Raw genomic sequence first — 56,240 nt, 5'->3', positions numbered from 1 at the left:
TGACAGTCGCCGTGCCAGTCCGTAAAGCCTCTGCGCGACCCTCGGCTTCAGGTGTCAGGCCCGCGTCTGCTGCAGGGCCGCACGCGACCCCGCATCAGCCGCAGGCCAGTCATCCTTGCTCAGGACGCTCCGGGCTTGACGGCCTGTCCCGTCGCCCGTCTTGGCCGGTGGCAGGATGGGCTCAGGAAAACGCCACCTCCCTTTCTCTCTCGTCGCCGTCAGTGTGCTCGCCGCACGGGCAGGATGGGTCTAGGAAAACGACAGGTATTCACGAAGTAATCAAGAAATATTTTTACTTGTAATGAAAAAATAAAGCGCGTTTTATGGCGCTTTTCTGCGTTTTTTATCTTGTAAGGAAAAGCCAAAAAGGCTATCTTTTACTTGTCGAGAGGGATTGGCCCTCAAGACAAAGCGCCCCGAACGGTATTGGTACTACCGAACGGGACTTCGCTAGACTAGAAAGGTGATTTTCATGTCCGACGCAGCAACCACAATCGCACCGAAGGCCCAGAACCGCAAGGCTGCAAACAAGGCCAGCCCCGCCGCCGTCCGCCGTTTCAACGAAGCCCGCGAGCGCACCAAGGCCATTGCCGCTCCCACGCTGGCAGACGTCATGCGCCTTGCCCCCAACGATGACAAGATCGCCGCTATCGTTCAGCATTTCGGTTTCGAGGCTGGCGACTATGACGAGCTGATGGGGGCCGGTCTCAGCATGATCCGCGACCAGTACACGCTTCTTGAGGATGTGCTTGTCGTCACCGACTTCCGGGGCGAGCGCAATTTCAAGGCCATGGAAATGCACCTTGGCCGCATCGTGGACGGCCTGATCCGCTCTGCCTATGGTGTCGCCAACTTCTATGAGAACAAGCGCCAGATTGCCCGCGACGAACAGAACTCTTTCAGCAACGAAAGCCGCGACGAAGACCGCCAAGGCATCGACGGCGGGGAAAACCGCGTAGATCGGGCCGTCCGTTTCGCTGCACAGCAGGCCCCCAAGGCTTACGCGCTCGCCGTCATGGCTCAGGGCGCATGTGACGCCTACCGCGAACTGATCGGGGAAGACTGGAAGCCTTACGTCAAGGACAACGCCCGCAGCCTCACCGAGAACGTCCGCGCCGCACAATGGGGGGCCGTTCTCTAACCCCCACAGGCCGGGCCAGCAGGTCCGGCCACTCACCGGGGCCGCGCTGACGGCCTCGGCGTTGCCCTCGGCCTCTTCTCCCGTTCGCCCTTTTCATTCTCCCGTCGTTTTTTCCAGGAAGGCGGACGCGCCTCGTCGGCGCGAAGTATTTTGCCCCCAATGCTCGCCCCCCACAGGGGGGCTGCGCCAGGGCAATCGAAGGAGCGAAGGGTTCAGATTTCTTCGATCATGGAAGAGAGTAGTTCGAGCAGCCAGCCTCCGAACCCTGCCATCAGAGCCACGTCGAGAGCGCTGATCGCCTCCTTCTCGTGTCCCAGCAGGTACAACCCAAGAGACAGGACAGCGCACAGGGCCGTAACCGGGAACGCCAGAAAAAGTGCGTACCGGGTCGAGCGCCGCAGCCAAAGCATCATCGTCGCCATGCACGCTGTAGCGATGTCGAAAAGCGCATACGGTGTGCCAAGAAGCTTGGCGTTGTTTCGCTCACGAATAGCCGTAATCAGCCACTGGAGACCAAACAGAAAGAGGAAATACGGCCAGACCGTCGGTATGGTGAGCATCTGTTTCATGTCCTTAATCACGAAGCGGACGCCTCGGATGATGGCGTGTTTTTTGCTTCAGAAGGGCAGAATGACGCAGAAAGATGCGACTGGCAGAAAAAGGGTTCGGGGCGGCCCTGACGGGTTCGTTCACCCTATTCCGCTAGGCTCCTACGTCGCCAAGCTCCACCGAGCCACAGCGCCCAGCCGCCCTCAACCGGGCGTCTGGCCCCTGCGTCTCGGCCCGTCCGGGTAACGGTTCACCCGCGTTCTTTTCCGATGACGGACGGTCCTGGTGTGGGTGATCGGTTCGTGAGACGGCTCCTCAATCTCCCCGGCCAGTCCTGCGGACCGTCCGGGGAGGCACGTTCCACGACGGCGGCCTCGCATCCGGCGTTCAGTCTGACAGTCGCCGTGCCAGTCCGTAAAGCCACTGCGCGACCCTCGGCGGCAGGTGTCAGGCCCGCGTCTGCTGCAGGGCCGCACGCGACCCCGCATCAGCCGCAAGCCTGCCCCCCTTGCTCAGGACGCTCCGGGCTTGACGGCCTGTCCCGTCGCCCGTCTTGGCCAGTGGCAGGATGGGCTCAGGAAAACGCCACGTCGTTCCACTCTCGTCGCCGTCAGTGTGCTCGCCGCACGGGCAGGATGGGTCTAGGAAAACAGGGGGCGATCAGCCGAGGCCGGGTGTTCGGGCAGACGAAAGAGACGGGTGGCCTGCCGGGTCCGTTGTGGAGGTCAGGGCGGGCTGGCCGGTCAGGGTCTGGATCAGGGCGCGGCCCGGTTCAGAGGTGGGAGTCCGGCGGGCATGGCGGGCGATCTCCCGATCCGTCCCGGCCAGGTCTGTCAGGATTTCTGTTTCCCGACCGTGAGCGGCTCCAAACGCAAAGGCCTTTTCCCGACTGTCGCCATAGGCTGCCATGTCCTTCTGCACCTTACCCAGCTCGCGCGCGAAGGTGGGATTGTGGCGCAGTTCTTTTTCGATCTCTTTCCCGAGCGCCGCATGACGGCCTCCGGCCTTCATGCCGGTGAAGGCCTGTGCTGCATCGCCGCCCTCCTGGCGGATAGCGGCCTCGATGTCGCGGCAGACGAGGGAAGGCGGGGCCGACCAGAACGCATGAAGAGAGGCGGCGGCCTTGCGGCCTTCTTCTTTGGCCTGCGCCAGGAGCGCGCTTTCGCGCTTCTCTTCCGCAGGCCCGAAGACAGCCGGAATGACCGGACGCGGTACGGGTCGAAGCGTTGGAGCAGCAGAGGCCGTCAAAAAATCGGACTGCACCGTGACAGTGTATCCGCCATCCTGTCGGACGGCGTTTCGGAGATCCGCGACAGGGACCGCCACGATCCCCTCAGGCGTTTCGAACGCACCGGAGAGGCTGGTCCGTGTCCTGAAGATCCCCGAAACAGTTTCTCCAGGCGCGGCCGTGCGGATGACGAGGTCATCCAGCGGCCTTGCGGCAGGGCCAGAGCCCATGTCCTGCATCAGCTCCTTAAGGGCACGCGCACGGGTGGGATCGGTGGCATCTGTCAGCAAGGCCGCCATAGCAGAGTGATCCGGATCCTGCGTGCCGGCGATGGACGCGGACACCATCCGGGCTTTCGTGATGACGGAGAGGTCCACGTTATGCCCGTAATGACGGCCGAGTTCCGCGACAAACGCCTCCTGCGTTCTGCCGTTTCCTTCGCGGAACGGATGGACGTAATTCAGCTCATTCAGCACTTTTCCGGCGATGGCTGCGAACTGCTCCGGCGTTGAGTTCTTCAGGACGTCCGGGTTGCGGATAGGCTTGAAGGCTTCGTTTAACCCCATGTCGATATGGGAACCGGGCAGGAAGGACGTTGACCCTTTCCGCATGGAGCCGATCGGTTCGACCCGTGCCCCATCCACGACCGGCCTTTCGTGGCGCATGTGACCGGCCCACTCATAGACGTCCTGGAAGATATGCCGATGGATGGCCTTCAGGTGGTCGGCATCGAAAGAGCCGGACGGCCCCAGACCCATCCGAATTTCCAGAATCCTGTGACTGGTGCGGCGGTATTCTTCAGGGTGAAGCTCGGAGTGGCGGCGCAGGCCGAGACGGTTTCGCAGAACGTCCGTCTGGTCAGGATCATCCGAGACGTTTGGGTAGGTGTAGCCGTGGGCAGGAGGCATTGACGCGTCAGAGGGCGGGATTCAGTCTCCGCCCCAGTTCGGCAAGGTCGATCTGTCCGGCGACGAACGACTGGCAGGCGTCCTCGATAAGGGGATCATGCGTGTAGCCCTGCCGTCTCTGGGCCGCGAGGGTCCATTCGACCGCATCCTGACGGCGCGCGCGCTCTTCATCCGAAAGGGCGGAAAAAGGCGTCGGAGCGAAGAGGGTTTTGGCTGAACTCATAGGAAGAAATTAGCGGTTTTTGCGAGAAATGGCAAGGTTTTCCGGGCTTCGCGGCCTATCTGGATGCGTATTTTGAAGGAGCGATTTTTTACGCTCAGTCGCAGAACGCGGCGGCAGGATACTCTTATGACGAAGAGCCTTTCCCCTTTCGATAGCCGCCCGAAGCACCTGACCGGGCCGCGCCTGTCTCTTGCCCTGTTCCGGATCGGGTGGTCCGAGCGTCAGGCCGCCGAGAAATGCGACATGCACCGCAACCAGTTCCGACGCTGCCTGGAGGGCACGTCCTCTCTTCCGGCTGATCTGTCTTTATGGTTACTGGATCTGGAAGCAGCCCATGTGGCCCATCCCTGTCCTCGGCAGAGAAAGGCCGATCCCATTCTCGCCGAGATCCGCAAAGCCGGGTGACATTGCCCGCGACGTGGTGGCTTCCGGTGTCTCCACGTCCAGGCTCAGGGGATACGAAAAAGGCAGCCCGGAGGCTGCCTCCAAGAAATCAATCTCTCGGATACATGAATCCTTGGCTGCCGTTAGACATTACGGCCGGAACGCAGCGAGCTTTGGGGTCTGATGCTACCGCATAGGGCTTGACCAGAGAGGCTTTAACCCATGCTGGCTTGAAGTCCGTTCTGAGCGTCGGAAGATAGCCATTTACGGGATCAGCACCCGTTTTAATCGCGACCTGTGCACCGGCTAAGCCTGCGTCTGCCGCAGTGTCAGATGGTCCCTGACGAAACGTGGCTGGATGGTCGAAATCCATGGCCTGCTCTTGGGTCTGATTGAGCGCCATGCAGGTATAACCTTGCACTGGCCGAACGGCATGAAGTCCTGATGCCGAGGCGGAAGAAGCTAGCCCGACAAGAGCAAAAGAAGCGATCAAGGGGATCATCGTTTTCATGGGAATACTCTATCGTTTGTTAGGTAGAAAGGACAGGCTGATTGGCTCCGGTTCCCATCTTGTCAGCGGTTGCCTGTCGCCATTGGCCTACCGTCTCGCCCGCGCTGATGCCGTTTTGCTGAAGCTGCGTGGACGAATAGCTGTTCAAGACGCTCGCCATCGGGGTGTCGTCCGAGGCCGTTGCTATAGCTTTCCCGGAAGCGGGGCCGAAGTTGTAGTAGCCGCGCGTATCGAGAGCCGTAGGATTGCTGACACCGGCACTTTGTAGGGATGTTGCGGCATCCTTCAGGTATTGAGCGGCAGCAACGGCCTGTGTTGCCGGATCCTGCTGGCCTGCCGTTCCAGACGTGATGGTACTGGCGAGACCTGGATTGGCAGCGAGCGCTTTACTCATCTCCGCTGAATACGTGCCGTTCGACATCTGAAACGCGCCCGTGATGATGTGTCCAGACCCGGTGGCCGTATAGACATTCTGGCAGCCTGATTCGACCTGGCAGGTTGCGGCCAAGGCAGCCGGGTTCACGCCGATGGAGGAAGCATTATCCGCTGCCTGATAGCCCCATGAGCGGCTGTAGAGCGTTTGCAGTGAGTCCGAGCCGGTAGAAACTGGCTGACTGGTCTGGATAACCTTTCCGTCCCCGCCGATCTGCTGAATTGTCCCGGCTGGTACCGTGAAGTTCGGCAGGCCGACTTCCGGATAGACGACATGCGGGACTTCCGGCAGGCCGTTCGGCACTTCAATCGACTGCGCCTGGCACGAACCGCTGAAGCCAAGTCCGGCCGAGAAAGCCAGACCTGTTATCAAAAAGGATTGTTTGAAGGGCGGCGGCATTGAGCACTCCTGTGTTGGGGTGGTCAGTATCCGCCTGTAGTCTGCGACTTTGAGTATTGTCTGAACAGCGCTTGTTGGCCCGAGGTGGTGTGTCCGTTTTGGACACACCTAAATCAGGTGATCGAGGATAATTCCGAAGACGGTTCCGCCCACGATCATGGTGGCGAACCATCCGGCCCGCTTGCTGATTTCGTCCCGTCGAACACGAGTGCCCGCCATCACGATCTGCGCTTTCATGCTTTCGGCGATTTCGCCTTTAACGGTGCCAAGGACTTCCGCGACCTTCGCCTTGACGGTCTTTTCGTCAATCTTCTGGAGCTGGCGAGAGGCTGCCACGCCTTCATGAAGAGCACGCCTGACCTCAATAACCTCTTCTGTTGCCGAGCGTGTGCATTGATCCAGCAGGCTCTCGCACTTGGCAACGCACTGCTCCATGCGTGTCTCGGCCTCCTGAAACAGCGCTCTATGCGCTGCCTCCGAGTGTTCACGATCCTTGAGAAGGAGGGCCTGATGAAGATTGTTCATCTCCATCAGGATCATGAGGCCATCCAGAACCTTGGCCTCAGGTGAACGTGGCCGAAGCGTCCAACGATGCGTCTGCTCGCGCAGCGCATCCAGTGAGCTTTCAAATCTGGCCTGACAGTCGGAAATCCTCTGGGTAAGGCCATCAGACATTACACGTCACTTTCGGCCGGAACCGGGAGGCCCTTAGGCATATTCGGCAGGCGACTGGCGCCGAGTTCCTGAAGAAATGCGGGAAAATCACGGCGATACCAGCGGTCCATGGCCAGTCGATCAAAAATGGAGCTAGTCGGGAAGCCGTCTTTCTGCTCGCCTGCGGCGTAGGCCGAGAATGTCATCGCCCGGTCGCACACGTCTTTCATTGGCTCAGCGGCCGGATACATGAAGATGTCCGCGCCATTCTCCATCGCCTCTTCGACGGCTGGATGGTGGGAAACGACATCAACAACGTCATCCACGTCCAGTGAAGGAGGGATGAGGCCTTCATTGATGATGATCGCGGAATTGCGGGGCGAGAACTTCTTCTTTTTCTGGAGATCTTCCAGATAGTCCAGATCAGCCCGCTCATGCCCGATCAGAAAGACCACCGAGAGCGTGATCCCCATCATGTCAAGCGCGCGGCTTAGGGATTCCGTGTTGATCAACTCGTGCAGGGCTGTCCATCCGCCGCCGATGTCGAGAATGGCGTCATGGCGACTTTCCATAAGAGACTGGATTTTTTCTTCCAGCCATTTTCTCTGGCGCTTTGTGTCGCCTGCGGCCGGACTATCCGCGTCATGGAAATTCGAGATTGAGTGTGAGCGGTTCAGGAGATCGGTGTTCCAGATCTCCGGCGTTCCGCCCTGGTCATGAACGGTCTGTGCGAGAGCATTAAGCAGGGTCGTTTTGCCAACCCGCTGACGACCGATGATTGTGAAGATAACGGGCTTTTTCTTGGCGGTGGCCTTGGGGGCCGGTGCAGACGGGGTGGCTTTAACGTCAGCGTCCTTGGTCACAGTCAGGCTCCTGTTGAGGTGATCCGCTTCCCGATGAAGCGGACTGGTGTTCCTCTTTCGAGAGCCATGATGACCGCTTGATCTGCGACTGAGATGCTCCTGGGTAAGAAAATCAGTCTGGTGTCAGACGGTACTTTTCCTCTTTGCGGGCACGGATCTTGTCGCGCAGGCGCTTCAGTGAATCTCTGCTGTGCTGCGGAATTTTCTCATTGTCTTCGATTGCCACAGGAGGTGTCGCGCGGATCGGATGAGCCGACACCAGCGCCTGTCCGGTTGCGTCTTCGGGGCTGCTCAGTTCACTCGGCCTCACTGAAACAGGCTCCTCGCGTTCAGCCCAGTGAGCCTCAATTTCGTCTGGACGCCAGTCGGGATCAATCTTGCTCGGAGGCAAAATCCTTTCTGGCCTCACTGCCGAGGTATCTGACTTGGCATCCACCGGAAGGCCCTGAGCCTCATTCTGAAGACGGTACCACTGTTTGCTGATGACGTTCGCCATCCGCGGACTGACCTCGACGTTCAGGCCCGAGAGACGCGCCGCGCCGAGAATATCTTTCCACGTTGCGACCCCGGTTTCACGAAGGTCGGAGACCTCGGCCATGTTGGTGCGCAGCCACCTATAGAGTGGGCTCGCCCGGTCCCGCAATGCGCGCTTTCCATTCCTGGAAGTCCTCAGGTCGTGGAGTGGATTTGTCACGGGCGGTCTCCTCGAAGTGTGTCCGTTTTGGACACAGCGCGGGACTGACGGCCTCTGCGTGACACGGTCCCAGAGCCCAATACAGCCGTTTGGAGCTATACACACGGCGTTTTCACGGCGCAAGTCCGGCGTTCGCACGGCGTCACCACGGCGCTTATACGGCGTTCACACGGCGTCATCACGGCGAAGACACGGCGTAAGTACGGCATAGAAAAGAGCTTCTTCATAGACCATTGCACCGTTGGTGCGGACGGCTTCGCCGCGCAGGGAAAAGAAGAGGGGTAGGTGTATCAATCTGATAGACCTACCCTTGTCTGAAAGCGGCGCTTCGGTCTCTCGGTGCAGTCGCAGATCAAGCGGTCATCATGGCTTTCGAAAGAGGAACACCGGTCCGTCTCATCGGGAGGCAGAACCCCTCAATAGGAGCCTGACGTGCCAAGAAAGCAGAAAGCTATATCGCCCCCCCTCGTCGTTGATGTGGACTACGTCGAAGCCGCGCAGTTCCGTTTCAACGACACAACTCTTCAGACTTTCGTAAAAGATGGCGAAGTCTGGTTTCGGATGATGGAGGTGTGTGAAGCGATCGCACACAGCTCGCCTGCCGTGGCAGCTCGTGGGCTTGATGACGACGAAAAGCGGACGATCGCGCTACCATCCTCAGGTAGGATTCAAAATCAGATCGTTGTTAGCGAGAGCGGTCTCTATCACTTCCTGATCAAGTCACAGCTTCCGCTTGCGGTCGCCTTTCGTCGCTGGATTACCAAAGAAGTTCTCCCGAGCATCAGGCGGCATGGATTTTATTCTCGGCCAGGAGTTGAAGTGGCGATCGCGGGAGGTCAATCAGTGGACCCGGCTGACCTTACGCGCCTTCAGGAAATGCGTCGCCTACCGGGCCGGTATATGGTTCTGAGTCTGCCGGATCGGCCTTTGCATGTTGAAGCCCGTGATCTGGACGAGATCCTTGTCGAGGTTGATCAGGCCGATGTGCAGGCGTTAGTCAGTTCTGCCCAACTGGTCGGATCCCTGTGGCGGAACTTCCGAACCGAGGACGTCATCCTGAACAAGGCCGTGACCGAAAACTCCTGCGGCCAACAGCTTGATCAGGCTATCTCTCTGAGCACTCGTCTGGCGCAATGGGTCATGCAGGCGGCCACCACCTCGCGGAAAGAGAGAGAACGGCCTGACGCCCTGACGAAATGATCTCAGTCGCATGAGGGCTTTCTATCCTGCCCTCATGACAGATCAGACCCAGACCCCCGACCGCGCTCCCGAGACCGATGTTTCGGATCGGGAGCTTCTTCAGCACCTTCTCACCCGCTCTGACGAACAGGGCGAGGAGATCCGGTTCATCAGCGAAAAGCTGAGTATCCTGATCGAGCTTCTGACTCCTTCAGAGAAGGGAGACGGCCCGACACTGGACGACATTCTTGCGCGCCTGGTCGAGCTGATGAAGGATCAGGAGCCGGTCATCAGGCGCATCGACCACACGACCGCTAGAAACAACGACCTCCTTGAAGGCCGTAAGGTTCGTCCGAAGGCAGAGGACGGCCGCACGCCATGATGACCTTCCGCAAGATTTCGGCGGAGTGTAACGGCAAGTTCGTGGCCGCATACTTCACCGAGGGCGCACCGGATCCGGAGCACGATTTCCGCACGGATACCGGCAAGGTGCCTGACGGCGACGGTCAGCGCCTCACGAATTACTACCTCGGCCGTGATGGCCGGGCCTCGTTTAATCCGGGCATGAGCCAGCAGATGGCGGACGTACTCGGCGTGGATCGGCGCGCCATGCCCACGACCGAAACACTTGCGGCCCTGTTCGAGGGCAAGCGCGCTGACAATGGCGATCAATGGTCTCAGGCAAAGCGAAAGATCAGCGCCTATGATCTGACCATGGCCCCGCACAAGTCGGTCACGCTGGCTGCCGAGTTCGCGCCCACGCAGGCCGAAGGGGCCGCCATCTGGAACGCTGTGCAACGGGCCAACGACGCGACCATGCAGTATGTGGCCCGCGAGCTTGGCTTTGCCCGACGTGGCCACGGTGGGGAAGACGGAGAAGAAGCCGGGGAGGTCGCCTGGACGTCCTACCGTCACCGCACGTCGCGCCCGACCCTGACCCTGCATGATGCCGAGACCGATACCACCTATCTGCGTGAGGCCCCGACCGGGGGCGATCCGCAGATGCACATCCATAACTCGCTCTACAATGTGGTTGTGACAGAGAGCGGTCATGTGGGCTCGCTGGACACCAAGCGCCTGCGCTCTCGCGTGCATGAGTTTGGAGCCTTCTTCCAGGCGGAACTGGCGGATGAGCTGCGCAAACTCGGGATTGCGCAGTCCTACGACGCCAAGGAGCAGGCGACCGTTATCTCCGCCGTTCCGCAGGAGGCCTGTGACGCTTTTTCCAGCCGCACGGCCGAGGTGACGCGATCCGCTCGGGCCTATGCCGAGAAGGAGGGGCACGACTGGAATACCATGACGGCCGAGCTGAAAAACAAGATGCTCAAGGCCGCCAGTCTGGCGCACAGGCAGAAGAAGAATGAATCCGCTGACGACGTTCAGGCCTGGCGCGAACGGGCCGCCGCGATTGGCTGGGAGCATCACAGCGTCATGGGCACGGCTGAGGCCACGGAGGTATCTGTCGCGGACCGGCATGAGCAGGCCTATGTGTTCGCGGCCAAGCATCTGGGAAAGGAATTTGAGACGGCAGCCGTTCTCGATCATGACAAGCTGAGGATGTACGCCGCTCGCGGCCTCATCGGAGCGGGCATCCCCGGGGGCATTGAAGACATCGACCAGGTCGTCAAACTGATCGAGGACAAAGGCCTTGAGGTTCGGGGCGAACAGGTCAGCCTTGTGTCGTGCGTGAAGAATGACCGGGTCCGCGTGACGAACACGGCACAGATCCGTGTCGAGGAGACCCTTGCCAAGGAGGCCGTTCGGGCCTCCGCAGATCGCAGTGCTTCCCTCTCGGACGCCCAACTCACAGAGGCCATCGCGCGATGCGACCTCGATTTCGACAACGAACACGGCCAGTCCCAGAAGGCGGCGATCTACGCCCTGGGGAAGGCCGGAAAGATTTCGATGCTCACGGGTGTTGCCGGCTCTGGCAAGACAACGCTGCTTCAGCCGCTCGTGGATGCCTGGAAGCGGGATACCCGGTTCTCGGAGAAGGGCCGTGAGATCATCGGCCTTGCGACGGCCTGGCGACAGGCCGATGCGCTTGGTGATGCCGGGATCCATCAGCGCTACGCCATGATGCCCTTCCTCAGCCGCCTTGAGAAAGGCGAGCAGGCCGTGGACGAGAACACGGTTCTGGTCATTGACGAGGTCGGCCAGATCGCACCGCGCCAGATGCTTCAGCTTCTGGAGCTGCAACGCGCGAGCGGCTGCACCATCAAGGCCTTGGGCGACCGGGAGCAGGCTCAATCCATTGAGGCCGGTGATACTGTCGAGATCCTACGCAGGGTTCTGGCCAAGGAGGATATGCCGGAGCTGCTGTCCACGGTCCGCCAGACAACGGCCCGCAATCGTGAGATCGCCGGACTGTTTCGTGGCGAGAAGCCGAGTGCGGATGCACTGGAGGCGCGTCGCCCCAAAGGGAAGGCCGCCTACGCCAACCGGGATCAGGAAAACTGGGATAATCCCCGCAACGCCTTTCACTTTGAGGAAGTCCGCCGCGCTATCGACATGAAGCGCGAGGACGGCACGATCCGGCTAGTCGGCGGCGATCAGGATGAGGTTCTGCAAAAGATTGCCGAGCTTTATGTCACGCGCCGTGACGCGCTGGCTGCGTCCGGATCAAAGCGCGGGATCAGCATGTCGGCGCTGACCAACCAGGACGCGGCCGACCTCAGCCGCGCCGTGCGCAGGATCCTGCAGGAGCGTGGCGAAATCTCCCGCGATGAGGTCAATCTCGATGCGGTCGATCAGCGCGGCGAAACCTATGAGCTTCAGGTCGCTGCCGGCGATAAGCTGCGCCTGTTCCGGCGCACCTGGGGGGTGGTCCAAGGGACAGGGACCACCGTTGGCAACAATGGGGATGTCGTGGAGGTTGTCTCGCACGGCAAGGATGGCCTGAAAGTCCGGACGAAGGACGGACGGGAGGCGGATGTTGAATGGCGTCGGCTGAAGGAGCACAAGACCGGCCGGATCCTGCTAGGCTTCGGTCATGCCATGACCATTGATGCCGCCCAGGGCCTTACCTCAGACGAACATATCAACGCACTTCCGCGAGGCGTGGCAACGGCAACCGGGTTTACATCCTACGTGGCCGAAAGCCGGGCCAAGGGCACGACCTGGACCATGATCTCAGACGGCGCGACGTTTGAGGCCGTGCGCAACGGGCGCGCGCTCGGTGATACGACGGAGATCACCAGCGACGATCTGTGGAATCATGTGGCCAAGGGTATGTCCAATAAGCCCTACAAGGCGCTTGGCATGGATCTGCCCTTCACGTCGCAGGAGGAACGGGAAAAGCACGTTCAGGAGCTGATCCGTCTCGGCAAGATGCAGGAGGAAATGGCGCAGGAGGGCCGGGATTATGGGCGCGAGGTTGCCAGCCGCGTGCAGGCGATAACATTGAAGAAGGCCGCTTTGCCTAAGCTGAAGGAATTGGATCAGAAAATTGAAAATATTCTGCGAGGAGAAATTGTTGCAGAAAGGGAACAAGATTTGCGTAGTCAAAGGATTCAGTCAGTATTAAATTTGACATTAGGCATGTGACTTCCTCTATTTCGTCCCTATCTCACGTACTTTTCTATCCACTTTCCCAAGTGAGGAAAAAGCGGATGATCGCGGATCATCTCGACCGTAATGTCGCTTCGACTAGCGTGCGCCTTCCTTTGAAGGTCTCGCGCTAGCATATGCCACTCGTAATCTCGTAATGGCTGGCCAGAAATCACTTCGTGATGAAATTTTGGCCGTTTTTTGAGCTTTAGGAGAGAAAAGTCTAAGTGGATAGATGAGGGGTGTTTGCCGTAATGGCAGATTGATTTGGATATCTTCCCACCCTCTGAAAAATAATCTTCTGATTCGAAGAAAGATATTGCTGGTTGTTCTCTTTTTGAGGTTTCTGCTAATATCTGTATATCTTTATCAATTAGTTTTTCATTAAAGTAGAAATTCTGATGAGAGTTTGATGCAATAACTTTGTTTATTTTAATTATATCACTATTCTTATTTAGGAATACGGATCCATTTTCATGATCTAAATGATAAACTGAAGAATCTTGTACGAGTATACAAATATTTGGAGATATTGGAAGAAGAGATTGAAATCCAGCCTTAGCGATTCCTGTTATCTGATCGTATTCGCTACGGTGGAGAAATAGATTTGTTTCCACTACGGGATCGTCGGAGATAATGAAAGGAGTTTTTGTTTTATTTATAAGTAAATATTGCGAAAGATCAAATAAATATATCCAGTCGTGTATATGATTATGTAATGATATTACAGGAGAGTTTTTTATGATAGGTGAGGGGCGTTCTTGTTCATCCGCATCCAGAAAGTACCTTATAACCTTTTTTGCTGACCCCTCATATAATTTCCTGGTGTCATTGGATGACACGTAAGTTCGCGATTTCTGTATAGAAAACATTTGGAGTACATTAATTACATTACTAATGCCGATCATTTTATCTATTATAATATCTTTTGTAATTTTCGTCCAAAACCCTTCTAAAGACATTAAAGAGCGCTCGACTGCTAAGTTTCGTCCATAGAAATAAGGTTTCGAACACTGACCATCAATGGAGGATTGAGGAATTAATCTAGATGATTTTTTGTTGTATTGATTTATACTTCGTTCGTCATTGTTTGCACTGAATCTACGAAGCAGAAATTTTGGAACATAATGTTGGTTTTTATTTTCGGCCATGCCCAATAACTCAATGCACTTCGGAGATAAACGACAAGATTTCATCCCTACTATAACACGGGACGCTTTTTTGTCCCGTGTTCGCTGGTGGGTTATGCGTGAATTCCTTCCCCTACTCTACGGAATGCAGTCAAGATTTCCTTGTCGCTACCCCCTTTCGCTCTGGGTGTGTTGGCCGGAAGGGCACGGAGCTGATCACGTGTCGCCAGAACGAGCACAGCACGGCGACGAGGCGTTCGGCCTGTCCGACTGCCCACAAGACGCTCCAGTTGCTCAATCTGCCCCAGAAACGCCCCATCCATGGGTTGCGCAGGCACAAGGCTTTCGTCCTTATTGTCGTCGCGCTGGAAGCGGCCCCAGGCCAGCATCCCCGCGAACGGCGTGTTGCCTTCTCCATGACCGTGAGCTGAGGTGGTCCGCAGGTAAGTCGTCAGATCGGTCAGGCTTGTACTGACATCGCCCATGAGGGCCTTGCTGTCCCGATGGTTTTCATTCGCAATCCTGCCAATCAGGGCAGCGACCGCTGGCGGGAAGGCCGAGCTGGCCGTCTCGATCTGGAAGTCGCCATTTTCCAGCGTTTCGACAATGCCCCAGGTCTCGGCATCCGGATCCACACCATGGCCGGTCTTGGGAGACGGCAGCATGACCGGACGGGCGCGTCGTACTTCGCCTGAGCGTCCATTGTTGTCGGCAAAGAAGGTCTTGGAATGAATGACCCGGCCGCCGAACATCGTGACGGCCTCACCCTCGATCAGGCTTTGCAGGTCGTTCCAGGGCAGACGGGAGACCTCGCGGACCTCAGCGCCTGAGCCGTTGTAATATCCGTAGCCATCGTTCTCCACGCGGGTTGCCTGTGTGACTTCCACCTTGTCGGCCTGCTGCTCCAGCCACTCACGGGTCTTCATGGCATCCTGAAGCCGCAGTGCATGGGTCAGGTTCGCGTTGCCGAGAAGGGAGAAGGCCTTTTCGCCAATCCGGGCCGTCAGGCCGGGCAGATCCTGGAACGAGATCCAGAACATGCAGTTCAGGCCACGGCCCATGGCGAGCATCCGGTCCATGCCGTCCGTCACATAGGCGGCCAGCTCATCGAAGAAGATCTGGAATGGCGCATCACCGGCACCGGCCTTCAGCTTGAACACTTCGCTGGCAGAGCCGTGCAGCTTCGCACCGAGGAGTTGGGCCATCACACCGCGCAGCGAGGCCACGACGATTTTGCCCAAGCCTGCCAGACTGTCTGACGAGTTTTCCAAAGACGGCAGGATGACGATCAGGATGCGGCGGTTCAGCACTACATCGCGCATGATGATGTCGGCCGTCTCGGCGCTGAAGATATGCCCGAGGCTGACGCCAAGCTGGGTGAAGACGCGCGAGAAATACATCTTGGCATAGCCGTGCTGCTCGGACGGCTTGTTTTCCTTCTGCGCGTTCCATTCCAGAGAGGAATCATAGCCGGGCAGTTCGCCGAGATACGCCTGAAGCGGCCACAGCACATCGTCCGGAATGTCTTCGACCCTGCGCTCGATGGCCTGATTGGATCCGGGATTGCGGATAAGGAAGACCTTGTGCCGCGCAAGAGTGCCGATCCAGCGCAGGTCGGTGGCATAGCGGATCGCGTCGATATTGATGGGGATGCCATGTGTGTCGCGCATCCAGACGAGGGCCGGAACCACTGTGCCGATGAGGCCGACAGCACGGTCACGAAAGACGCCGTTGGAATCATTGGCCGACTGCTCGCCAAGCTGGCTGACCAGCATTTCGCGGATGGCATCCGCGTTTCCCGTGGCAAACGGATTGAACGTGTTGGAATCCCGCGTGCCGGAGGCGGCGAGAAAGTTCAGCGCCAGCACCTGGTCATCGAGCCCGAACCGCCGTGCGAGTGCCAGCACATCGCCATAAACTGTGTTGTCGCCCTTGGCGTCCACAAGGATGCAGCCGGAACCATGGGCGAGGGCGTTCGTCATCAACGAGACAATGGCCGTGGTCTTGCCGGAGCCGGTGGTGCCCGGAATGGCAGCGTGCTGACGGGCCGCGTCCGAAGACATCCAGAGCTGGCGACGGGTGCGCGCTTCTGTGCCGAGATAAAGAATACCGTTGGCCTGGCGGGCCTTACGATCCTTAGGATTGAGATCGTTCGCATCCTTCAGCCCGCTGTAGCGCGGCATATGGAGCGGAAGACGCTCGGGCCGTAGGACAACCCAGGCTGCCACGGCAGGCGCCGCGAGGATCAGCGCTCCATCAAGCGCAGGCACGAACCAGCCCAGACCGACCGCCACGAACCCAAGCCATCCGGCCAGAGGAGAGCGAAGCTCTTCTTTCGCCTTTGTCCAGAACGGGCGCGTGTCGCGGTATGTCTTCCCCCGCTCGACCTGCTGATGGCCAAGCGGTGCGCCAATCTTGCGAGCCGTCATGGCCTTAGTTCTCCAGACCGAACGGCGAGCCAGCCTGTGCGGGTGTGGACGGCGGCATTTCCACATGGGCGGGCTGATGCAGGGCCTTCAGGATTTGCTGTGGTGCCGTGGGGGCCGGAGCTTGCGGCTGCGTCTCCAGCGGGCCGCTGGAGGGTAACGGCGGAAGAGGCGCGGACTCTGGCATCGCAGGTGCTGACGCGCGCAGGCCGCCAAAGGTGAGCAACAGACCCGCGCAGACGGCGGCTGTCGCGGCAACCGGCAGAAAGCGGCGGATCCTGCGGGCCGGAGTGGCCTGAGGTCCAACCGGGGCGATCTCGGCCTGAGGGGCCGCGACAGGCAGGGCTTGCGAGAAATGAAGATGGATCGGGGCCGTGCTGCCCTCCTCGATGTCGAGCGTGAGGGGTGCGTTCTGGCCATGCTGGAGAATGATGCGGGTCATGAAATTGTCCTTCAGGCGGAGCGGAGCGTGGAAAGGGCGCGATCAAGCACCGGGATGTAGAGGGGGCGACGCAGGCGCTGTTCCTCGGACCAGTGGGCGCGGGCGCCAGCGGCTTCGATCCGGGGATTGGGATGCACGTCTTCGTTGGGGTTTTCGCTCGGGTAACCCAGGGAGTGCAGGGCGTACCAAAGCGGCCGGTCGATCAGCTTGACGATGGCGAAGGCAGGCGGCGCCAGCACGCCAGCTTCAAAACGGGCATCGCACAGAAGCGTCATGAGGGCGGTCGTGGTCCATCCGTGACGGTCACAGCTCTGCGCGATCGTGGCCTGCATATCGGGATCTGCAAGAAAGTCCTGCGCGGTCTTCAAAACGTCTGCGGGCACCTTCAGACTGACCTTCGGGCCGGTATCGCCATCAAGTCCTGCGTCTGCCAGACCTTCAGACAGTTGACCGAGCAGGGTCATGGCCTCATCGCGACGCTTGAGTTTGTGCAGCGCAAAGGCCGCAAAGAGCACCTGAGCCGCAGGTGGCGTCGCGACGGGGCCGGCTGTTGTGTAGTGCGGGCCGAGCTGACGCTCGAAAGCCTCCTGCGCGCAGACCTCACTGAAACTGCCATCAGCGGCCGTGGCAAAGCGGCTGCGCCACTCGTCGGCCGTCAGAGCCGGATCGGCCGGAAGAGGTGCCCCGGTGGACGGCGCAACAAGCCGGGTGATGCGGCGCTTGGCAAACCCGCGCAGGGTCGGAAACATTTTTGCCTGCACGGCAATCAGGCCTTCGAGATCGAGGACGGCCCGCAGCGCCTTGTTCTCCCCGAAGAAGAGGCACAGGCCCGCGCAGATCCCACCGACTAGGACCGCAACCCACCGAAGTTGCATCCCGACGATGGACAGGCCGTAATAGAGCTGAATCAGACGAATGGATGCCGGATGGTGCAGGGCCTGTTGAAGCTGGATATTCAGGTGGGCCAGCTCTGGCGTACTCGGCAGGATGCCGATCTGCCAAGTCAGGGCCTCACAGTAAAAGCGGCTGATTTCGGTGTGGAATGTTGACCAGACCATATAGGCCAGGACAACCATGCCCAACAGCGCAACACCGGCCAGCATCAGGGTGATTTCCCCTGACGAGCGCGTGCCTGAGGACCGCGAAGCTGTGCCACTCATGCCGGGTCTCCTTGATGGCTGGTGCGGATCAGGGTCTGGGACATCTCGTAAAAGCGCTTCAGGTAGGCCGTGCCAAAGCGGGGCGTATGGGAGTGATAGCCTGCCACGGCCTGCCAGAGGTCGCCCCGGGCCTTGGTCATTTCCTGACCGAGGATCCAGCCGCCCGCTTCAAGATTGGCGCAGGAATTGTTCCGCAACGCCGCGTAGGCGCGGGACGGGGTGGTGTGCCAGTGGCGCGCAATCTCGGGAACATGGATTGTGTTGACCTGCATGGGGCCAAGGTCGGACGTCCCGTTCGTATTCTGCACGGCCTGACCGGGATGGCCGCCTTCGACATAAAGCAGGACCAGCATGACACCCGTCGGCACATGCGCGTTATGAGCGGACTCCTTCATGCAGGCCGCGATCTGGCGTCCGCCGTCGTCTTCGGCCAAGGCAGCCGGGGCCGTCATGAGGGCCGCGAGGGCCAACGGAAAGAAAAGACGGGTTTTCATGCGGCCTGCTCCTTCTGGACGGAGACAGGCTGAAGACGCGTCATACTGGCCTGCCAGAGGCCCGTCAGATCACAGAGATTGATTTGACCGTTCTGAACCGGGAGCGCGTCCAGCACATCGAGCAGGCAGAGCAGGACGGTGACCAATGACTGCGCGCCATGGTCGATGACAGTCACGCCGAGGGCGGCTTCAGGATCATCGACCAGCTTCAGGCCAAAGCCGTGTTGCGTCATTTCAAACCACAACGCCTCGGCGGTGATCAGGAAGGCTGGTAGGAAACCGCTGCTGGACGCCGCGACCGTGCTGGCGCAGGGGGTCGAGTTGGTGGCATCGCTCAACAGAACGCTGAGGCCCTTGCGGTCGATGGCCCTGACCAGAACGTCTGACAGCAGGCCGATAGCAGGAGAGGCCGTCATCCGTAGCGCCTCCGCTTCCAGGTCGGCCGACCGGACCGGACAGGGCCGGTGACAAGGCGGCGGACGGTTCTGAGGGCAGCCGGCAGCGTGAGACCAAAGAAGCTGATCGTTGCAAACAGGGCGGTCCCCAGAACGCCGATATACAGCGTCGTCCAGCTCCAGTACGTGACCGTCACAAGAAGCGGCAGACAGGCCCGGCCATCAAGGATAGCCAGGCGGACAGGTTGTGCGGTTGCGCGCCACATCAGGCGTCTCTCCTCCAGGCCTCATTGGCCGTCTGTTCGGTGATCAGGCCGTCTTCCAGGGCCTTGCGGATGGCGACCGCGTAGCTCTGGCCGTCGCTTTCGATGGCCTGAGCCACAAGATCGGGCCAAAGTTCGCTTTCGGTGCGCATGAGCTGACGGCGCAGATCCTGATGAAAGGTCAGGTATTCGCGCACCGCGACACGGCCGCCGCCGACCCGATCCAACAGACGCTGGTTGATGACGAAACGCAGCGACTGCGCCAGAGCGCTGACGAGATTGTCCCGCTCGGCCCGTGGGCACAGCGCGATGGAGCGCTGGATCATGAGGGGGCCGTTATCGGCATGGATGGTGGTGGAGAGCTTGCCGCCCGTGATGGCGCAGTTGATGGCCGCCTCCATGGTCGGGCCGTCACGACACTCGCCCAGCACCAGGTCCGAGTTTTCGCGGCGCATGGAGCCTTCGACAAACAGCGGCGGCGTCATGTTTGGCGGTCGGATCTCCGTCTGGGTGATCCGGTTGCCGTTGGGAGGCTTGAGGCTGTCGAAAAGGAACTCGATCGGCTGCTCGCCCGTGGAGATGTTGCATGAGACGGTCGGATCCATCAGCCGCTCGTGGATCAGCCCGAACTGCAACGTGGTCTTGCCCGATCCGGTCGATCCTCCCGTGAGCACCATGCCGCTTCTGAGCAGGTTCGTGTCGCGGATCTCCTGCTCGACGCGCTGCTCGTCCAGACTCTTCGGCAGGGTCGGGATCGGCCGCAGGACAAGATTCATGCCCGGGCCGCGCATGGTCTGCACGGGGAAGATGTTGATACGAAAGCGCAGGGACTCACGACGGTTGAGCGTCACGCTATAGGCCGTATCGAGCTGAAGGCTGATCAGGACGCGCGCCGAGCCGTCCGCGCCATAGACGTGATCCACGATCTGCTTGAGATCCAGCGATGTCGTGGGGTCCATGGTGGCGTAGCGGTTGCGGCCATGAACCGTGAGCGTGGCCCGATGTCCGGTCAGCAGGTCGATGCGCGACGCGCCGAGGCCATGTGCCCATTTCAAAAAGTCATCGAGACCGGGTGCATGTTTCCGGGCTTCAGCAACCCAAGGGTACTCGCGCTTCGCCCGCTCGTGTGCCCAGGTTTCGGTGTCGCGCAGTTTGAGGACGGCGCTCATCGGCAGTCCTCCGGATAGGCGACGCGAGTGCGGGCCTGGAGGCCGGGCTGTCCGGTGATGCGGATGACACGGTCACCAAGATGCAGACTGTCGCCGCCGCCCACGGCCTGACGGTTCTCGAAGACCACGCGTGGCTCTTCGACACGACCGGCCCGCAGAAGCACGCGATAGCGGGCCATGCCCGTGATGTCGCGCTGAAGACGGGAGAGATCGGACAGGTAGATCTCATCAGCCACCTTTTCTCCGGATGCCCAGCCTTCGGCCACCCAGTCGTTCCAGTGCCGCACTTCCTTGTCCGTGTGAGGCAGAGCGGATGAGGCCGGATGACGCGGCTTGTTCCAGGAGCGGACGAGATAGGTCCGCCAGTTCGGGGCGGCAGACGTGAGTTGCGCCTCTCGGGTAATCTCGAAGACGCAGCGGCTCTCATGAGCGATGGTGCCGGTATCGTTCAGGGCGAAGGCCATCTGCGCCTGACTGACGATCGGGGGCTGCATCAGCGTTTGACCATCACCGACCGGCAGGACGAAGGGGCGGAAATCGAACGTGGTGTCGAGAATTGGCTCGTTGTGGCGCAACATTTCGTTGATGGCGAAAGAGCGCGCCGCCTGTCCGCCCTGTGCCCCGTAGGTTAGCGCGGCCTGACGGATCTGCTCGCGTCGGCCCGGCTTGAGGTCGTCGCCGGCTTCATCGTTTGGTCGCGCGTCCTGCAAGGCTTCGAGAGACGGTGGGGCCTCACCGCCTGTGATGCGGTCGAGCTGAAGGGCGCCTGTGACCGGGGTGTTGGCAGGATTGCCGAGGGCCTCATCATTGGCGTTGATCTGATCCGCGCCCGGCTCAGGCGGGTTTGGCATGGAAACGAGCGTTCCGCTCCGGGCTGGCGGAGGAAGGGCGCTTGTGGACGGCATGATGGTGCTGGTGTCGGCCGCACCTGCGAGAGATGGGAATGCGAGGAAGGCAGCCGTTGCGAGGCCGCAGAGCAGGGCGCGATCAGCCATGGTACGTCACCGAGATTGCGTGGGAGAGGGGATCGACAGAGACGGTGGCCTGATCTCCCGCCTGCTCGCCGAGCGTGCGTAGGTGGTCGATCACAGGGGCCACGGCATTGATCTGGACAATGACCTTCCGATGCGTGCCGAACGCGGTCACGCTGTAGCCGATGTCTTTGCCGAGCTTGCGGACCGCAGGCTCAAGGGGGCCTTGCCAGACAAACCAGACCTGACGCTTGAGGTCAGCGGGAAGGCCGGGGTCTGGGGTCATGGGAGGCGGGGTCGGCCGCAATGTACCGAGCTGGGCCAGATCCGCGTCGGTCGTGGCAATGGCGCGTTGCAGCGCAAGTTCGGGATTGGCCATGCCTGTTGTCGCCACAGGCTCGGGCGGTTTGGTGGCGCAGGCCGAGAGGGCCAGCAGAAGAACGGGTGTCAGAAGATAGTGGTCTCGCATGGATCCCTCCAGATGTTGGAAGGATCATCACGGACCTATCTGCGACTTTCAGAAAAAACTTGGAGGCGTTTCATCACCACTCAGGGACAATTTTTGCGGTCCCTGATGGTTTTTGTGTTTCTTTTGTTGAACATATGTTTGACTATTATTTCTAGTAAGTCGGTCCCATAGAGACGATATGCGAGTGCCGGTGAGTACCGCAGAGTAAAGAGAGATCCCGACACGATGCCCCAGATCACTGCAAACACAGCCCATTTCGGAATGCGGCTTGAAGCCGATTTCAAAGAAGAGTCTTTCAGGAAGGTCAAGGAACTCGGAACGACGCCTGCTGACCTGTTTCGGGACGTTCTTGAATATGTCGTCAGAAACAACCGTCTGCCGATCCGCAAGGAAGTCGTGAGCGACGATGATGCCGTTCTTCTTGATCTGGTCAAGAAACGCCTGAAGAACCCGGGGGAAATTATGAGGAACGTGAACCTTGACGATCTACTCGCTGGACATCCCGGACGTCGTAAGGGATGAACTGTACGCGCTGGATTACAGCGTTGCAGAGCGGTTCGTAAAAAAACTCCGCAAGATCCTGCATAACCCGCATGTTCCAAAGAACAAGCTTCGCGGTTTACCGAACTGTTATAAAATCAAACTGCGTGATGATGGCATCCGTGGGGTGTATCAGGTCCACGATCAGGAGATCACGGTTCTTTTGATCGCGGTTGGCAAGCGCGACAAAAGTGCCGTTTACGAAACTGCTAAAGACCGATTGTAAAAAGAGGGGGCCTTATCCCCCTCTTTCGTAAACCGTGCGTCTTACGCAGCGGCCCGCTGCTGTTCATCCATGGCTTCGAGGCGCTCGTACAAGCCCCCGGCAATGCCCTGTCCTGACAGGATTTCATCCACCAGCGCATCCATGACGCCCTGCTGTGCCTGCTCATCCTGAAGAAACGAGCTTTTCATCGCCAGGGCCTTGCGGCGTGCCAGCTCCTTTTCCGCACTCCCGCCTGGGAACACGATGGCAAGGCACCGCAAGGCGCGGCTTGAGGGCATCCGAGCAAAGAGACGCGACCGCAGAGCGGTATCGTTTGGCGTGCTGGAGAAGGCCCAGAGTTCGATGGGGCCGAGCACGTTGACCAAAAGCTGCTCGTATTTGCCCTCTGCCGCGTTCATCACCACGAAGAACGGCGCACCGTTGCGGCCTGGACCGGGCAGGCGGTTCCGCACCACATAGGCGCTGGCAGGCGTGAGCTTGAAGTTCTCAATCATCTCGTTGGCCTCGCGTTCGTCTCCGCATTTCAGGATCCAGCGGGCCGTGGACTGACCCACGAGATCGGCGCTGAAGTCGCCGCTGCGCTGGCTGATGAACGAAAGCTGCACATTGTGCTTACGGCCTTCACGAACGTCGCGGATCGCCTGCTTATCGACCTGCGGGGCCTCCTTGGGACGATGCCACTCCTCAAAATCGAGACGCTTGATCGTCTCCTTCATCTCGGTGAAGCGGCTGCGATGATACTCCCGCACATTCTCGGGCATGATCGGCAGATCCGCATATTCCGGATGTAGGAAGAAGTTCCGGCCGATCAGGTAGCGACCAAGCATATACATCAAGGCCGTCTGCCGGTTTGCACTCTCCGACCCCTGCGGAGCGACCCGGGCCAGATCCAGCACGATGATCCGGGCGTCACCCAGATCAAGCTGGGTCGGCTCGGAGAGCGTCGGATATTTCTTGATCGCCGCCATGATGTAGCGTTCGAACGCATCAATGAGCGTCTCGTGCGTAGGCAGGACGATCTTGGAATAGCGATTGAAGATTTCCGGCGCGCGGGCCGCTGCAATCAGATCCTGAAGAACCGGAACGGCATGACGTTGGGCAATCCCCGCCAGACGATGCTCGCCCGCACCGATCAGGGCCGTCACGACGTCACGCCACCAGGTCGGGTCCGCGCTGTCGAGATCGCCTTCGGCCGCAGCGTGGTGCGGGAGTTGGAGCCCGAGGCGGTGGATAGCCTCATCCACCAGAGGCTCGATGCCTTCGCGGTAGTGCTTCGGATTGCCGCCTGCAACACTCGTGCACTGACGATAGGCCTCCGCAATCACGTCGCCGACGAGCTGGTCCATCCCTTCAAAAGGCTGACCATCAAGGGGTGTGGCCAGGAGGGATACGAAGTTGTCGATAGCGACTTCTTCAAGCGGCAGAGGATATTCGAGCCCCACCTGGAGGTCGAAGATATTGACCTCAAAGCCGGGCGCCATCTGCATTTCCACGAAGATGGCCTCATGGGCACGATCCGGCCCGAGCGCGTTGCGGACCATTTCGATAAAGCCGAGAGACGCATGGCCGATGTCCAGCTTCGCCAGCAGCGGCAGCTTGACGCCATTATTGCCCATGGCCGCAGAACTCAGGAGCAGGCCAAGAAGAATGGTGTTTCCAAGCACCGTCTTACCGCTGCCTGGAGGGGCGACGATAATATCCGCAATATGTTCGCGCACACCGCCGCCAGTCGGATCGAATGGCCAGATCCCGCCGTCGGGTTTACGAAAGATGATGGAGCCTTGTGGGAAGGGGGAGGCGCTTCGCATCCACGGCATCATGCTCATGGCATCCCCGAGAGGCGCAAGAGCCGGAGTGGCTGTGGATCCCAAAGAGAGCACGGGAACCGATCCCATGGCGGCCTCAAGCGGATCACCCGGAACACGGGTGGTCTTGCAGCCGCCCCAGCTTTCGATGCCCTGAGACAGATCGGCCGCACGGCGACGCAGCAGCTTGTCCTCGCCCACGGGTGCCCAAGTGCTGGCGGTCATCCGCATCCGGACGGAATTATGGTTTTCCGTCTCGCGCATTCGTTTGATGGCCTGAAAAGCTCGCGTAATGTCTTTGTTGCCCGGAAACATGCCGAGCATGGTGGCCCCTGTTTCCTTGATGGCGAACGCGGCTTTGCCACCGCCTTCGAGGATCATGGAACTGCGCCAGGGCAGACGCTTGCGGCCCAGAGTGTTGAGCAGTTCCGAGAACGGGCGCGGATCTTCGGGGCCGAGCAGCATGTCCACGGGCGCATAGGTGTAGTCACCGATCGTCACGAGCTGGCCACCCTGATTTTCGGCATCCGCGTTGAAAATCTGATCACGCAGGGACGGCCAGAGCAGATTCTCGGTCGTCGTGCTCTGTTTTTCGTCGTCCGGGAGACGCGGCATCACAGGGTCGCCCACCAGCGTCGGCTTCCAGCCGCTTCCGGCCGTTTCGCGGTAGAGCGTTTCACGCGCCAGCGTGATGGATTCATCGGCCCGTAGCAGCGTCGTGGAGATGCCGAGATTGGACATACTGTCCTGCACACGCGCCACAAACGCATCATGTCGGCCAGCCATCAGCTCGGAACGCAGCGTAAAGCGCTGACCGCTTCCCGCTTTTGGCCAGGCCTTGACCTGCTCTTTCCGTTCGGCCGCCACCTGCTTCTTTTCTTCGCGGGTCAGAACGGCCGGGCGGGTCCACAGGATATAGCAGGCATCTTCCCACCGCATTACCTGAGGCCACCGTAGGCGGCGCTCGTTGATGATGTCGTGGAAGTCGGCATTCATCATGCGTGAAATCTGCTCGCATCCGTTGAGCGCTAGCAGATCCACGGCAACGCGGGCCTGATCCGGATCGGAGATATACCAGCCTTCGATCGCATGGCCGGTGCCTTCGAGCAGGCCCTGAAGCTCGATGCGCTGCTGTTCGGCGACGGCTTCCACGTCTGCACGCGAGCACATGGTGCGCAGACCATTCACACGCAGAACCGAGACGTATTCGCCCCTGAGCGTCACGAGCCGATCCTGATGGGCAGCGTCCGTGTGATTGGTCTCGACATCGCAAAAGGATTCGAGGGGCTGACGAAGAAAGAGGCTCGCGCTGGCAAGCAACTCGGTCAAAAAGCCAGACATTGGAAACTCCGCGTCAGGATGGGGTAAGAGCAAGGGCCTTGTCGAGGAAGGCGGGATAAACGTCAGCGCCAGCGTCAATCAGCTTGCCGGTCGGCAGAATGCGCAGGCCTGCGCGGAGAAGAGCGAGATTGCGTTGGACGGCCTCATCGGCGCTGCCACACAGGCGCATGGCCGTTGTGATCTGACGGATGGAGCCGGATTGCAGACGATGCTCGGCTTCCGCACGTCTGGATTCCAGCAGACGCAGGAGCGTCATGGGCGTCCGGAAAGAGGGGGAAAACTGCGTGCCGAGCAGAGGGTCCGGAATGGCCTTCAGGACGGTGTTCCAGAACTGGCTGTCAGACTGACCCTGTTGTCTCGCCATCAGGCGGAGCGTCTGGTGGGCCGTGCGAACAAGAAACATCAGGCGCGACTGGGAGATTTCCGGCCACCAGACCAGCATGGCCTCGGCGTCGATGGCCGCACGCGACGTGTCCTGCAGGAGATTGCACACCTGGCAGACCCTGAGACCGGCCCTTGAGGCGGGACCAGTCCAGGGAAGACCTGCCCCTGGCGACGGTAGACCGCAGCAGGAGCAGGTGAACGAGCCATCCGACCCGTCTTTCCCGGGCCGGATCTCCTGGTCGAGACCAGGCTGGAGGAAGAACGGATCGGAGGTCATGTCAGCTTACTGGAACTGGTAGCTTTTGGCGGTATTGCTGATTTCAGCATTCCCGTTGGAGGCTGTGTTCGCAGAGTTGTTGATCCACTTCGGACCTGTAGCCGCCACACCGGCCAGAACGAAGCAGACGACGCCGGCAACCGCCATGCCCGGGCGCTTGGTCTCTTCCTTCTGGGACTTGTAGAACAGCACGATACCCGTCACGAGCGCGACGATGGCCAGCGCGTAGAGGGCTGCGGCAGAGCCGACACCGATGGTGTCCGTACCTTCCTGCGCCATGTTCTGGATCTGTTGTCCCAGGCCGTTACTGGAAGCCGTACCACCCGCGGCAGCAAGGGCGGTGCCAGCCATCACCATTGGCAACATGGTCGCTGTCGCAACAGTTGCGCCGATCCTGATGAGTGCGCGGGAAGAGGACGGGGCTGTCTGGGATGTCATGAGTTGTTTCTCCATTGTGAGGGACAATCCCCTCTGCCAACCAATCTGACCGCGTGATCTGCGACTGAGGCGGGCGAGGGGTGTTTTTTTCGTCAGCCCGTTTCAGGGCCAGAAAGAGAGGATCCAGGTGGCATCCTTGACGGGATTGAGGAGCATTACGCCAAAGACGTACTGGATGCCGCAGCCAAGGCGCTCTCGGTTTGAACGGCCTCTTTGGATGGCAAACCAGGTCAGGACGGCGAAGAAGCACGTCCATGCGCCGAACATCTGAAAGAACAGGGCAAAGTCTTTGACGATCGCCAGGATCGCGTCTTTGGGGCCGGTACCGGTGATCAGACTGTCCGCCGTGCTGTAACTGGTCGCCGCGTCGCCCAGAGTGACCTGCACGTCGGTTCCGGCCGAGGCCGTGCTTTTGGTGAGGATGACGTTGAACGAGGCGAAGACACCGCACAGGACGAGCGACAGATAGGGCAGCCACGGCTTGTCCTGCAGGGCCTGAATGGTCGGGTGGTAATACTGATAGATCCCGACAAGGCTGAAGATCAGGCAGCTCACGGCCGCCGCGTAGCAGGCCGTGGGCAGAAGCCAGCCCATGGCAACGGCGATTTCATGGACGAGATTGACAAGGCCTTCCATGCTGGCCTCCTCAGTTCAGGTCGCCATGAGCCGTGTGCAGAACCCAGGTGGCGCCCTGCTGGCTGATGGTCAGGACCGCGCCGTAACCGGGAATGACGGTGCCGACGCCGACCTCGAACTGACGGGCCTGTCCGCTCGGGGCCGCGCTGTCTTCGATCATCGCGAGTTGCGGTGAGGCCGCAACGATCCGGTAGTGATGGATCCAGGCAGGCTTTGGAGCCGGGCCGGCCACGGCGACCGGAGCGGATGAGGCGCTCGACGTCGGGGCCGCAGCCGCAGGCCTGTTCATGGCGGCGCTCAGGGCCGCACGCGCCTTTTCGGCTGCTGAGTGGGCCTGTGCGGCCTCATCCGCACCGGAGTTTTCAGCACCCGTGACGGCGTGATTGGCTTCAATCAGGGAAATCCGGCGTGTCAGATCGTTCAGGCGGTCTTCTTCAGCTTTGCTGCGCCCTGCCAGAGATTGCCGCAGGCTCTCGACCTCGCCCCGCTCGCGTTCGATGACGCGGGCCTCTTCGGTGACGAGCTGAAGCACGTCGATCTGCTGCTGGGTCGCCATGGGCGCGGCCTGAAGGATCTGGGCTGTCTTGACCGGATCGGCAGGAGGTGTGGGCGGAGCAACGGCCAAAGCTTCAGTCCGGGGTGTGTCAGTCTGGGCTGGCGCAGGCTGCGATGCGGCTGACGGCGATGTAACGGCGGCCGCAGGAGGCGCTTTCGGGGACGTCGCTGAGGCGGGCGGGTTTGCCGCAGCTTTCGGATGGCCGAGGGTCTGCATTTCCGCCAGATCGGCGGTTGCAGGAGGGGCCGCCACCGGAGCCGGTTCGGGGGCTTGAGCAACGGTCGGTGCCGACTGATCCATGCCGACTTCCTGGCCAGGCGCGGAGACAGGGTGATGATGGTGCCCACTAGCTGCCAGAATCCCCACGAGAAGGACGCCGCAGATCCCGAGACCCGAACCGCCGTAGAGCTTCTGGCGGGGTGTCAGTGCCTCATAGCGCGAGATGAGGGGCGTGAGAAAGGAAAGGGAGCCGGATGATGCCGGTTCGATCGTGTGACTGTCAGCATAGGCCGTTGCGTCGGCGTCGTGACCGTCCAGATCGTCCGCCACGGTATCGTGGTGAGAAGGCGGCGGGGGTGCGGCCGATGCGGGCTCCATCCGACGCGGAGTGGTGTCGGTGTTCAGGTGATGAACTGTGGAACTCATAAAAAAGATCCTTCTGGCTGAGACTGCCAGAAGGATCGGGGAATGATCTGCGACTGAGTGCGAAATATCAGGGCTTATCGACAACGGGATCCATAAACATCACGCCGACATTCACATTGGCGGCCAGAATGATCCGCGAGCGGGTTGGCGTATCCTGTGTCAGGGCACTGTTAACGGCCGAGGCGGCACTTCCTGCGGCGACGCCGAGCTGCTGGCCCATGTTCAGGCGCTGGATATAGTTCATGCCACCCAGAGCACTGTAGCTGCCGGAGACGTTCGATGTCGTCTCGATGGCCTGGCCGAGGCCCTGCACGAATGCAGCCGCTGCTGGCATCACGAACCGCTGGAAAATCAGGGGATCGACGCTGGAGGCGACACCCTGCTTCATGGTGTCGGGTGCCATCACCACACCGTTGGTTGAGAGATTGTGGCCCTGATGAATGATCTTGTTAACCTGCACGACAAGGAGCTGCTCGTTTCCGGGTGCCCTTGAAACCGTTGCAATCATACGGTCACCGGCGACCGGGCCGCTATCGGCCTCAAGCACAATTTGACCGGACAGGTCGCTGTCCGTTGCGGTGACGGTATGGGCATAGATCCCGCGACCGGCTGGGATCAGGGCGGGTGGAGCCGCTGGATTATGTGAAGCGGTTGCCGCTACGGATGCACCTGCTGCACCACGCGAGGCACCTGTCTTCTCGGCCTGAGGCTGACTCTCCCCTTCTGGTTTGAAAACCGCCTCCTGAAGAGCCGACACAGGGGGGCGGGCCTGAAGGCCGCTTTCGATACGCGCGATCTCGGCGACGTATCGAGCACGGCGCTTTTCACGCTCCTGCTGCTCGGCCTGGGACGTTTCGCCGCTTCCTGAGGCGGAGTAGGCCGGATCTGTCTGGACAAGCGGTGCTTGCGGGGCGCTGTCAATATGGGGCGGCTTGGGAGGCGGTGCTGGAGGCGTAATCGGGGCGCTGTATCCGACTTCCTGCGGCTGCGGGGCCTCAGCCTCATGAGGAAGTACGGCATCCGCCCGTTGTCCGTTATTCCCTCGGGCGACGGCCGGGGCGAGATCGGGGGTGTAGGATTTTCCTTCCCCTTCCGATTTTTGCGCGTCCTCGGCGTTTTGCATCTGGCGCAGACGGTCCTGCTCCGGGTTGGTATTGGTCCCACCTGGGAGAGCGTTCATATTCGCGATCTGACCCGGATTGGACTTGGGCATCTGCTTGGTCTCATGATGTGAGACGGCGAGCACTAGCGCGAGAACCCCGGCAGCCGAGGCTCCGAGCAGAACCAGGCGTCGGTTTCCTCCGCGTGTTGCGCTCGACAGGACGGATTTGAACTTGGGAAGCTTCGGGATCATGGCGTCATGTCCTTGAGAGACGCGGACACCGTCCGACCGGAATCCGACAGAAGAATGTAGGGAGTCTGGCGGAAGGCGTAGAGGGTGTAACCGTCTTCACCACGCTCAGAACTGTCCCAGGCAGGGGTCATGAGTGCCAGCCGGGTGCGGATGTAGAGTTCATTTCCCATCCGCCACGCCCGCACGTCATCAGGGGAGAGACCTTCGACGCTCTGGGGCACGGCAGAGGCCGGAGCGATCCCCGAGAGCATGGCGTTCATAAAGGGTTCTGCCGTGCCAGGGGCGGCTTCCGGACCCATTTCCTGCCTGGCGTTGGGGCCGTCTTCGTTCACGCGCACTGTCAGGTTGTCGTCATAGGTGCCCCGACCGGCCAGAAGCAGGAACGAGATCGGCTTGATGGCGCCTTTGAGCGTGACGAGCAGGCCACCACGCGGAGACAGCGACAGGGGCTCGATGTTGATGGTGTTGCTGCCAGCATAAGGAACGCAGGTGTAAAAACCCGTGGTCTGCACGGCAGGGGAACCCCCTTTGCCCCCGTCAGACGAGCAGTTTTTCAGCCCATCCGGATTGGCGGATGTGCTGGTGGTGTTCCACGCAATCGGCCAGGGTGCTCCCGAGCGATCCACGAACGAGACGGCCGTGGGATAGCCCTTGGTCGTGAAAATCAGCGAAGTCTGCTGGCCGGGTGCGAAAGACACGCGAATGGCCGGGCGGCTTGTCGGAGCCGCGACTTCCGTAGCGACATCCTCACGGGCCTTCTGGTTCTCCTTGAGACGGTTGCCGAGGCGACGGATCATCTCCGGCGTCAGGGGGATGGCCTCATCTTTGGCGGCCTGCTGATCCTGTTGCTCGGCAGAGAGAGGGGGAGACGCTGGTGGGGTCTCCGGACCAGGGGCGGCCGACTGTGCCAGCGCGGTGAAGGGCATAAAGCCCATGAGGCCCAAAAGGGCTAACGAAAAGGAACGGGTTTTCATGGCACGGATCCTCACTGCGGGCTGGCCACAAGCTGGGTGATGGCAATGCCGTCAGGGTGATCAGCGTCATCGACACGCTCGACATGCACGGTTGCAATCAGGGTTTGCGAACTCTGCTGATTGACGTTTTCGCAGGTCTGAACGAAGGGAAACTGCACGACGTAATGGTGATGACCGTTGACCATGCTTTGCTGGCGAATGGTGGCGGCACGCGTCGGCTGCGCGTAGCAGAGCAGCTTGGCCTCTTTCATTTTCGCCAGATTGCCGTCCTGGACGAAGGACTGCGCGAACGTATTCCAGCCATTGATGGTGAAATGCGATCCGGCTGCGTTAAGCTGCGACGGATAATCCCGGTAATTGATGTTGTAGGGCTTGAGCGACCACTTGATGACCCATGACAGGAAATCTTCCTGACTGAGGATCGGGCTGTTCAGTGCGATAGCCGGGCGAGGGGCGTTGATCCCGTCCACGAAGAAATACTTCGGGAGTGGATGATACGACCAGGCACGGGCCAGAAGAACGGCCAGTACAACGACGACACCCGCGAGGGCGATGGACGTCTGCAAGGAACGCTCAACGATCTTTCCCTGAAAATCAGGATCGGTCAGGCGTCGGCTCAGGGATCCCGAGGAGCGGCTCATGGCGCGATGTCTCCGTGGAACGACAGCGGGGCTGCGGATGGCATTTCAAACCTCATGATGACTGTGTCATCGTCACCGTGACCCGTTGATCTGCGACTGAAGCTGAAAAAATGGAGAAATTTGCGGATTAATCGCCCGAGCGCATGACGGCGGTCTGCTGGTGCAAGCGGCTGATACGGCGGCCGTTACGGCGGGTGGTCCAGAAATAGAACCCGGCCTTGCCGAGGCATTCGCGGCGCACGTAATCCATCTTCTTCAGATAGACCTCATACAGGTCCGGATCGAACGTGTTGCGCATGTCTTTCTTGGAGCGGCGCGGCAGATGGAGCCATCCGGACTGACTGACGATGGTGCGATCGGTCAGGAGAAAATCCTCGGCCACAGCGTCAGGGGACTGGTGGGCGAAATGCCGCATGGCCAGTTCGTGCTGCATTTCGATGGACCACCGGGTGGTGCAAGCCTTCCGGCTGAAGCCGATGACCAGCCCGGTTGGTGAGTTCCGGACCTGCCATCTGCGGCCGCGACGCTCTTCTGACGTCAGGCGCGAGGCCTGTTCCCAGGTCAGAACGACGGATGGGTCGGTAGGAGTGGCGGAATGGTCAGTGGCAGGGCGAAGGCTGACGAGCTTTCGTTGCAAGCTGCGGACACTGCGGCCCATTTGCTTGGCAATGCGCTGTAGCCCGACCCGACGCTCGCGATGTGCGAGAAGAGTGGCAACGTCCGCATCAGTCCAGACGACCTCGGCATAGCGCTCTCGTGCAGGTAAACCGAGCGCAGCGCGCTTCTTGCGCACCGCCATGACTGTGCGGTTGAGGCGTTTTGCTATGGTAGGAAGATCTTCACCTTCGGCCCATGCGCGGCTCAACCGGTTGATGTCGAGAAGAGACCACACCCGAGGTCCACTTCTGAGCGGGGTACGCTTGAGAGGCAGCCCTTCCTCTCGCGCAATGGCTTCGATTTCCAGGCGGCTTATGAACAGTGCGGCCGCAATGTGCGCGACGTTTACACCCTGAGAGATCATCTTCCTCAGCAGGAGATTGACTTGATCGGCCGGTCTAAACGGCGCGAGCTTCGATGAAGCAGTGCTGTCTTTAACTCTGCTCGGAAGCCGCAACCCTGAATCGAGATAGGCCTGGGGAGACAGGGCAAATGACGAGGGCAGAGCAGCAGACATCGCTAGGGACACCGTTATCGTTACGAACGGTATCCTTATCTAATGATGATATATAAAACACAAAATAAAACTTCTTTAAACGATAACCTTATTGTTTATGTTAGTTTATGATATCTTTCGTGACGCGCTGTAAGACGTCTAATTTCTCAAAGAGTATCTTTGCCTGTTCAGAAGTAGAGAGGATCCCACGGTAGAGGCCCCGAACACGAAAGAGCGCGAAAGAGGCATCCTCCTTTGGGAATCCTGCGAATAGCAATGCTGTCGGTACGCGCAGGGCCGTTGCTATTTTTAAGAGGGTGTCGAGATTGGGATTTCTCATTCCGATCTCAATGAGATGGATTGCGGGCGCGTGAAGCCCGCTAGCGGTAGCCAAATCAGCACCGCTCAGGCCTCTGGCCAGTCGAATGTCGCGTATTCGTTCGCCAAGTTCTACGAGAACTGGCTGTCTCTTGTCGGGCGGAACTTTTTTAGCCTCGTTAAGAGTATGGTCTGTTTTAATCTTTTCCAATTCTGAAAGGATTTCTAGGAATGAAGATCTATTTTTTTTAAATATAGTACTAAGAGAAAGGCAGTTCTGTAGTTCTTCGTCAGACGCTTGTCCGTCTAGGGGTAATGTTTCATGCCTATCCGGAGGTAATATATTTCCAGGTATTTCTTCAAAACCTTGAATTAGTTTCCATAGAGACGTGTAGGCAGGCGCCTTACCTTTTTCTATGTTTTGAACTGTATTGACTGACAGGCCACTCATAAAGCAAACCCTCACAACATTCAGTTCACGTTTTTCCCGAACCTCGCGTACTCTATCGCCTAACTCAGTCAGATATCCTTCAACAGAATCATCATTTACCTGCGTCTCTGTTTTCTTGTTCATGGCTAATTCTCTCTCTCGGCAGGCTTACGCACCAGACTTCGGGTTCGGATACTGCAAAATACCCATGAGAGCGCCACTGACAACTAAGTTCGTATTGAACATTTCTCCTCAGTCGCATGTTGATATCCGATTTTGAATTTTAAGTTCCTTCAGGAGAAATTGAGTGTTTGTAATTTTGCCTCCCGATCTCGTGCAGTCAGTTCCAGCGAGGCCCAAAGCTGTGTTGACGGAAACGGCCTTTGAAATCAGTCATGCGCCCCCGCCTCTTTCTTCGCCCGCCCCCTCGGGGCCGGTCTCTTTGCCACCTCTCGCAATGCCTTCCGCACAATCCGAGCCGCCGAAGGTGCTTCATCACTTCCGCATGATCTCAGGATATGGCCATCAGGTGCCCCTCTCGTTCGCCGTTCGGCAGATCGTGCCCTTACGAGTGCGTGTTACTTACGGTGCTGGCGTTGATCCGGGTGAGGTCGTGGACTGGCGGGGTGGTCGGGAATGGAACAAGGTTCTGGCCACCACGGTCAGTCCACTCGGCGAGCGTATTGAAGTCGGGCGCGTACACGTCACTATTTTGAAGAAATAAGCGTTAGTCGCAGATCGGACTGCTTCTCTGCTGAGGATTACCCAGGAGAGAGGCATGTCACCAGACGATCTAACACTGCACAGGGAAACCCCGCCGAGTTCTCTGGCCCCTAACCTTGCTCTTGCACGGCACAATTTGCTTGAGCATTTCCGTGTCCGGAATGGACACACTTTCAGCACCGACGGGGCGGTCGTCGCCTCTCTGGCCGACCTTCTTGCGTCCCTTCCCAACGAGGAGCGGCGGACCCTTGTTGCCGAGGTGATCTCGACCGTGGCTGGTGGAGAGGATCTTGTGGCAGTCGCTGTCGCCAGCCGTGCCGACCTTGTCATCTGGACTGACAGTCAGAAGCGGGCAGAACTTTCTGCCCGGGTTTTCTCAGAGGACCGTCTGGCGCTTTTGCGCGATCTTCTCGATCCCGAAGAAGAAAGGTCAGCCGCATGAAACAGGCAACCTTTCTGTTTATCGCCGTTGCTTTATCGTTTCCCGTTGGAGCATCTGCCGCAACACAGGGCAGCCAGGCCTGCGCCACCCTGACACAGGCGGCAGCGGACGCCGTCAACGGGCGGATCAAGGCCAACAATGCTTATGAGAAGCAGCCTGAAAGTGTCAGTGGCCTCTCTTGCCTGGACAAGTTCTTCAGTGGAACGGGCCTCAATCTCCTGACGAACATCGCGAACCCCGCGGCGCTGATCAATGACGTTGTCGGGCAGGTCGAAGGAGAAATCTGCTCGGCCGCCCAGACCGAATGGGACAATACCGTCGGTGCCGCGCAACAATGTGGCCTGAGCCTGAACGGTGTGAAAGTCGGTCTCGGCCTGTCAGGCGGAAACGGCCTCATGTGCCCTTCCCTGAATTTTGGCGGCAGCGGCCCGCAGCTTGCGGCCGGGAGCCTCGGGAATGGCGACTCAAACGGGTATGTCCGGGGGGAGCCGCGTCTGCCGACCGGCTACACCAGCACCTCTCTGGATGGGGTATTCTGATGAAGATCCGCCTCAATCCAACAATCGCAACGATGCTCCTCTGCACGACCGTTCTTGTCGCGATGCCGAAGCCTGCGAACGCGTTCATCGGTGAAGCCGCCGTGGTTGCGGCCATCAGCGGGTTACAAAAATTCACCGGCAACGCGTTGTCTGCCATGACCAAGACGCTGACGTCCCAGATTACCAGCTCAATGGAGAGCCTGAGCAACCCGAATTCCGTTAGCTCCATGCTGAACAAGGGTTTCACTCAGCTCAGTAACTACGAAAAGGCGGGTGTCGCCGCCGAGCAGCGTATTGCGGATGCGTCCAATACAGCGATGGCGGAGTTCGCTCGCCGCCAGCAGGATACCACGATCCGTGATGAGCACATGATGAACCCGGAGTTCTGCACGGGGATTGACGGGTCGCAGGCCACCCAGGGCGCGTCTCAGTCAGCCAGAACGGCAACCCGCGCGATTGCGACGATTACGGACAGTCGTGGAGAGGCCGACGCCGGAACGCCGTCTTACTATGGCAAGGGCCAGGGTGTGGCATCGAGCATGGCGCTGCATGGGCGGCGGTACTGCTCGCAGGAAGACGTCACAGCCGGTCTGTGCTCAGCTCTTTCCCGTCTGCCCAATGCGGACCAACGGGCCATTTCCCTGTTCGGGCAGGATACCCTGTCGGCTGACGGCGGTGTGGACGCTGCGAACGATTACAGCACCACACTTATCCAGCCTGTGGCTCCGGCCGCACTGCGCGGCGAGCAGCTTACGTCCACGTCCGGACGTGAGGCCGCGTTGCGTCGTCGCGCCTACAACGCCCGCATGTCGCTCTCGCGGTATGTGATGAATTTCATCACCTCGCTGGAGATCCCGTCGATCAACCTGACCGACGTGCAGAAAACCGAGATGCAGGCTGAGGGCATGACTGTCTCGGATCAGGCCTCGTGGCTGACCTCGATGAGCCTTGAGGTCAATCGCCGTGTCTCTGGCGTGACCTGGAACAAGAACCTTCAGCAGATGCCGCCCGCGACGGTCATGCGTGAGCTGGCGATCGAGCAGGCGCAGGCCAACTACCTCGCCCTGCAGACTTACCGTCTCGGCCTCTTCCAGTCTTCGCTTGCCGCAACGCAGGTGGCGCAGCACGAGGAGGAAAGCGAGGCCAAGAGACTTGCCCCCATCCCATCCCCTAACGTCAATCCCGGAGGCTGACATGGCCCAGAACGATACGCAGATCCCTGCCCTCGCGGACGTCTTCCAGAGCCTGGAGCGTGTGCGGCCCCAACTTGAGAAGGATGCACCCCAACTGGCCGGGCAGATCACCCTGCTTGCCCAGAAGCATCAGGACCCGGACCTTGCATCTAATGATCGGTTTCGGACCAACGTGGCCTATGTGCTTCAGGACGTCGAGCGTCTGGTTGGGCCTGTCCTGCCGCAGGAGAACGGGCTACGCGCAGAGATGATACAGCGTGCCATGACCGTGCCCGGCCTGTCGTCTGAAACCCTCAAAGGCTTCATGGGACAGACCCCCGACTTTATGGATCAGCGGCTGGTGGACACGGTGCGCTCTGTGTCGGAGCGCGTCGCTTCCATGGGGTCAGATCAGCAGGGCAATCCGGAGCTTGACGAGGGTCTTCAGTCTCTGTCGGAACGGGTTGCGACTGCCGCACGGTTCTCAACGCACGACCCCGACGCGCAGGCCGTTACACAGGACGAACAGGTAGACGTCAGACCCGTGAAACCGGCCTCCGAGTTTGATGGCAGCCCTGAGCCACCACCTTTCGATGATATTCCGGACGCCGCTGAGCCAGAGGACAGTGAGGACCTACGCGTGCAAGAGGCTGAAACCTCAACTCATCCCTCTTCGGGAGAAAAGGCTGATCCACGGATGCACCCTTCTCCTGGTGGTGGCGATCCGGGCGCAGATCAGCCACAGGCCCAACGCCCCGAGCGCCCGGTTGGGACTGAGGCGAACGAGAAAGCTGCGCGGGAAGCATCAAACAAGGGCAGTGCTGACTCAAAAGCGCAAGTTAGACCTAGGCCAGAGAAGGAAGAGGCAAGAACTCCGGAAGAAGAAGCGGATAAAAAGGTCATCTATCAGGTGCGTGGTCCGGGTCTTTTTACCCGTCTCGCTCAGGCCATTCGTCCCGAAGCTGTGCAGCAGACCGTTACACCTGGGTCTAACTGGATGGCAAAGGTGCAGACGATGAATGCGGCTCACGGGCAGCAGGCCGACGCCAACCATCTGGATCAGACGGAAGCGCTCGGCCTGAAGGCGCAGAGTGCTCTGGAAGCCGTGCAGAATACTCCGGCGTCTTCGGTCATGCGGGAAATCGCTGAGGCCGCGAAATCCGAGCCAAACGGCATGGATGGTGTGTTGAGCGAGATGCGACCGGGAGGTCGGCATGAAGGCTTGCAATCGCGATTTCAAGCCGAGCGGAGCACCAATCAGGCGTTCGCAGCGCAACTGAAGGAGGCGGGTGAGGCAGTCGCGGCCTACGGTGCTCATCGTGAGAAAGCTGCCGATATTGGGGTGCAGCGAGGAACAGAGGCTCAGGTCGAGCAGCGCTTCAACGGCCTGGACAGCAAGATTGGCGAGCTTGCCAAGGGGGTGCCGGGAAAGGAAGCCGGGACCAGCATGGTCGAAGACCTCTCCGAGAAGGCCCGTGAGTTGGTGAAAAAGGCGGTTGAGGCCGTCGCCTCTGTTTTCCGGCCGTCCCCTTCTGCGTCAGCCAGCGCAAGCCAGGGATTATAAGTGATGACTTCTCTCAGACGCTTCAGAAACACAGGTAGGGCGCTCAGCGCCCTGCCCATCTTACTCGCGACAGGGGTGGCTCACGCACAATCGGTCACAGGCAATTCGACGTCTGGAAACTCGACCTATGGCGTGACCTGGAGCATGCTCGATCCCGGTGATGACTGGGCCGCGACCATGATCAAGTCGGTCTTTCCGGTCTTCGGATCGTCCTCGACGTCCACCGGCACAGAAGCCACGGTCATCGGGACCATGCTGGGCGATCTGTCCGGCTTCGTCATGGCGCTTGCCATGGCCTTTGTCTCTTACGTCATGATGATGAACATGCACCGCTCGGCCGAGACGTCGAAGGTACTTGGATCCAATCAGACGTCTATGAGTATCGTGCGTATGGCTTTTGGCGCCATCATGATGCTTCCGGTTGCAGGCGGCTTCAGTGCGGGGCAGGCGGCGTTCGTTCAGGGTTCGCTCTGGGGTGTCGGCATGGCGAAGACGGTTTATTCGTCCGCCGTTCAGGCGATTGGTCCGGACGGAAAAACCATCGCACAGCCGATGGTGCCGGGGACGAAAACCATTGTAGCGGGTTTGATCGGCAACGAAATGTGCCGGGATCTGGTCAATCTGGCCTCGTCCAATTCCAGCCTTGTGCCGGCACCAACGGGTCAACGCGTCTGGGCTGTTCCTGGGGCGGATGTTGGTGTCATCACCTATCCCTATCAGATGACGACTGGGGACGGTCAGCCAGTTTGTGGCTCTGTGACCATTCAGGCTCCTCGGAGCGCGACCAAAGTTCTGGGAATTACTGTGGATACGGCTGCCATGCAGCAGCAGATCCTTGATAGCGTTCTCATCGGTGAGATCCGGCCGCAGGTTCAGCAGGTGGCAACCCAGTTCTGGCAGACCAAGAAGTCCTCCAGTCTGGCACCGCTCGTGACCCTTATGACGCAGGCGACCAATGACTACACCAGCAAGCTGACCGCCAAGGCTGCCAGTATCCGCCAGCAGGTTCAGGCCGCCGTGATGCAGCGGAGCACAAGCTTTCAGGCGTGGGACAGTGGTACGAACGGCAGTGCTGCCAATACCAAGAACCGGCTTGATAGCCTCGGCTGGACGGGCGCAGGGGCATATTATCTTGAGTTCGCTCGTCTCAATGGCGAGACCATGTCTTTGATGGCATCGACCCCGAGTGTCAGCGCACCCACCTATGTGGGCCTGGGCGAAGACCTGCATGGGGATATTGCGCCACTGATGCAGTCCACGGGCGCGCTTTTGGCCAACATCTCCAACATGGTCGCGATGCAGGATGGAATGAATGCGCCAGGGGGCAGCAGCGACCTTTATACTGGCGTCACACCAACCGGCGACGGCGCAGGCATCCTGTCGCGGGTCGCGCGGTCTTTGCATCTGAGTGACTACACGCTTCAGACGGTCATGGCGTTCATCGAGCCCTCTGGTGCTGAAGGCTACTGGACGGATCCGTTCGGAAACCTCATGGGGTTAGGAAACTGGATGATCACCACAGCCCTTCTGGTCATGGCGTCCGCAGCGCTGCTCAGCTCGGACGCTGGATCTGCGGTGACGGCGGCGGGTGCAGCCCTGACCGGTAATTTCGCGGGGGCTGCTGGTATTGGTGTGGGACACGTCGTTGTGCAGTTTCTCAGCACGCCGATCCTGACGGGAGCAATGGCGCTTCTGCTTCCGGGTCTTACACTGGCCTTTGTGCTACCAATGATTCCCTGGGTCATGTGGATGGCTGGCGTTGCTGGCTGGCTCATTCTGGTGTGCGAAGGCGTGATTGCAGTTCCGCTCTGGATGCTGGCCCACATGACAATGTCCGGAGAAGGTCTGCATGGGCACGCGAAAGCAGGGTATGCTCTCATCTTCAACGTCCTTTTTCGACCGACTCTGATGCTGTTCGGGCTTTTCCTCGGCTACTTCGTGTTTGACGCCATGTCCTGGCTGATCCACCAGACATTCGGTGTGGCAGCAGGGTTTGTGCTCTCGCATGGCTGGATCGTGACCAATCTCATTGGTGTCGTCGTCATGCTCGGAATGTACGTCACAGTCCATATCACGCTTGCTCTCATGTGCTTCAGGCTGATTGCGATCCTCCCTGAGCGGGTTCCTGCCATGATTGGCTTCCATGAAGGGAACCGCGTCGATCTGGATCAGTTTTCTAGGGACGCGGCTGTCGTTGGCATGGCTGGGACGCTGAAGGGCATCCAAAGCTCATTAACTAACGGACTGCCTGCAAAAGGAAATTCGCAACTTGCCAACTCGACTTCTGCGAAAGAAAAGCAGATGGTAGATACAACGATGAACAAAATCACCTGAACGGAGGCTGACGGTGGGAAGTGACAGCTCTGGAATGAGTGGCTGGGCAGGATACATGCTCGGGCAAATGGCAGCCGAGTCAGAGCAGTCGCGAAACCTGTTCGTCGCCAAAACGCAGCACCGGATGGCACAAAACGGCTATGAGGTTCGTATCCAGAACCTTGTAGCAAAAGGGCAAGAGCTCCTCGACCACATCAAGTGGCAAGAGGGGATCATGAGAGAGCGCAAGGATCAGATTGCGGCTCTTGAAGCAGATCTGGTCCAGGCGCGCTCTGATTTGGAGCGTCAGCAGTCTTTAACAAACCAGTGGAAAGATTTTGGCGATAAGTCGGAGGCTAACTACGACGAGTTAAAGGCTTGGGCAGATAAAGCCGAGGCGTCGCTCAAACAATATCGCTCCCTTTACGGTCCTCTGCCAGACGCTTCAAAAAGCAGCTCTTAGTCGCATCTCACCCCGATAGGGTCTCCTTAATTCTTCAGGAGACCCATTATGCGTTCTCGTACCTCTCTTTATCTCGCCGCATCGCTGTTCCTGGCAGCACCGGCAATGGCGCAGACCCAATGCGCCGTTTCTTCCTCGCCTGCCAAAACATCAGCACCTCAAAAAACCGCTTCGCTCGGGCCTCAGCCGACTGACGCGATCCAGCGGTTAGTACAGGCAGGCAGCGAGATCCTGTGGGCAGAGCCACAGCACGGCCTACAGACAGGTGTTGCTCATGGCGATAACCAGCTTCTGGTATTCTTCACGCCTGAAAATCACAGCTTCATCATTGGCGGAACACTCATTCCCGTCCCCTATGATCGCCTTCACGAGCTGATGGGCAAGCGGGCGACAGATCTTGAGGTCTGGCGCGGCACCAGAGGCATGTTCGTGCGCAATGGCGACCGTTTCCAGGTTGTCTATGCGACGCCAGACGGTCAGGCCGCGATTGCGGGCACAATATGGGATACCGCAGGCAAAAACGTCACAAGGCAGCAGATCCGCTATATCCCCGGGGCAGTCCCCACGGTTCGGATTGACGTCCCAGGAGGTGGAAAGGCCTCAGCCGGTTCGCTGTCCGAGCAGATCTATGCTGGTGTGATCGGCCAGAAAGGCGCGCCGGAAGTAATCATGTTCATTGATCCGCGCTGCACGTTCTCGATCCGGGCCATGCAACTCCTTCAGCCCGCCGTTGATAGCGGCAAGTTACGTCTAAGGATCGTGCCGCTTTCGCTCCTGGATTATGAGGATGGCGGCGCAAGTACGCGTTACGCCAAGGCCATGACGTCGCTGCCAGCGGATGCGAGTATGGTTCAAGCCTGGACGTCTGGCGGACTCTCGAATGTGCTGGATCAACCGTCTCCTGAAGCGCAGTCCCGACTTGATGCAAACATGGCAGCCGCCAAAGCGGTATCGTTGACAGGCACGCCGACCTTTTTCTGGAAGCATCATGATGGCTCTCTGGGGCGTCTCGACGGGGTGCCTCCCGACCTGAACAAGTTCCTGATGGATGTCAGCCAGTGAGTGGGGCGAACGAAAAGAAAGGGGTTCTCGCCAAAACAGGCCGGGCAGCCCGTTTCGTTGTAGGCTCTCCATCTGTCGCAGTCGGGGCCACGAGTATTCATGACGGCTACAGTCTGGTTCGGACACTATGGGGCATCGTCCGGAGAAAACCTGAAGCGGACGACGGGTTTCAGGTTGATGAATCGGGTCGCATCGACATTGTTGCGACGGCTGACGTGTATGACGTCAGTCCGGCCGCGGTAGAGATCTATCTCCAGAACCAGCAGGCCAGAACGTATCAGCGCGCCTGGGCCGCAGCTCTCATCGGGGCTTGCCTTCTCGCTGCGTGGATCATTGTCGGTCTCAGCGGGTCGTGGCGGAGCCAGACGCTTGTGACTGCGATCGAGATGATGCCGTTCTGGTTCGCTCTGGGGCTCTATATTCTGCAGAATGGGTGGATGAACTGGCAGTTTCGTCAGCGGAGGAAGGCCGGGATACTGGCCTATATCAGAGAGGCCGACACCCTTTTCCCTCGATGGCCCTGAAACCGGAAGCGGCCCTAAAGGGCCGCTTTTCTCTTAGAAAGTTCCGGGTGGGTGCGTGGAATTGTTGTTGGGGACACCAACGGCCCAGGCCGCGTGCTCGTAGTCTTCACGGCCTCCAGAATTGCGAGGATCTTGCACCTTTACGATATGACCTTGCCGATCATAGACGGGGGGCGCCCAGACGGCTCTGGCTGACCCATAGGCGACGCCCGGCTCGTAGCGAGCGTGTTTGAGCGGGGGCGGTTTCGGGCCGTGACCATGATCGGCTGTGACGTTGCCTGAACAGGCGGTCAAAACGAAGAGGGCTGTAAACGGCAAAAGACGCATAATCATATCTAGATCTCCTGAAGGGAGATCAGAGAATTGCGCAGGTCTTTGCGACTTAAGGAAATATCTTTCTTCTAGTCGGGCAGGGAGCTGGCATCTTCTTCGAGGCACAGACCCGCTTCGAGAATAGCAAAACAGTTTAGGCACTCTCGTTTCATATTTTCGCTCTCAATATTCGTGAACGTCATTCTCTCAATTTGGCTGGCAAGGCGTTGAGCTTCTCTGAAACAGAGATAAATCTTTTGTACTTCAGAAGGCGTAACCGCAAAAGACTTGGCAAGTTTTTCGGAGATTCTTTTAATAAGAATCAGTAATATATGGAATTCATTCAGAGTTTCTTGTGAATTATAATCGAAATAAATTTTATCAATATTATCTGAAGGAACTTTCGAACCCATCTGACACCTTTTGAACTGCACAATTATATGAGAAGTAGCGGGGGAATTCGCACGTTAACCTCAATTTTCTTTCTGGCTCGTAGCACGGTCATAAACAAAGAAAAAAGGATTCATTAACGAATTATGAAAAAAAAATTAGGAAAGTCCGCTTTTGTTCTCTTCCGACCATTGCGAGAGTGGAACGGACTCATGTTACAGATCAAAGTCGCAGATCCTTGTGGTGTTCTCTGAGCGCCAGAGAGATTTTGAATCAGGACCTTTCTTTCCGGCTACAGGGAAAGCGTAAAGGCAAATCGCCTTTTGGGCTTGAAGAAGGAATTATTTGAGTGAGTTAGCCAGGGCCCAGATACGTTTAAGGCCCCGCTTTCGCGAGGCCCTAAGAACGTAGTCCCATCGGTCGCCAAACCGATTGAACTGGATTGAAATTGATATCGCTGAATTTTCAATCCTACATTTCAGCTTCGAATGCAAGAGTTTCTTGCAAACGGGAGGGCTTGTTTGAAGGGTTGGAGAGCAGGGCTTCGGAAATCCCGAAATCCTGAGAAGTTTTCCATGACCTATTCTCTTTCGCATGACCCCCATCAGGCTGGGGTGAGACGCATCACTCCGGCCATGATTCTGGCTGAAATGCAGTGTGAGGCCCTGCCCCGCAGCGGTGCCACCAAGGCTCAGATCCTCAGCGCGTTACATACGGAGCCCCGGGCGCTTGGCCTTCAGCCGCGCCAGTCCGATCTGCTGGGCTTTCTGATCAGCCGCACCAAGCCGGTGGATTGGGAAGATGACAATCTTACCATCTGTTCTGTACGCAATCGCGACATCTGCGAGCGCTTTGGGATCGAGAGATCCACGGTCAAGCGCTGGCTACGTGGCCTCAGCGAATTAGGCTGGATCATCATGCGCGATAGTCCGAACCAGCAGCGCTGGTTGCGACGCGAGGGCCGCAATGGTGCGATCCTTGAAGGGTACGGGTTCGATCTGTCGCCGCTGTCTCGGCGCTATGCTGAAATGCTCCAACGCGTCGAGGCCTTCAGAGAGCGGCAACGCGAAGGAAAACGGCTGCACAAGCGCGCGATGGCCTTAGGCCGCCGCATTACGGCCCTTTGTGCTACGGCCTTGGAGACGACCGCTGACAAGCCGACGGTCATGAGCATCCAACAGAACGGGCATCAGCTCCTGTCATTGCGTGGCAATGACCACGATCTGGATATCCTGTCGCCGCTGGTTGAGCAGATGGAGAGTTTGGTCGAACGTCTGGAGGCCATGATTGCAGGGGCTGATCCTGTGGAAATGGACCTCATGGGGCGCACGGATGAACCCCACAATACTGATACAAGCACAAATACTATAACTAAAGTTACTGTAAGCGGAGCCGGCTACGCCGGCATTAGCATCGAAGACGAAGTAGTTGGCTCTGACAGTGCCTCCCGTTCCAAGGCCTCACCGCTTCGGGGCTTCAAGGCTGGGCCGAATTTCCTTCTCCAGCTTGTTCCTGATTTGCGAGATCTTTGCGCCAGTAGTCGCCCACACGAGGCCGAGCTGATCGAAGCCGTCGAGATGCTGACAGGGTCTCTGGGAATTTCGGCTCATGCCTGGCGTCAGGCGTGTAGCGTTATGGGCCGATACGAAGCAGCCGTCGCCGTCTGCGTGATTTCCGCGAAGTCCCGAAAAGGGAAAGTGCGGTCGGCTGGTGGCCTGCTTCGGACCATGATCGAACGTCACCTTGACGGAACACTTGCTCTGGACCGGACCCTCTATGGGCTTGCGTCGGACCTTTCGACTGATCGGACTTACCATTGACGCCTCAGTCGCAGACTGAGCTGGCAGATTGGGCGAGTGAAAAGAGAACTGTATGTTGGCACATGAAGAACAAGACACAGCATCTGCTGAGACCACCGTTCAGACCGGAGGAATTGCAGCGGATCGCCTGAGATCCATCATTGAGCGGGTTGAACGCCTGGAAGAAGAACGAAAGGCTCTGGCCGGAGATATCAAGGACATCTTCAGCGAAGCCAAGTCGGCCGGGTTTGACGTCAAGACCATCAAACAGATCGTGAAGCTGCGGAAGATGGAGCCTGCCCAGGTCGAGGAACAGGAAACCCTTTTGGACATCTATCGCCGTGCTCTGGGAATGTGACTTACTGGTGGTGTGTCTATTGCGGACACACCAAGAAGGAGAGACCAGATTTCTACGCCAGCAATAGCAGCATTGTCCTACAGTGTGGCCATGGTGTCCGGGATTATTGGGATCACTTTGATCTTGGCTGGGTATGTGCGGCTGAAATATCTACAGTCTTGCCCATCCTCATCAGGCCTGTCGTCTGCGGCGGTTGAGCGACTTCTTATGATGATTTTCTGCGGTACGCTCGTCAACATTACTGTTGCTTTCCTTGTCATCTGAGGATGGTTGCCAGCCAACCTTCTCAAGAGTGTTTAATGCGTTCTTCCGCAGAGGACAGTTTTCTGGCCCTTTTGGTTAGTGAGTTGAGCACCATGTCCAACCGGCTCCTGAATGATCGACGGAGGCCTTCCGCTCTTTAGGCTTGTCCGTCGATCCTTGTCATGACCCACTCATGGTTCAGGAGTTTGGAAAGCCGTGCCAGATGATTGCGTCTCTTGAAGGTCAATCATAACCTGTTTCAATGACTCGAAATTCTTCTGAGAAGCCTAAATCCCGTGCGCCCGTGAAAGTCAGCACAACCGTCACGAAGGCAAATTTGCAAGCGCTCGGTGCTGATCGACTGGCGGACCTGCTTGTCGAACTCGCAGAGCAGGACGCCTCACTGTCTCGTAGGCTCCGAATGGCGCTGACGGCAGTTCACGCAAAGGATAAACTCGGCAAGGAGATTGAAAAAAGGCTGCGAACAATCCAGCGTTCCACGAGCTTCCTCCCCTGGGAGCGGGTCCGCCCTCTGGGAACTGAACTCGATACCTTGCGGCAATCCATTCTGAACGACCTCTCTACTGTTGATGTTCGGCAGGCTATTTCAGCCATGCGACTGCTCGTGGAGATTGCTCCATCCGTCTATGAGCGCTCTGACGACAGCTCCGGATATTTGTCGGATATCTTCCGGGAGGCCGCCTCTGATCTCGGAGCCCTCTGGGGGCGGCAGGCCAACCGGGATCCGGCCAACGTTGTTACGGATATTCTCACGCTGCTTGATCATGACGGGTATGGCACTTGTGATCATCTTCTTGCCTCCTCCGGTGCATCATTAGGCGAAACAGGCTCGGCCATGCTCCGAAACGCGCTTCTGGTGCGACTGCGCGATCTTCCTGCCTCAAAGGGGAAGAGAGATTATCATACCGACATCGCGCGTAGGCAGACGATCGGTCACCTTCTGGATCTGGCTGATGTTATGGGTGACGTCGATGCGTATATTGAAGCGACCAATTTGAGTGACCGCCAGTCTGGCTATATCGGCAATATCGCACGGCGCCTCATGGACAAAGGCCGGCATCATGAGGCAATCGCATGGCTCGATCGTGAGACGAACGAGACGCCCGGCTTTCGAAGAGGACATGACGACCTGCGGATTGAGGCATGCGAGGCTGTGGGGGATCGCACAGCAGCACAGTCTCTGCGCTGGACGGTCTTTCGGGAAACGCTCAGCCTGTCGCATTGGAAAGCATATCAGCGCCATCTCAGCGATTACGATGCAATTGACGCCGAAGAGGCGGCGCTTGATCACATCCGGAATTTCTCGAACAGGACCGTTGCTCTCTCCATTCTCCTGGGATGGCCCGTGCTCAACGAAGCGGCGCGTTTCGTGCGAAAGCATGCGGAGGCACTAGATGGACGGGACTACGAAACGCTACGTCCGGCAGCGGAACGTCTGTCGGAAGCTTATCCTCATGAGGCAACCCTACTTTACCGCTTGCTGATTGAGGCCGTTCTAGACCGGGGGCTTTCCCGTTACTACGCCTATGCCGCAAAGGATCTTGCGTCCTGTCAGCTTCTGGCCCCCATGTTGAGCATGGTAGCAGGTATAGAATCTCATGACGCGTTCTGGACACGGCTGAAGGCTGCACATAAGCGCAAACAGGCGTTCTGGTCATTGGTCGCCGATCCGTAAGAGTATTTTTTCGAAAAATGGGTGGGCTTGTATGGTGCTCGAACTTTATTGCCATCCAACAAACGTGTGGATATACTTCCAACATATCCCTCATGGAGGTTACCATGCTCACCCGCACGACGCTTTTTCTGTCCAATCGCTCCCAGGCCGTGCGCCTTCCCAAAGCAGTGGCGTTTGATGGCGCTCTAAAAGACGTCGTGATCATCCCGGATGGTCCGCGCCGCATCATCGCCCCGGCAAATGCGGCATGGGACGATTTTTTCGCCGCTTCGGGCATTCCATTGCCTGAGCGCAATCAGCCCGGAATGCAGGAGCGTGAAAGCTTCTGATGCTTCGTTATCTTTTGGATACAAACTTTTGTATTCGCGTCCTGCGTGATCGTCCACAAGGTCTGCGCGAACGTTTCAATGATAACGCCGAGGCGCTCTGCATCTCGGACGTCGTCCTCTACGAGCTTCTGTATGGAGCTGAAAAGTCTCAAAATTCGCTCAAGACCCGGCGTGATGTTGAGCATTTTGCCGCGCGTCTGTCTGTTTTGCCATTTGATGATGATGCCGCCGTCCATACAGCGGAAATCAGGGCAGACCTGGAAACGCGTGGCTGTGTCATCGGTCCATACGATTTGATGATTGCTGGGCATGCGCGAAGCAGAGGGCTTGTCGTCGTGACCGGAAACCTACGAGAATTTACGCGTGTAAATGGACTGCGATCTGAAGATTGGACGGCAGATTAGGGGGGGGGAAGGCGGAATGTCGGGTGCTGGGGAGAGATGGTCGAAAGCGGACTTTCGCTGCACTCACTTTCGTGGCCACATTCCTCCGATCAGAAGCGAGAAAAAAATTACCGAGAGGAACTCACAATCAAGCAATTTTAGAGCCTGACTCGGCTTTGTTGCATAAATGGCGTGCGGGGATTTCAGTTTTGCCTTGAGTTTATTATCTGAGGGGATGAGTGAAGTGACCCCCACGCGCTACCGCACGACGAACTGGTCTTCCTATAATGCGGCGCTGAAAAAGCGTGGCTCTCTGACGGTGTGGTTTGACCCATCCATGCTTTGGGAGGGCCTGGCGACGGGGCGTCAGGGACGGCGGCAGAGTTATAGCGATGCTGCGATACAGACCTGCCTGACGCTGAAAGTCCTGTTCGGTTTTGCACTACGGCAGACGACGGGTTTTGTTGAAAATCTCCTACACCTGGCGGGACTGCCGTGGTCTGTTCCAGAGTTCAGTACGCTGAGCCGCAGACAGGAAAGCCTGACGGTCGATATCCCCTATCGTGGTTCGAACGGCCCACTTCATCTTTTGATCGACAGCACCGGGATCAAGGTCGAGGGAGAAGGTGAATGGCACACCCGCAAACATGGCGGTTCGAAGCGTCGGATCTGGCGTAAACTTCATATCGGGATCAACGAAGGATCAATGGAAATCAGAGCCGTAGACATGACAAGAAACACTGTCGGTGATGCTCCGGTCCTGCCCATGCTTCTTGAGCAGATCCCTGAAGATGAAGACATTGCCAGTGTCACGGCTGATGGCGTGTATGACACGAGGCAATCTTATGAAACCATCGCCAGTCGTGGTGCACAGGCTGTCATACCTCCACGAAAAAACGCAAAGCCATGGCGCCCCACATCAGCAGGAGCCATTGCCCGAAATGAAACTCTGCAGGCCTGCGAGCATCTCGGGCGGGCCAACTGGAGACAATGGAGCGGATATCATTGACGAAGCCGCGTCGAGACAAAAATGCACTGCATCAAGCTTCTGGGACAGCGCCTGACGGCGCGGAACTTTGACCGTCAACTCACCGAAGTTTATGTCCGCGTCGCCATCCTCAATCGCTTCACAGCACTCGGAACACCCATCACTCAAGCCATCGCATAACCAAAAATGCCTCTATATGACCTCGTCACGTCAACAGCAGGAATTGTGCAACAGAGCCCATCAGGAACACGATCTGAAAGCCCCAGGCCAAGGAAGCGTACGAACGACAGGCGATCGTTGATCAGATATTCCGTCCGCTCATCAGACAAACTCTTCAGTGTCTGGATCACCAGGATCTTGAACATCAGTACCGGATCAAATGGCGGTCGCCCGCCTTTGCTTCCGTCGGAATACGCCAGTGCCTTCTCCAGATCAGGGCGGAACACTTCAAAATCCACAGTCCGGGAAAACGCTTCGAGCTGATCGCCAAGCCCGCTCAACCGGGCCAACCGCTCTTCAACATCAAAGAAACCCGGCTGCTTCATCTTCCATCATCCCCAATCAATGCAAGAGAAATGGAATCACAGAGACAGACTCAAAACCAGAGGGTTTTTCGAACCCTCCATCTGCGCACCACACTTGGCGACACGGTCTTCTGGGCTGGCCTGCGCAGCTACACCCGTGCTCATGCTGGTGGGACAGCCACAAGCATCGACTTCGAACGAGCGATGGAGGGTGCAAGTGGGCGCGACTTGCAGAGAATTTTTAAAGATTGGGTTTTTGGATAGGGGCCGAACGTGGGATCTCCCATTTCCTCAAATCGAAACCGATAGAAAACTATATCCTATCTACCAGTAGCATCGTTCGCTATTTGTTTGTTTCTGGCGTACGTAAAATGCACTTTCGTATAGTCAGTCCTGGATCGTGAAGCAGCAGGACGCGAAGCCAGCCCATCCGGTGGTGTCATCGACAGCCAGAGCATCAAGGATCTTCATGCCAGGACCCGTGGTTATGACGCAGGCAAGAAGATCGTTGGTCGTAAGCGCCATATTGCGGTTGATACAGATGGCCGACTGCTTCTGGTCAGGCTGACGTCAGCCGATATTTCAGATAGCGCGGGAGGGCAGATGATCTTGGATGCCATCCGCAAACGCTGGCCGTGGGTGAGACATCTCTTCGCGGACGGAACTTATGACCGCCTTCAGCTGATGGATAAAGCCGCCTTTCTCAATTTCACGGTCGAGATCATCCGGCGCTCAGACACCGCAAAAGGGTTTGAAATCCTGCCGCGACGCTGGGTCGTTGAACGGACATTCGGCTGGATGATCCGCTGGCGCCGACTTGTGAAGGACTACGAACAGCGTATCGACGTGGCAGAGGCCATGATTCACATCGCCATGGGAAGCCTCATGCTACGCTGAAATGCTCATCCCTGAATTTCCAAAAGGGCTCTAAAACCAGAGGGTTTTTCGGAGGTGGCGCGGGCGCGTAAATCACGGGCCTCCAACTGGTCGGTAACGTGCATCATTCAGGCATGGATTTCGTGATCATTTTTTAGCGATAAATGTTTTATTTTTATGGACTATTTTTCATGGGTGGTTAATCCTACTAAGGTCAGAAATCATCGGTATGTCGAATGGCATGTCACGAGCGATCGGAATAAGAATATGACTAATTACGGAACCTCACCTGGCCCAGTATATACAGTAACAGAAAATTATTCATATGATATTTTCACCGGTAAGGACGATATTCCGACTGGAAACTCCGATGTAAAGATCACAAACTCAGATGGAACCACAGAAACAGTTTCTGGGGTTTCGGATGGAAACATCTTAACGCCTGGAAATAATTTTAATCTTAGTATCGCCAGCGCTCTATTTGGTCAGACTTTTATTGTGGTTCCTGGGGCAAGCGGAAGCATTACTATTGCTGCCAGTCTTGTTACATTAACTGATAATACATTTTATATTGGTGGGACCGCCAATATCAGTATCCTAGCCTCTGTCCTCAGTGGAAGTACGCTTAATGTGGACGGTGGGACGGCGACGCTGAGCACAGGAACAATCGCGAGTGCGCTCAGCGGATCAACGATTAATCTGACAAATGGTGGCACATTTTCTGCGGGCTACGGCCTTATAAGTGCGCTGAACGATAGTAAAATCACTTTCGGTACAGGTGGAGGAACCCTAGTCGTAAATGCTGGTGGAGCTATCATCAACCTCTCATCGACAACAATAAACAATTATAATCCGAATCAGGATACAATAGAATTTCAGGATACCACGGCTCCTGTGAGTGGATATAATATTTCTGGAACAGGTACTTCCCGAACAATAACACTTTTGGATACAAGTGGCAATGAAGTTGGCCAATATACGGCCAATCTTGCAAGCGGTGTAACGCTGACGGATGGGCCTTATAATATTTCCGACGCGAATTCCCCGCTAAAAATTACTTATAGTAACGGAAATACGTATGTTGGCGTTTGTTTCCTTTCTGGTAGCATGATCAGTACGCCTGGTGGTGATGTTGCGGTTGAACACGTCAACATTGGCGATGAGATCACAGCATTCGACTGGAAGAATGGTCAGGATATTGTCCGTCCGGTTGTGTGGGTAGGCAAGACTCACGTCAACGTGCGTTACGGTGCACCTGACGATATGTCTGGCTATCCGATCCGCATTCTGAAAGATGCGATCTCTGATGGTGTTCCCTACAAGGACATGTTGATTACGGCGGAGCACAGCCTATTCTTCGACGGGAAGTTTATCCCAGCCCGCATGCTCGTCAACGGCCGTTCGATTTTCTACGACAAGTCCATCACTTCCTATGATTACTATCATGTCGAGACCGAGCAGCATTCTGTCATCACCGCAGATGGCATGTTGACCGAAAGCTATCTCGACACCGGCAACCGCCACACCTTTCGCCAGGAAGGCAGCGTCGTAGCCTTTACGCCATCCCGCAATCTGACCTGGGACGATGCAGCGGCACCGCTTGGGGTCAGCCGTGAATTCGCAGAGCCTCTGTTCCGCCAGGCCGAAGCTCGTGCGGAGGCAGCGGGCATCGCACAGAAAGAAAGCGCGCTCGAACTGACCGATGACGTCAATCTTCATCTCGTTACCGACACAGGTGCCGTGATCCGCCAGGCGCGCGAACATAATGGCAGCGTCGTCTTCATGCTTCCGACAAGCGTAAAGTCTGTGCGGATCGCCTCCAACGCCAGCCGCCCCAGCGATGTCATTGGACCATTCGTCGACGATCGCCGTTATTTCGGTATCGCGGTCGGTGACATCACCATGTTCGAGGCTGGGCAGAACCATGCCGTCACAGTCCATCTGAGCGAGAAGGAACTTGATGGCTGGAACACTCTTGAATGGGAAGACACGCGCTGGACCTCAGGCAATGCCCTGCTACCACTCGGCGAGCGTCACCCCAATAGCGTCGCTCTTCTCGCCATCCAGATCAAAAAGGCCGGTCCTTATCTCGCTTCTGATTGCGTCGGCATCCAGTCCGTAAAGGCAGGCTGACATCCAGGTCATCTTCAGAGTCAGACTGATATAAGTTAGAAAACCCTGCGTCCTTTTCAGGCCCGGGGTTTTCTTTTATCTGAGGCTCCATGGCAATACGTACTCTTTTACAGCCCGGGCAGGTATGGGCGCCGGACAATGACCAAATGCCCAAACGCAGGATCGTGGATCTGCCAGAAGGAATGATTGCTTACGCCCTCATTCCTCCAATATCTCATAACGATGCCACGTCACGCAGAACTGAGGAGTACGTCGTCAGTCAATCTCTGTTTCGGCGTTGGATCCGCGAGATCGGGGCAACCCTCACGGGACAGACTGACGCCAAAGCTGCACCGGCCATCGAGTTGGCTAAAAAGGTCGCTACCCTCCGTAGAGCTCAAGGCATGAGTCAGGCCGATCTTGCGAAATCCGTAGGCCTCAGCCGTTCGGCAATTGCGGCCCTGGAAACGGGCCGCACCAGCAGTGCCAACAAGCACCTGCCGAAGCTTGCAAAACTTTTCCAGGTGCCCGTGGAGCTGTTTCTCGGAGGAATGGTGGAGCTGACCGCCATTATGGAACTGTCATCCGACGAGCGAGACCTCATCGATCTTTACAGACGCCTGTCAACAGAGCAGAAACTCAATGTCCAAAAATATGCCGAAAGACGAACGAGAGCTTGAGGTGGAGGGATCGAAGAGCCGTTGATTGATGTGCTTGGCTGGTAATTTCTGACTTGTGGCGATTTGATTGACGGTTCTTTAGGTCGCGTTTGATCTGCGTTTTGAGCAGGTTGGGGCTGTACCCCGCTGAATGNTGCTCGACGCGCGAGCGGATCACTGATTTCCCTGCATTGGACCGCTGGATATGGCGGGGCATGGGCTTGAGATGCGGTTTTTTGCGATGAACCTTTGAGACAAAGCCCTGCTTTTCCATGAAGTCTTCATTGGCTTTTGAACGGTAGGCCGTATCCGCCCAGACCGTTGAGGCCGTATTGGTTTTATCCAGCAGCCCCTCTCTCAATCGCGCACCATCACTGGTGGCGGCGTCCGTCGTCTTCCATTTCCGGATGAACCGGTATTTCCGATCGATGGAAACATGCGATTTATAGCCAAAGAACGGGATGGCGAGATCACTGGATGGCATGGTTCCATCATCCTGCCGCTTCGCTTTGGTGAACTTTAGCGTCCAGCGCGCATGACGATCCTTGTGCGACAGCTTGGACGGCTTGTCCTGCCAGTCTTCAGGAATACGTCCTTCACGAAGATCGGCTTTCTCTGCGTTGGTGTTCCACTGTTTTGGAGCCGCTACCAGTGTGGCATCCAGGATCTGGCCTGACATCGGCAAATACCCGGCGTTGCGCAGGGTCGCATCAAAGCGGTTGAACAGCCCATCGATCGCACCCGCCTGGGTCAGACGCTCGCGAAACAGCCAGACCGTTTTGGCATCCGGCACCCGATCTGAAAGTCCCAGCCCAAGGAAACGCATAAAGGAGAGGCGATCGTTGATCAGATATTCCGTCCGCTCATCAGACAAATTGTTAAGCGTCTGGATCACCAGGATCCTGAACATCAGCGCCGGATCAAATGGCGGTCGTCCGGCTTTACTCGCATCTGAATAGGCCAGAGCCTTTTCCAGATCAGGGCGGAACCACAGTCCGGGAAAACGCTTCGAGCTGATCACCAAGCCCGCTCAACCCGGCAAGCCGCTCTTCAACATTAAAGAAACCAGACTGCTTCATAACGCCATTCCCTCACTCAAAACCGGACGAATGGAATCATAGAGCTGCTTTCAAAACCAGGGGTTTTTCGAACCCTCCACGTCGCTGCTCTGATTATGGGTATGATCCCTAGTGATCCCCGCCGCATTGTAATGCGGCGGGGATTGTTGTGTCAGGCTCGCAGTGCGGATGTTTCCGAGATCGTATCACTGAGCAGGTAAGGTCCTGTCTTTTTGATCTGGATAGTCAGCAGGGCAACGCTGTTGGGATGGCGCTCACCGAGTGGCAGCAAGCCATTACCTGAGGTCCAGCGCGTGTCTTCCCATTCCAGAGTGTTCCAGCCATTCAGTTCGGTATCGGTCAGATGGGCTGTAATGGCATGGCTTTTGCCCGCCTCGAACATCGTGATCTCGCCGACAGCAACGCCGAAATAGCGACGGTCATCGACGAACGGGCCGATGACATCACTGGGGCGGCTGGCATGAGAGGCGATCCGGACAGACTGCACTCCTGTCGGGATCATGAAAATGACGTGCCCATTATGCTCACGGGCAGGGCGGACGAACGCGCCTGTGTCGGTGATGAGATGGAGGTTGGCATCCTCGGTTAGTTCTGGAGCTGCATCTTTCTGTGCAATCCCGGCAGCGCTTGCTCGGGCTTCAATCCGACAGGACAGGGGCTCGACAAATTCGCGATTGACACCAAGGGGGGCAGCAGCATCATCCCACGTCAGATTACGGCTTCCACCGATAGAAACGACGTTCCCCTTCTGGGTGAAGGCGTGGCGGTTTCCGGTATCGAGATAGCTCTCGGTGAGCATGCCATCAGCCATGATGACCGAGTGATCTTCGGTTTCGAGGTGGTAGTAGTCGTAGGATGTGATGGATTTATCGAAAAAGATCGATCGGCCGTTCACAAGCATACGGGCCGGAACAAACTTTCCATCGAAGAACAGGCAGTGCTCCGCCGTGATCAGCATGTCCTTGAACGGAACGCCGTCTGAAATCGCGTCCTTGAGGATACGGACCGGGTAACCTGCCTCGTCATCAGGAAGATGGGAACGAACGTTGCAGTGTGCCTGACCAGCCCAGGTCACGCGACGGGGTATGGTAACGCCGTCAACATACGCAATAATCTCGTCATCAATGTTGAGTTCTTCAACTGCCTTCGTGCCATACGGCGTATTGATTAGAGAGCCTGAAAGAAAGCAGACAAGAACTGCATTCTGTCCGTCAGCTGAAGATGAAAAATCAGATGAATTATAATAGCTACCATCTGATTTTTTAGCTGTATGCAGGGTGGTAAGTGTTTTCCCCGACTGATCCTCAACGGTTATAATGCCATTGCTAGAATCAACAAGTTTGATGTTTCCATAAGAATTGAAAAATGTAATGTTATCTCCCGGAGAAACATTTGTAAATGTAACGTCACTTAGGCCATAAGCATTTAATTCTACTGTATTTGTCTTTGTTGCTGTAGTGGCTCCAAAATTTATGGTTAATGGACCGCTGTCATTAGATGCGTTTGTATTGGATAGAGATCCACCATCCATATTGATAGTTCCGGACATCAATGTACTTTGATTAAGTGCAAGAGATGTTCCTGTTGAAACTGTAATAGACGAGTTGTCATTCATAGATACGGTCTGGAAGGTAACGTTTCCATTATTATCTAACACTACATCGCCATCGAATGTGGCGCCATTAATGGCACCAGATGGTGAACCCGTAATAATGGTGGTCACACCAGAGGTTCCGATTGTTCCACCTGTTTGTGGAATGGAAGACCAATCTTGAGTTACAGATGACATTTGATACGCTCATAAAATTTTTCGGAGCGCAGCTTTTGTTTGAATACAAAGAACATTTCAATATAGTCAAAAATTAATATTTTTTAACCAAAAATATCTAGAGGGATCGAAGAACCGTTGGTTGGTGTGCTTGGCCAGTAATTTCAGGCTTTTGGCGATTTGACTGATGGTTCTTTGGGTAGAATTCAATCTGCGTTTTGAGCAGATTGAGGACTGTACCCCGCTGAATGACTACGCGCTCGTGCTCAACCTTTCGAGGAAGAGGAAGTGGCGCATATTATAGACGATATTGGCCAGGCCGATCCTCATGGTAGCCCGGCTGATACCTACAGTCCGGACAACAGCCCCGTGTGCGATTTCTGATCGTGACGTGCCCCCCCGGAAATGTCATACCAACGGCTATTTCCTTTGACCGATATGAGCCCATTTTCTGAGTCCGATGGATTGGATGGTATTGGGGAGTGCGACGACCTGGAGGGTTCGAAAAACCCCTGGTTTTGAAAGCAGCTCTATGATTCCATTCGTCCGGTTTTGAGTGAGGGAATGGCG

The 56,240-nt window shown here is 57.7% G+C and carries 56 protein-coding genes and 5 pseudogenes (1 of these 61 running past the window's edge); 27 read left to right on the top strand and 34 right to left on the bottom strand.

From position 1 onward, the window contains the following. Nucleotides 1-25: the 3' end of a hypothetical protein gene (locus tag JK202_RS11770; protein ID WP_211561293.1), read on the top strand. It extends 125 nt beyond the left edge of the window; the window shows 25 of its 150 coding nt (coding positions 126-150); the start codon falls outside the window, past its left edge; it ends in the stop codon at nt 23-25. A 447-nt stretch (nt 26-472) separates the two neighbouring features. After that, on the top strand, nt 473-1,141 hold the full coding sequence (locus JK202_RS11765; RefSeq protein WP_211561292.1) for a hypothetical protein: 669 nt from the start codon (nt 473-475) through the stop codon (nt 1,139-1,141). 212 nt (nt 1,142-1,353) lie between these two features. Here the strand turns inward: JK202_RS11765 and JK202_RS11760 are convergent, their stop codons facing one another. Continuing rightward, nucleotides 1,354-1,710: a hypothetical protein gene (locus tag JK202_RS11760; RefSeq protein WP_249199997.1), complete on the bottom strand. Its 357-nt coding sequence runs from the start codon at nt 1,708-1,710 to the stop codon at nt 1,354-1,356. Nucleotides 1,711-2,134: 424 nt separating this feature from the next. On the opposite strand from JK202_RS11760, the gene JK202_RS11755 reads away from it, so the two are divergent. Then, complete coding sequence (locus JK202_RS11755) at nt 2,135-2,335, top strand: hypothetical protein (protein ID WP_211561291.1); 201 nt, start codon at nt 2,135-2,137, stop codon at nt 2,333-2,335. Between the two features lie 15 nt (nt 2,336-2,350). Here the strand turns inward: JK202_RS11755 and JK202_RS11750 are convergent, their stop codons facing one another. Both JK202_RS11750 and JK202_RS16275 read right to left on the bottom strand, forming a co-directional pair. Beyond that, nucleotides 2,351-3,826, bottom strand: a complete 1,476-nt coding sequence (locus tag JK202_RS11750) for a Fic family protein (RefSeq protein WP_211561289.1) — start codon at nt 3,824-3,826, stop codon at nt 2,351-2,353. A gap of 7 nt (nt 3,827-3,833) precedes the next feature. Further along, nucleotides 3,834-4,049, bottom strand: coding sequence for an antitoxin VbhA family protein (locus JK202_RS16275; RefSeq protein WP_063905511.1), 216 nt, complete (start codon nt 4,047-4,049; stop codon nt 3,834-3,836). A gap of 126 nt (nt 4,050-4,175) precedes the next feature. On the opposite strand from JK202_RS16275, the gene JK202_RS16270 reads away from it, so the two are divergent. Further along, the gene (locus JK202_RS16270; protein ID WP_249199996.1) at nt 4,176-4,454 is read left to right on the top strand and encodes a hypothetical protein; all 279 of its coding nucleotides are present in this window, start codon (nt 4,176-4,178) and stop codon (nt 4,452-4,454) included. An 88-nt stretch (nt 4,455-4,542) separates the two neighbouring features. Here the strand turns inward: JK202_RS16270 and JK202_RS11740 are convergent, their stop codons facing one another. From JK202_RS11740 to JK202_RS11720, 5 genes are all read right to left on the bottom strand, one after another. Next, on the bottom strand, nt 4,543-4,944 hold the full coding sequence (locus JK202_RS11740; RefSeq protein WP_015074933.1) for a hypothetical protein: 402 nt from the start codon (nt 4,942-4,944) through the stop codon (nt 4,543-4,545). Between the two features lie 19 nt (nt 4,945-4,963). Further along, complete coding sequence (locus tag JK202_RS11735) at nt 4,964-5,776, bottom strand: hypothetical protein (RefSeq protein WP_211561287.1); 813 nt, start codon at nt 5,774-5,776, stop codon at nt 4,964-4,966. A gap of 108 nt (nt 5,777-5,884) precedes the next feature. Next, complete coding sequence (locus JK202_RS11730) at nt 5,885-6,451, bottom strand: hypothetical protein (RefSeq protein ID WP_062027995.1); 567 nt, start codon at nt 6,449-6,451, stop codon at nt 5,885-5,887. Next, nucleotides 6,451-7,293 (bottom strand): hypothetical protein, encoded by an 843-nt coding sequence (locus tag JK202_RS11725; RefSeq protein ID WP_062027993.1) that lies wholly within the window; start codon nt 7,291-7,293, stop codon nt 6,451-6,453. Before JK202_RS11725 ends, JK202_RS11730 begins: the two co-directional genes overlap by 1 nt. Nucleotides 7,294-7,405: 112 nt before the next feature. Next, nucleotides 7,406-7,987: a hypothetical protein gene (locus JK202_RS11720; RefSeq protein WP_211561285.1), complete on the bottom strand. Its 582-nt coding sequence runs from the start codon at nt 7,985-7,987 to the stop codon at nt 7,406-7,408. Nucleotides 7,988-8,419: 432 nt separating this feature from the next. Here JK202_RS11720 and JK202_RS11715 point away from each other — a divergent pair, with 432 nt between their 5' ends. From JK202_RS11715 to mobF, 3 genes are read left to right on the top strand one after another with little or no spacing between them, the layout of a single operon-like run. Next, nucleotides 8,420-9,187, top strand: a complete 768-nt coding sequence (locus tag JK202_RS11715) for a BRO family protein (protein WP_211561283.1) — start codon at nt 8,420-8,422, stop codon at nt 9,185-9,187. Nucleotides 9,188-9,197: 10 nt separating this feature from the next. Then, complete coding sequence (locus JK202_RS11710; protein ID WP_211561281.1) at nt 9,198-9,548, top strand: hypothetical protein; 351 nt, start codon at nt 9,198-9,200, stop codon at nt 9,546-9,548. Further along, nucleotides 9,545-12,712 carry a MobF family relaxase gene (mobF, locus tag JK202_RS11705; RefSeq protein ID WP_211561279.1) on the top strand — a complete coding sequence of 1,056 codons (3,168 nt, stop codon included), beginning with the start codon at nt 9,545-9,547 and terminating at the stop codon, nt 12,710-12,712. Before JK202_RS11710 ends, mobF begins: the two co-directional genes overlap by 4 nt. Nucleotides 12,713-12,729: 17 nt before the next feature. Here the strand turns inward: mobF and JK202_RS11700 are convergent, their stop codons facing one another. The 10 genes from JK202_RS11700 to JK202_RS11655 all read right to left on the bottom strand — a co-directional run bounded on the left by JK202_RS11700 (nt 12,730) and on the right by JK202_RS11655 (nt 21,634). Further along, nucleotides 12,730-13,866, bottom strand: a complete 1,137-nt coding sequence (locus JK202_RS11700) for a DUF4238 domain-containing protein (protein ID WP_211561277.1) — start codon at nt 13,864-13,866, stop codon at nt 12,730-12,732. 92 nt (nt 13,867-13,958) lie between these two features. Further along, nucleotides 13,959-16,274 carry a type IV secretory system conjugative DNA transfer family protein gene (locus JK202_RS11695; protein ID WP_211561275.1) on the bottom strand — a complete coding sequence of 772 codons (2,316 nt, stop codon included), beginning with the start codon at nt 16,272-16,274 and terminating at the stop codon, nt 13,959-13,961. Nucleotides 16,275-16,278: 4 nt separating this feature from the next. Continuing rightward, nucleotides 16,279-16,713, bottom strand: coding sequence for a hypothetical protein (locus tag JK202_RS11690; RefSeq protein ID WP_211561273.1), 435 nt, complete (start codon nt 16,711-16,713; stop codon nt 16,279-16,281). 11 nt (nt 16,714-16,724) lie between these two features. Next, nucleotides 16,725-17,873 (bottom strand): hypothetical protein, encoded by a 1,149-nt coding sequence (locus tag JK202_RS11685; RefSeq protein ID WP_211561271.1) that lies wholly within the window; start codon nt 17,871-17,873, stop codon nt 16,725-16,727. Beyond that, on the bottom strand, nt 17,870-18,367 hold the full coding sequence (locus JK202_RS11680) for a lytic transglycosylase domain-containing protein (protein ID WP_211561269.1): 498 nt from the start codon (nt 18,365-18,367) through the stop codon (nt 17,870-17,872). The genes JK202_RS11685 and JK202_RS11680 overlap by 4 nt, the downstream gene beginning before the upstream one ends. After that, nucleotides 18,364-18,783: a hypothetical protein gene (locus tag JK202_RS11675; RefSeq protein ID WP_211561267.1), complete on the bottom strand. Its 420-nt coding sequence runs from the start codon at nt 18,781-18,783 to the stop codon at nt 18,364-18,366. The genes JK202_RS11680 and JK202_RS11675 overlap by 4 nt, the downstream gene beginning before the upstream one ends. Then, nucleotides 18,780-19,028 (bottom strand): IcmT/TraK family protein, encoded by a 249-nt coding sequence (gene icmT, locus JK202_RS11670; RefSeq protein WP_211561265.1) that lies wholly within the window; start codon nt 19,026-19,028, stop codon nt 18,780-18,782. The genes JK202_RS11675 and icmT overlap by 4 nt, the downstream gene beginning before the upstream one ends. After that, nucleotides 19,028-20,194, bottom strand: coding sequence for a type IV pilus twitching motility protein PilT (locus JK202_RS11665; RefSeq protein ID WP_211561262.1), 1,167 nt, complete (start codon nt 20,192-20,194; stop codon nt 19,028-19,030). The genes icmT and JK202_RS11665 overlap by 1 nt, the downstream gene beginning before the upstream one ends. Further along, on the bottom strand, nt 20,191-21,189 hold the full coding sequence (locus JK202_RS11660; RefSeq protein WP_211561261.1) for a type IV secretory system conjugative DNA transfer family protein: 999 nt from the start codon (nt 21,187-21,189) through the stop codon (nt 20,191-20,193). The genes JK202_RS11665 and JK202_RS11660 overlap by 4 nt, the downstream gene beginning before the upstream one ends. Continuing rightward, nucleotides 21,182-21,634 carry a DotD/TraH family lipoprotein gene (locus tag JK202_RS11655; protein ID WP_211561259.1) on the bottom strand — a complete coding sequence of 151 codons (453 nt, stop codon included), beginning with the start codon at nt 21,632-21,634 and terminating at the stop codon, nt 21,182-21,184. Before JK202_RS11655 ends, JK202_RS11660 begins: the two co-directional genes overlap by 8 nt. Before the next feature lie 225 nt (nt 21,635-21,859). Here JK202_RS11655 and JK202_RS11650 point away from each other — a divergent pair, with 225 nt between their 5' ends. Beyond that, entirely contained in the window at nt 21,860-22,156 is a 297-nt protein-coding gene (locus JK202_RS11650) for a type II toxin-antitoxin system RelB/DinJ family antitoxin (RefSeq protein WP_211561251.1), read from the top strand. Then, on the top strand, nt 22,113-22,400 hold the full coding sequence (locus tag JK202_RS11645; protein ID WP_273498699.1) for a type II toxin-antitoxin system RelE/ParE family toxin: 288 nt from the start codon (nt 22,113-22,115) through the stop codon (nt 22,398-22,400). Before JK202_RS11650 ends, JK202_RS11645 begins: the two co-directional genes overlap by 44 nt. A gap of 41 nt (nt 22,401-22,441) precedes the next feature. On the opposite strand, the gene JK202_RS11640 is transcribed toward JK202_RS11645, so the two are convergent. The 10 genes from JK202_RS11640 to JK202_RS11595 form a co-directional block, all read right to left on the bottom strand. Continuing rightward, nucleotides 22,442-25,546: an ATP-binding protein gene (locus JK202_RS11640; protein ID WP_211561250.1), complete on the bottom strand. Its 3,105-nt coding sequence runs from the start codon at nt 25,544-25,546 to the stop codon at nt 22,442-22,444. Between the two features lie 13 nt (nt 25,547-25,559). Further along, nucleotides 25,560-26,039, bottom strand: a complete 480-nt coding sequence (locus JK202_RS11635; RefSeq protein WP_211561243.1) for a hypothetical protein — start codon at nt 26,037-26,039, stop codon at nt 25,560-25,562. A 174-nt stretch (nt 26,040-26,213) separates the two neighbouring features. After that, on the bottom strand, nt 26,214-26,645 hold the full coding sequence (locus tag JK202_RS11630) for a hypothetical protein (protein WP_211561241.1): 432 nt from the start codon (nt 26,643-26,645) through the stop codon (nt 26,214-26,216). A 102-nt stretch (nt 26,646-26,747) separates the two neighbouring features. Beyond that, nucleotides 26,748-27,281 (bottom strand): hypothetical protein, encoded by a 534-nt coding sequence (locus tag JK202_RS11625; RefSeq protein ID WP_015074964.1) that lies wholly within the window; start codon nt 27,279-27,281, stop codon nt 26,748-26,750. 10 nt (nt 27,282-27,291) lie between these two features. After that, nucleotides 27,292-28,482, bottom strand: a complete 1,191-nt coding sequence (locus JK202_RS11620) for a hypothetical protein (protein WP_211561239.1) — start codon at nt 28,480-28,482, stop codon at nt 27,292-27,294. A gap of 67 nt (nt 28,483-28,549) precedes the next feature. After that, nucleotides 28,550-29,836, bottom strand: coding sequence for a DotG/IcmE/VirB10 family protein (locus JK202_RS11615; RefSeq protein ID WP_211561237.1), 1,287 nt, complete (start codon nt 29,834-29,836; stop codon nt 28,550-28,552). Further along, nucleotides 29,833-30,810 carry a DotH/IcmK family type IV secretion protein gene (locus JK202_RS11610; RefSeq protein WP_211561235.1) on the bottom strand — a complete coding sequence of 326 codons (978 nt, stop codon included), beginning with the start codon at nt 30,808-30,810 and terminating at the stop codon, nt 29,833-29,835. Before JK202_RS11610 ends, JK202_RS11615 begins: the two co-directional genes overlap by 4 nt. Before the next feature lie 11 nt (nt 30,811-30,821). After that, a complete protein-coding gene (locus tag JK202_RS11605; protein WP_211561234.1) occupies nt 30,822-31,451 on the bottom strand; it encodes a DotI/IcmL/TraM family protein in 630 nt (209 codons plus the stop codon). 127 nt (nt 31,452-31,578) lie between these two features. Continuing rightward, nucleotides 31,579-32,472, bottom strand: a complete 894-nt coding sequence (locus JK202_RS11600; protein ID WP_249199994.1) for a hypothetical protein — start codon at nt 32,470-32,472, stop codon at nt 31,579-31,581. 253 nt (nt 32,473-32,725) lie between these two features. Continuing rightward, on the bottom strand, nt 32,726-33,496 hold the full coding sequence (locus JK202_RS11595) for a helix-turn-helix domain-containing protein (protein WP_211561233.1): 771 nt from the start codon (nt 33,494-33,496) through the stop codon (nt 32,726-32,728). A 385-nt stretch (nt 33,497-33,881) separates the two neighbouring features. On the opposite strand from JK202_RS11595, the gene JK202_RS11590 reads away from it, so the two are divergent. Genes JK202_RS11590 through JK202_RS11550 form a run of 9 tightly spaced genes read left to right on the top strand, consistent with a single transcriptional unit; the run spans nt 33,882 to nt 42,154 of the window. After that, on the top strand, nt 33,882-34,076 hold the full coding sequence (locus tag JK202_RS11590) for a hypothetical protein (RefSeq protein ID WP_349291865.1): 195 nt from the start codon (nt 33,882-33,884) through the stop codon (nt 34,074-34,076). Nucleotides 34,077-34,130: 54 nt separating this feature from the next. After that, nucleotides 34,131-34,517, top strand: a complete 387-nt coding sequence (locus tag JK202_RS11585; protein WP_211561232.1) for a hypothetical protein — start codon at nt 34,131-34,133, stop codon at nt 34,515-34,517. Further along, a complete protein-coding gene (locus JK202_RS11580; RefSeq protein WP_211561231.1) occupies nt 34,514-35,056 on the top strand; it encodes a hypothetical protein in 543 nt (180 codons plus the stop codon). The genes JK202_RS11585 and JK202_RS11580 overlap by 4 nt, the downstream gene beginning before the upstream one ends. Then, the gene (locus tag JK202_RS11575) at nt 35,056-36,249 is read left to right on the top strand and encodes a hypothetical protein (protein ID WP_211561230.1); all 1,194 of its coding nucleotides are present in this window, start codon (nt 35,056-35,058) and stop codon (nt 36,247-36,249) included. Before JK202_RS11580 ends, JK202_RS11575 begins: the two co-directional genes overlap by 1 nt. Before the next feature lies 1 nt (nt 36,250). Beyond that, a complete protein-coding gene (locus JK202_RS11570; protein ID WP_211561229.1) occupies nt 36,251-37,792 on the top strand; it encodes a hypothetical protein in 1,542 nt (513 codons plus the stop codon). Nucleotides 37,793-37,795: 3 nt separating this feature from the next. Then, nucleotides 37,796-40,126, top strand: coding sequence for a DotA/TraY family protein (locus JK202_RS11565; RefSeq protein ID WP_249199992.1), 2,331 nt, complete (start codon nt 37,796-37,798; stop codon nt 40,124-40,126). Nucleotides 40,127-40,139: 13 nt separating this feature from the next. Continuing rightward, entirely contained in the window at nt 40,140-40,568 is a 429-nt protein-coding gene (locus JK202_RS11560; RefSeq protein WP_349291864.1) for a hypothetical protein, read from the top strand. Nucleotides 40,569-40,616: 48 nt separating this feature from the next. Beyond that, complete coding sequence (locus JK202_RS11555) at nt 40,617-41,630, top strand: thiol:disulfide interchange protein (protein ID WP_211561224.1); 1,014 nt, start codon at nt 40,617-40,619, stop codon at nt 41,628-41,630. Continuing rightward, complete coding sequence (locus JK202_RS11550) at nt 41,627-42,154, top strand: hypothetical protein (RefSeq protein ID WP_211561220.1); 528 nt, start codon at nt 41,627-41,629, stop codon at nt 42,152-42,154. The genes JK202_RS11555 and JK202_RS11550 overlap by 4 nt, the downstream gene beginning before the upstream one ends. A 33-nt stretch (nt 42,155-42,187) precedes the next feature. Here the strand turns inward: JK202_RS11550 and JK202_RS11545 are convergent, their stop codons facing one another. Next, entirely contained in the window at nt 42,188-42,487 is a 300-nt protein-coding gene (locus JK202_RS11545; RefSeq protein ID WP_211561218.1) for a hypothetical protein, read from the bottom strand. 68 nt (nt 42,488-42,555) lie between these two features. Continuing rightward, nucleotides 42,556-42,879: a hypothetical protein gene (locus JK202_RS11540; protein ID WP_211561216.1), complete on the bottom strand. Its 324-nt coding sequence runs from the start codon at nt 42,877-42,879 to the stop codon at nt 42,556-42,558. 552 nt (nt 42,880-43,431) lie between these two features. Between JK202_RS11540 and repC the strand changes: the two genes are divergently transcribed. From repC to JK202_RS11510, 6 genes and pseudogenes are all read left to right on the top strand, one after another. Then, the gene (gene repC, locus JK202_RS11535; RefSeq protein WP_211561214.1) at nt 43,432-44,676 is read left to right on the top strand and encodes a plasmid replication protein RepC; all 1,245 of its coding nucleotides are present in this window, start codon (nt 43,432-43,434) and stop codon (nt 44,674-44,676) included. A gap of 52 nt (nt 44,677-44,728) precedes the next feature. Continuing rightward, nucleotides 44,729-45,013: a DUF2312 domain-containing protein gene (locus JK202_RS11530; RefSeq protein WP_211561212.1), complete on the top strand. Its 285-nt coding sequence runs from the start codon at nt 44,729-44,731 to the stop codon at nt 45,011-45,013. Between the two features lie 505 nt (nt 45,014-45,518). Further along, nucleotides 45,519-46,952 carry a DUF6880 family protein gene (locus JK202_RS11525; RefSeq protein ID WP_211561210.1) on the top strand — a complete coding sequence of 478 codons (1,434 nt, stop codon included), beginning with the start codon at nt 45,519-45,521 and terminating at the stop codon, nt 46,950-46,952. 104 nt (nt 46,953-47,056) lie between these two features. Next, nucleotides 47,057-47,281 (top strand): type II toxin-antitoxin system VapB family antitoxin, encoded by a 225-nt coding sequence (gene vapB, locus JK202_RS11520; protein ID WP_211561208.1) that lies wholly within the window; start codon nt 47,057-47,059, stop codon nt 47,279-47,281. Next, nucleotides 47,281-47,685 (top strand): tRNA(fMet)-specific endonuclease VapC, encoded by a 405-nt coding sequence (gene vapC, locus JK202_RS11515; RefSeq protein WP_211561206.1) that lies wholly within the window; start codon nt 47,281-47,283, stop codon nt 47,683-47,685. Before vapB ends, vapC begins: the two co-directional genes overlap by 1 nt. A gap of 214 nt (nt 47,686-47,899) precedes the next feature. Next, nucleotides 47,900-48,832, top strand: a pseudogene (locus JK202_RS11510) (IS5 family transposase). A 59-nt stretch (nt 48,833-48,891) separates the two neighbouring features. On the opposite strand, the pseudogene JK202_RS11505 reads toward JK202_RS11510, so the two are convergent. Then, a pseudogene (locus tag JK202_RS11505) lies at nt 48,892-49,197 on the bottom strand (transposase); the annotation flags it as partial. Between the two features lie 369 nt (nt 49,198-49,566). Here JK202_RS11505 and JK202_RS11500 point away from each other — a divergent pair. From JK202_RS11500 to JK202_RS11490, 3 genes and pseudogenes are all read left to right on the top strand, one after another. Continuing rightward, a pseudogene (locus JK202_RS11500) lies at nt 49,567-50,073 on the top strand (IS5 family transposase); the annotation flags it as partial. Between the two features lie 246 nt (nt 50,074-50,319). Then, nucleotides 50,320-52,185: a Hint domain-containing protein gene (locus tag JK202_RS11495; protein WP_211561205.1), complete on the top strand. Its 1,866-nt coding sequence runs from the start codon at nt 50,320-50,322 to the stop codon at nt 52,183-52,185. A gap of 89 nt (nt 52,186-52,274) precedes the next feature. Beyond that, nucleotides 52,275-52,844: a helix-turn-helix transcriptional regulator gene (locus tag JK202_RS11490; protein WP_249199991.1), complete on the top strand. Its 570-nt coding sequence runs from the start codon at nt 52,275-52,277 to the stop codon at nt 52,842-52,844. Here JK202_RS11490 and JK202_RS11485 read toward each other — a convergent pair. From JK202_RS11485 to JK202_RS16565, 3 genes and pseudogenes are all read right to left on the bottom strand, one after another. Next, nucleotides 52,804-53,902: pseudogene (locus JK202_RS11485) on the bottom strand (IS5 family transposase). The gene JK202_RS11490 and the pseudogene JK202_RS11485 sit on opposite strands and share 41 nt — an antisense overlap. 151 nt (nt 53,903-54,053) lie before the next feature. Continuing rightward, complete coding sequence (locus tag JK202_RS11480) at nt 54,054-55,625, bottom strand: Hint domain-containing protein (RefSeq protein WP_349291863.1); 1,572 nt, start codon at nt 55,623-55,625, stop codon at nt 54,054-54,056. 297 nt (nt 55,626-55,922) lie between these two features. Continuing rightward, nucleotides 55,923-56,056 (bottom strand): annotated as a pseudogene (locus JK202_RS16565) (IS5/IS1182 family transposase); the annotation flags it as partial. Nucleotides 56,057-56,240 lie beyond the last annotated feature (184 nt).

Source organism: Gluconobacter sp. Dm-62 (assembly GCF_018256155.1).
Classification (GTDB): Bacteria; Pseudomonadota; Alphaproteobacteria; order Acetobacterales; family Acetobacteraceae; genus Gluconobacter.
This window is presented reverse-complemented; position numbering and strand designations above follow the sequence as displayed.

Bases quoted from the DNA above. Each gene is read 5' to 3' on its own strand.
- JK202_RS11765 (WP_211561292.1), top strand. From the start codon at position 473: ATGTCCGACGCAGCAACCACAATCGCACCGAAGGCCCAGAACCGCAAG.
- JK202_RS11760 (WP_249199997.1), bottom strand. From the start codon at position 1,710: ATGAAACAGATGCTCACCATACCGACGGTCTGGCCGTATTTCCTCTTT.
- JK202_RS11750 (WP_211561289.1), bottom strand. From the start codon at position 3,826: ATGCCTCCTGCCCACGGCTACACCTACCCAAACGTCTCGGATGATCCT.
- JK202_RS16275 (WP_063905511.1), bottom strand. From the start codon at position 4,049: ATGAGTTCAGCCAAAACCCTCTTCGCTCCGACGCCTTTTTCCGCCCTT.
- JK202_RS16270 (WP_249199996.1), top strand. From the start codon at position 4,176: ATGACGAAGAGCCTTTCCCCTTTCGATAGCCGCCCGAAGCACCTGACC.
- JK202_RS11740 (WP_015074933.1), bottom strand. From the start codon at position 4,944: ATGAAAACGATGATCCCCTTGATCGCTTCTTTTGCTCTTGTCGGGCTA.
- JK202_RS11735 (WP_211561287.1), bottom strand. From the start codon at position 5,776: ATGCCGCCGCCCTTCAAACAATCCTTTTTGATAACAGGTCTGGCTTTC.
- JK202_RS11730 (WP_062027995.1), bottom strand. From the start codon at position 6,451: ATGTCTGATGGCCTTACCCAGAGGATTTCCGACTGTCAGGCCAGATTT.
- JK202_RS11710 (WP_211561281.1), top strand. From the start codon at position 9,198: ATGAGGGCTTTCTATCCTGCCCTCATGACAGATCAGACCCAGACCCCC.
- mobF (WP_211561279.1), top strand. From the start codon at position 9,545: ATGATGACCTTCCGCAAGATTTCGGCGGAGTGTAACGGCAAGTTCGTG.
- JK202_RS11700 (WP_211561277.1), bottom strand. From the start codon at position 13,866: ATGGCCGAAAATAAAAACCAACATTATGTTCCAAAATTTCTGCTTCGT.
- JK202_RS11695 (WP_211561275.1), bottom strand. From the start codon at position 16,274: ATGACGGCTCGCAAGATTGGCGCACCGCTTGGCCATCAGCAGGTCGAG.
- JK202_RS11690 (WP_211561273.1), bottom strand. From the start codon at position 16,713: ATGACCCGCATCATTCTCCAGCATGGCCAGAACGCACCCCTCACGCTC.
- JK202_RS11685 (WP_211561271.1), bottom strand. From the start codon at position 17,873: ATGAGTGGCACAGCTTCGCGGTCCTCAGGCACGCGCTCGTCAGGGGAA.
- JK202_RS11680 (WP_211561269.1), bottom strand. From the start codon at position 18,367: ATGAAAACCCGTCTTTTCTTTCCGTTGGCCCTCGCGGCCCTCATGACG.
- JK202_RS11675 (WP_211561267.1), bottom strand. From the start codon at position 18,783: ATGACGGCCTCTCCTGCTATCGGCCTGCTGTCAGACGTTCTGGTCAGG.
- icmT (WP_211561265.1), bottom strand. From the start codon at position 19,028: ATGTGGCGCGCAACCGCACAACCTGTCCGCCTGGCTATCCTTGATGGC.
- JK202_RS11665 (WP_211561262.1), bottom strand. From the start codon at position 20,194: ATGAGCGCCGTCCTCAAACTGCGCGACACCGAAACCTGGGCACACGAG.
- JK202_RS11660 (WP_211561261.1), bottom strand. From the start codon at position 21,189: ATGGCTGATCGCGCCCTGCTCTGCGGCCTCGCAACGGCTGCCTTCCTC.
- JK202_RS11655 (WP_211561259.1), bottom strand. From the start codon at position 21,634: ATGCGAGACCACTATCTTCTGACACCCGTTCTTCTGCTGGCCCTCTCG.
- JK202_RS11650 (WP_211561251.1), top strand. From the start codon at position 21,860: ATGCCCCAGATCACTGCAAACACAGCCCATTTCGGAATGCGGCTTGAA.
- JK202_RS11640 (WP_211561250.1), bottom strand. From the start codon at position 25,546: ATGTCTGGCTTTTTGACCGAGTTGCTTGCCAGCGCGAGCCTCTTTCTT.
- JK202_RS11630 (WP_211561241.1), bottom strand. From the start codon at position 26,645: ATGACATCCCAGACAGCCCCGTCCTCTTCCCGCGCACTCATCAGGATC.
- JK202_RS11625 (WP_015074964.1), bottom strand. From the start codon at position 27,281: ATGGAAGGCCTTGTCAATCTCGTCCATGAAATCGCCGTTGCCATGGGC.
- JK202_RS11620 (WP_211561239.1), bottom strand. From the start codon at position 28,482: ATGAGTTCCACAGTTCATCACCTGAACACCGACACCACTCCGCGTCGG.
- JK202_RS11615 (WP_211561237.1), bottom strand. From the start codon at position 29,836: ATGATCCCGAAGCTTCCCAAGTTCAAATCCGTCCTGTCGAGCGCAACA.
- JK202_RS11610 (WP_211561235.1), bottom strand. From the start codon at position 30,810: ATGAAAACCCGTTCCTTTTCGTTAGCCCTTTTGGGCCTCATGGGCTTT.
- JK202_RS11605 (WP_211561234.1), bottom strand. From the start codon at position 31,451: ATGAGCCGCTCCTCGGGATCCCTGAGCCGACGCCTGACCGATCCTGAT.
- JK202_RS11600 (WP_249199994.1), bottom strand. From the start codon at position 32,472: ATGATCTCTCAGGGTGTAAACGTCGCGCACATTGCGGCCGCACTGTTC.
- JK202_RS11595 (WP_211561233.1), bottom strand. From the start codon at position 33,496: ATGAACAAGAAAACAGAGACGCAGGTAAATGATGATTCTGTTGAAGGA.
- JK202_RS11585 (WP_211561232.1), top strand. From the start codon at position 34,131: ATGTCACCAGACGATCTAACACTGCACAGGGAAACCCCGCCGAGTTCT.
- JK202_RS11580 (WP_211561231.1), top strand. From the start codon at position 34,514: ATGAAACAGGCAACCTTTCTGTTTATCGCCGTTGCTTTATCGTTTCCC.
- JK202_RS11575 (WP_211561230.1), top strand. From the start codon at position 35,056: ATGAAGATCCGCCTCAATCCAACAATCGCAACGATGCTCCTCTGCACG.
- JK202_RS11570 (WP_211561229.1), top strand. From the start codon at position 36,251: ATGGCCCAGAACGATACGCAGATCCCTGCCCTCGCGGACGTCTTCCAG.
- JK202_RS11565 (WP_249199992.1), top strand. From the start codon at position 37,796: ATGACTTCTCTCAGACGCTTCAGAAACACAGGTAGGGCGCTCAGCGCC.
- JK202_RS11555 (WP_211561224.1), top strand. From the start codon at position 40,617: ATGCGTTCTCGTACCTCTCTTTATCTCGCCGCATCGCTGTTCCTGGCA.
- JK202_RS11545 (WP_211561218.1), bottom strand. From the start codon at position 42,487: ATGATTATGCGTCTTTTGCCGTTTACAGCCCTCTTCGTTTTGACCGCC.
- JK202_RS11540 (WP_211561216.1), bottom strand. From the start codon at position 42,879: ATGGGTTCGAAAGTTCCTTCAGATAATATTGATAAAATTTATTTCGAT.
- repC (WP_211561214.1), top strand. From the start codon at position 43,432: ATGACCTATTCTCTTTCGCATGACCCCCATCAGGCTGGGGTGAGACGC.
- JK202_RS11530 (WP_211561212.1), top strand. From the start codon at position 44,729: ATGTTGGCACATGAAGAACAAGACACAGCATCTGCTGAGACCACCGTT.
- JK202_RS11525 (WP_211561210.1), top strand. From the start codon at position 45,519: ATGACTCGAAATTCTTCTGAGAAGCCTAAATCCCGTGCGCCCGTGAAA.
- vapB (WP_211561208.1), top strand. From the start codon at position 47,057: ATGCTCACCCGCACGACGCTTTTTCTGTCCAATCGCTCCCAGGCCGTG.
- vapC (WP_211561206.1), top strand. From the start codon at position 47,281: ATGCTTCGTTATCTTTTGGATACAAACTTTTGTATTCGCGTCCTGCGT.
- JK202_RS11495 (WP_211561205.1), top strand. From the start codon at position 50,320: ATGACTAATTACGGAACCTCACCTGGCCCAGTATATACAGTAACAGAA.
- JK202_RS11490 (WP_249199991.1), top strand. From the start codon at position 52,275: ATGGCAATACGTACTCTTTTACAGCCCGGGCAGGTATGGGCGCCGGAC.